This is a genomic window from Haloarcula salina (assembly GCF_049603855.1).
Classification (GTDB): domain Archaea; phylum Halobacteriota; class Halobacteria; order Halobacteriales; family Haloarculaceae; genus Haloarcula; species Haloarcula salina_A.
On record NZ_CP187146.1, the window covers coordinates 3303179 to 3359855 of the forward strand.

Sequence of the window (56677 nt, forward strand, 5' to 3'; positions counted from 1 at the left end):
ACCGGAATGCGGTCGATGCCGGTGGTGACGGTCACTTCGAGCGTGAGGTCCCGGTTCGCCGGCCGCCGCTCGTCGTGGGAGACGTGTCTGATGACGCCCCGTTGGTCGACGTAGACGCGCGATCGGACGACGCGAGACGCGTTCTCACCGGGCCGGGTCCGCGTGGTCTCCGTCGCCGCGAGCACGGCGACCGGCTGGCCGTTTCGTGAGACGGTGTCGACCTGTCTGTACGTGCCGCCGGCGAAGAGGTGTCGGTAGAGGGCGACGCCCGTGGCCGAGTCGACGAGCGACGCGTTCGCGGGGACGGACCGCGCGACGAACGGCGTGTCGGGGTCGTCGCGGACGTTGACGTACAGCGTCCCGTCGACGATGACGCCGTCGTCCGTCAGCGGCCCGAATCGCTGGCGGACGCGCTGGACGCCGGCGTCGCGGTCGACCCACACGTCGAGCGTGTTCTGGGGGCCGGCGCGCTCGACGTGGCGGTGGTAGCTCCGCGATTCGAGCGCCAGGCGGTGGCGTTCCAGCAGTCGCTCGACGTCGACCGTGCCGTTGGTAATGGGGACGGAGACCGACGCCTCGTTCGCACTGGTGGGGACCGGAACCGGCGTGACCGGCCCGTCGTCGCTCGCCGTCGCCCCGCTCGGCAGGAGTCCGGAACAGCCCGCGAGGACGGCGACTGCGACGACGAGCGTGGCCCGCCACATACACTGACCGACGGCCGCGGCGCGCAAGTACCTGTGGGGGCGAACCCTTTTGCCGGTGAACGGCCAATCGTGGCCCGTGGCGACGACCGACGACGGCTACCTGCGCTTTTTCCCCTTCGACGAGCCGTACGACCACCAGCGCGAGGCGATGGGGACCATCTACGACGCGCTCGACGAGGGTCGTGACGTGCTGTTCGAGGGAGCCTGCGGGACCGGCAAGACGCTGGCCTCGCTCGTCCCGGCGCTCGAACACGCCCGCGAGACGGGCAAGACCGTCGTCATCACGACGAACGTCCACCAGCAGATGCGCCAGTTCGTCGAGGACGCCAGAGCGATCACGGACCAGGAGCGCCTCAGGGCCGTGGTCTTCCGCGGCAAGGGCTCGATGTGTCACATCGACGTGGACTACGAGGAGTGTCAGGCCCTGCGTGACACGACGCGGGACCTGGTCGAGGTCGAGAGCGACATCGCCGAACTCGAACAGCGCGAGGGCGAACTCCTCGAAGACGGGCAGGCCGGCAGCAGCGACGCGATGGAGGCCCGCAACGCCGTCGTGGAAGAATTGCGGGACCTGCAGGACGAGCGAGAGGAGATCCAGAGCGAGCGCTCGACCTGCGACCACTACTACCGGAACCTCACCGTCGACACCAGCGAGTTCTACGCGTGGCTGTTCGACGACGTGCGCACCCCCGACGACGTGTACGAGTACGCCCACGAGCAGGGGCTGTGTGGCTACGAACTGCTCAAGGAGGGGATGGACGGCGTCGACCTCGTCGTCTGTAACTACCACCACCTGCTCGACCCGACCATCCGCGAGCAGTTCTTCCACTGGATCGGCCGGGACCCCGAAGACATCATCGCCGTCTTCGACGAGGCCCACAACGTCGAGTCGGCGGCCCGCGACCACGCCCGGCGGACGCTGACCGAGAACACGCTCGACCAGGCCCTGGACGAACTCGACGCCGAGGACGACGCCAGGGCCGAGAGCGCGGCCAACGTCCTCGCGACGTTCCGCGACGCGCTGGTCGAGACCTACGAGGACGCCTTTGGCTTCGGCGACCGGGAGGCCGTCGATGAGCACTGGGAGGACGTGACCATCGCCAACGACGACAGGCGCGACGACCTGACGCTGTCCTTCCTGCAGGGCTACACCGGCCCCGGGTTCCACGAGGAACTGGACCTCGCGCTCTCACTCGGCCGGGACCTCGACGAGCGCTATCTGGAGGCGTTCAAGGAGGGGGACCTCGACACCAGAAAGGAGTGTCAGACCCTCCAGGCTGCGGCGTTCGTCTCGGACTGGCTCGACGAGTCCGACGAGTCGGGCCAGTACCCGGTGGTCAGCGTCCGCCGCGACGAGTCGACCGACGAGGTGTACGGTCGGGCCGAACTGTACACCTGCATCCCCGAGAACGTCACCCGCGACCTGTTCGCCGACCTCCACGCGTCGGTGCTGATGAGCGCCACGCTCCGGCCGTTCGACGTGACCGAGGACGTGGTCGGCGTCGACGACCCGGTGACGATGGCCTACGGCGCGCAGTTCCCCGAGGAGCGCCGCCGGACCTACGCCGTCGACGGCCCTGCGCTGTTCTCCAGCGAACGCGACAACCCCGAGACACAGCAGCGCATCGCCCGGACGCTCGAAGACATCGTCCGGTTCACTCCCGGAAACACGCTCGTGTTCTGTCCCTCCTACAGCGAGGCGAAGCGCTATCACGACATGGTCGCCGTGAGCGCGACGCGCTATCTCGACGAGCCGGGCACGCAGGCCCGGGACCTCCGCGAGGCGTTCACCGACGACGACGACGGCGTGCTGTACACGTCGCTGTGGGGCACACTCGGCGAGGGCGTGAGCTACGACGGCGACGACGCCCGCACCGTGGTCGTCGTCGGCGTCCCGTACCCCCACCTCGACGACCGGATGGACGCCGTCCAGGACGCCTACGACGTGGCCTTCGGCGACGACGAGGACGAGGCCGGGTGGCGCTACGCCGTCGAGATTCCGACCATCCGAAAGACGCGGCAGGCGCTCGGACGCGTCGTCCGCTCGCCCGACGACTTCGGCGCGCGCATCCTGCTGGACAAGCGCTACACGGAGGCCGCCGAGATGGAGATGCACGACTACGCCGTCCGCGGGACCTTCCCGCCGGAGGAGCGACGGGAGATGGTCGACATCGACCCGGACAAACTCAAGTTCGCGATGCTGAACTTCTATCAGGACATGGGCGCGTACGACGGGCCGCCGCCGAAGCCTTGAGTACGGGTTCGAGCGAAGCGAGAACACGCTTTTTCCCCGTGTTTTTGTGCGAGCGGGTGTCGAGTGAGCCCTGCGAGCGAGGCAACCCGACGCACAAAAAGTGGCTGCCGGCGACTACGATGGGCCGCCGCCGAAGCCCCGACCTCCTCGCCGACTCGCGGACGGCCCCGCCACCGACCGGAAACCGGATAGTTTGAAACCCTCCACGTGAAACGGGCGGGTAATGCTAGTCGCCTTCGACTTCGACGGGACGCTCTCCGACTCGGAGATGACGGTCCTGCTCGGAAACCAGAACGGCACGGCCGAGGACATGGCCGACATCACCGAGCGCGCGATGAACGACGAGATCGAGTACGCCGAGAGCCTGCGCCAGCGGTGTGCCCTGCTGGAGGACCTCCCGGACGAGAAGGCCCAGGCGGCTTTCGACGAGGTCGTCCTGCGCCCGGGCGCGGCCGCGGTCATCGAGGCGCTCCGCGAGGCCGGCGTCTACGTCGCCATCCTCACCGGCGGCTTCGAGCGCGGCGTCGCGGCGGCACTCGAAAAGGAGGGGGTCGAGGTCGACGCCATCGTCGCGAACCGACTGCTCGTCGAGGGTGGAAAGCTCACCGGCGAGGTCCGCGGCCCACTCATCTCCGGGACGAAAGACGACGCGCTCGAAGTCCTGACGGCCGTCGTCGGCGAGGACCGCGACGCGACGGTGGCCGTCGGCGACGGGGCCAACGACCTCCCGATGCTCGAAGTCGCGAACCTGGCGGTCGGCTTCGACCCGAAACCGGCCGTCGCGCCGTCCTGTGACACGACGGTCGAGACGATGGAAGAACTGTCCGACGTGCTCGAAGCCGAAGGGATTCTGTAACGCTTGACGCCGCAGTTGGAAAATCGTCGAGGCGTCGCCCGTCGACGGACCTGACAGACACGCGACCGAGCGACGACTCGAAACCGGGAGCACTGCTCCCTATCGGATGCGAGCGGTGGTTGTCGGACCAATGACAGACATGGTTGAGCGTGAACCGACGCGCGCTCGCCAGCGGTCGGCTTGTCCAAGAAATAACGCTCTCCACACATAAACGTTTTGAACAGGCATATTTTTGCCAATCCCTGATACGTCCGTCCAGATTTTCACGCGAAAACAGTCATTTCGAAATATGAGTTCGGGATCGCACTGGATGGGATCAGATCGAGTGCGAACGGACGCTGCGGAGCCGAGAGAGTCGATCAGCTCAGTTCGTCGCCTGGCCGATCGCCTGATCGAGGTCGGCTTTGATGTCCTCGACGGCCTCGGTGCCGACCGACAGGCGGACCATGTCGTCGGTGACGCCGGCGGCGGCCTTCTCCTCGTCCGTGAGTTGCTGGTGGGTGGTCGAGGCGGGGTGGATGATGAGCGTCTTCGCATCGCCCACGTTGGCCAGCAGCGACGCGATCTCGGTGGACTCGACAGTCGAGCGTGCCGCGTCGTAGCCGGCGTCGAGACCGAACGTGATCATGCCGCCGTAGCCGCCGTCCAGGTACTCGCTGGCGTTCGCGTGGGTCTCGTGGTCGTCGAGTCCGGGGTAGGTGACCCACGACACCTCGGGGTGGTCGTCGAGGAACTCGGCGACGGCCATCGCATTCCGGCAGTGGCGGTCCATCCGCGAGGGCAGGGTTTCGAGACCCTGCATCGTCTGCCAAGCGTCGAAGGGCGACTGCTGGCAGCCGAGGTCCCGGAGGCCGCGAGCGATGGCGGCGTAGGTGAACGCCGCGTCGCCGAAGCGATCGCGGAAGTTCACGCCGTGGTACGCGGGGTTGTCGCCGGCGATTTCGGGGTACTTGTCGGCGTGTTCCTCCCACGGGAACGAGCCGCCGTCGACCAGGATTCCGCCGACGGTCGTGCCGTGGCCGTGGATCCACTTCGTCGTGGAGTTCCAGACGAGGTCCGCGCCGTGCTCGATGGGGTTACAGAGGTACGGCGTCGCGAAGGTGTTGTCCACGAAGAACGGGACGCCGTGGTCGTGAGCGATTTCGGCCAGGCGCTCGAAGTCGGGCGTCACGAGCGCGGGGTTGCCGATTGTCTCGCAGTGCACGTAGGCGGTGTCGTCGTCGATGGCGTCCGCGTAGGCGTCGTAGTCCAGCGTGTCGACGAAGCGCGTCTCGACGCCGTTGCGCGGGGCGGTGTGGGTGTAGTACGTGTAGGTCCCGCCGTACAGCGACGACGCAGTGACGACGTTGTCGCCTACGTCGGCGAGCAGGAACGTCGCGAGGTTCAGCGACGCCATCCCGGAGGCCGTCGCGACGGCGCCGACGCCGCCTTCGAGGGCGGCGAGGCGCTCCTGAAGCATCCCGACGGTGGGATTCATCAGCCGCGAGTAGATGTGCCCGGGCTTCTCCAGCGCGAACTGTGCGGCGGCGTCCTCGGCGTCCTCGAAGACGTACGAGGTCGTCTGGTACAGCGGCGGCGCGCGCGATCGCGTCTCGGCGTCCGGTTCTTCCTGTCCGACGTGGAGCGCGTCCGTCTCGAAGCCGCGGTCTGAATCGTCCGTCATACGTACGAGTCCTGCACCTGTGGGGGCTTAATCCCGACCCCAGCGGAGAGGGCCGCCACTGCTGAGAGATACCGGCGATTCTGTCGACCGGGGCGAACGGATTCGGGCCTGTATTCTCAGGCCCACTTATGTATTCGAAGAGTTATAGGCCTGTAGTGTAATATGGGTGGTATGAACGAACCGTCGGGAGCGACAGTCGTTCTCGTCGCTCCCGAAACGCGGGCGGGACTCGGGCGGATCCTCCGCGATATCGATTCGGTCGCCGTGCAGTGGAGCGACCACCCCGAGTGGCTGTGGCGATCTGACGACGATTCCGACTGCATCGTAGTCACCGACGACCTGCTCCGTTCCGGGACGCTGGACGTGGCTGACATCGCAGACGCGACTGGCGCCGAGACCGGGACGGTGTTCGTCGCCTTCGAGGGCGACGAGCGGCTCGCTGCTCGCGCCCTCAACGGCGGCATCGACCGCTACGTCGTCGCGGACGACAGTGAAGACCTGCACCGAGCGGTCACCGACGCCGTCGGCGCTGTCATCGACGGAGTCGACCCCACCAGCGGGGCGGACGAGACACGAGCGGCGGACCTCGAACTCCGCGAGAGCCTGATCGAGACGGCCCCCATCGGCATCCACGTCCTCGACGAGGACGGGACGTTTCTGTGGGCCAACGAGGCGTTCGCTTCGACGGTGGGGCGGACCCCCGCGGAACTCGTCGGGACGCCGTACCGGGGGCTCATCGATTCCGGCCACCTCCCGCCGTGGTTTTCGCAGGCCTACGACGACGAGGTCCGCGACCTCCTCTCCCCGTCGAACGACGTCGACACGGCACGGATGAGCGCCGTCCCCATCCGAACCGAGGCTGGGGACCAGCGTCTGTTCGACCTTCACTTCGCGCTCCTCCCGCTGGAAGACGGGGAGTTCGCCGGCACTGTCACCGCCCTCCGGGACGTGACCGAGCGCAAGGAGTACCAGCGGGAACTGGAGCGCCAGAACGAGCGCCTCGACAAGTTCGCGAGCGTCCTCAGCCACGACCTGCGGAACCCGCTGAGCGTCGCCACCGGACGGATCGAGCTCGCCAGACGAGAACGAGACGACGAGTCGCGCCACCTCGCTGTGGCGGAGAACGCGCTCGAACGGATGGAACGACTGGTCGAGAACGTCCTGACGCTCGCGCGACAGGGGAAACTCGTGGGAGAGACGACCGAAGTCCCTGTCGACGAGGCCGCCCGGGAGGCGTGGCTGACGAGCGAGACGCGCGAGGCGAGCCTCACGGTCGCCGACGGCATCGAGACGGTCGACGCCGACGAGACACGGCTCAAGCAACTGTTCGAGAACCTCTTTCGCAACAGCGTCGACCACGCCCACGCCGACGTGACCGTCACCGTCGGCCCGCTGGACGACGGCTTCTTCGTCGCCGACGACGGCCCCGGAATCCCCGAGTCGGAACGGGATTCCCTCTTCGTGGAGGAGTTCTCGATGGCGGACGGTGGGTTCGGGCTCAACATCGTCCGCACCATCGCGACGGCCCACGGCTGGTCGGTCGACGTGACCGAGAGCGAGGCCGGGGGCGCGCAGTTCGAGTTCAGAACGGACGGGGCGACCTGAGGCCGGTCCCGGAGGCCGGCATCGCTCCGCGTGTAGCGATGTGGCCTCGCCGACGAGCCGATCAGGTGAACTTCCGAACGGTCATGTCGAGCGTATCGAGGTCGATGATTGGCGCGAACCCGGCGTCGGGATCGATGTTGACGCTCTTCTGGAAGTCGGTCTGGGCCTGCCAGCAGCCGGAGTTGAGCGCGAGGACGTTGTGGTACTCGCCCCAGCCGATCTTGTGGACGTGGCCGGTGTGGAACACGTCGGGGACCTCCTCCATCACGAGGTAGTCGCGGTCCTCCGGGGCCAGGCGGGTGTGGCCGCCGTACTGGGGCGCGACGTGGCGCTTCTTCAGGAGCTGGTACATCGCCTTGTGCGGTTCGTCGTAGCTCGCCTCCTCGTCGGGGAGTTCGGCGATGACCTCGTCCAGGGAGACGCCGTGGTACATCAACACCGTGACGCCCTCGACGGTGACCAGGGCGGGGTTCGAGTGGACCTGCGCGTCGTGAGCGGTCATAATGTCCCGCAGTTCCTCGTCAAAGCCTGGCTGGGGCTCGGCCAGCCGGACGGCGTCGTGGTTGCCCGGGATCATCCGGATCTCCATGTCGCCGGGGACCTCCTTCAGGTACTCCGAGAAGGCCTCGTACTGGTCGTAGATGTCGATGATGTCCAGTTCCTTGTCCTGCTCCGGGTAGACGCCGACGCCCTCCACCATGTCGCCGGCGATGAGCAGGTACTCGACGGACTCGGCCTCGGGCGTGTGGAGCCAGTCGGTGAAGCGGTGCCAGGCGTCCTCCATGAACTCCTGGCTCCCGACGTGGACGTCGGAGATGAGCGCCGCCTGGACGTGTCGGTCTGCCGTCGAGGGCTTGTGCGTCCGGGGCACGTCCGGGAAGTGCAGCGAGTCGACGAAGAGGATGCCGGCGTCGTCGGCCAGCGTCCCCTCGACGGCGATGACCTCGTCCATGAGGAGCTGCTGGACGAGGTCGGCGATGGGCCGGTCTTTCATCACGAGACACGGGAACGTGCCGTTCGTGTCTTCGAGTTCGACCAGCCAGTGGCCGCTGGCCGTCGAGCGGATATCCGAAACCATGCCGATGAGGGCGGCCTCGCTGCCGCCGGCCATGTTCTCGATGGCGTCGGTCGGGCGGTGGTTCACCCGGCCGCGAAGCTTGCTCGCAAGCTTCTCGTAGCGGTCGCGAAACACCGTGACGAAGTCGGAGTACTCGCCGGTTCCGGTCGACTGGCCGGTCATGTCGTTCGCGACTTCGATGGCGCGAAGCGATGGATCGACATCCCGGGACCCCCCCGTTTCGTGTGGAACGCTCCCACCCTCGTCGGCCGATGGCTGGGGGGTCGTTCCAGTCGAAATAGGGGGGTCGGGGTCGTCCGAAGTGGTCGCGTCAGACGGAGACGCCGGCGTCGAGCCAGACTCGGTTTTCGGACCGCCCCGTGCCGTTTCTGTTGCTTCTACAACAGATTCGACGTGGTCCGTCGTCAGTTTCAGCGCGTCGTCGGGGAGCGTTTCGAGTGCGCGGTCGAGCGTCGCTGCGGGGTCCGGCGTGTCGGCGATGCGGGTCACCGCCTCCCGCTCGGCGTTGTAGCCACGGCTCGCGAGTTCGCTGACGATGCGTGCCGGCGTCTCCAGAGGCACGTTCGACACTCCGCGTCCGCGGGCAAAAGGATAGCGGACCGCCGCCCGACACAAGATTGATGCCGTGGTGTCGGCAACGCGAGGTACGGATGGGCCCCGACACGTCGACGGACCGCACGCCGGCAGAGTCCGAGCAACGGGGACCCAAAGCGGATGCCGTCCCGTGGTCGGTGTACCTTCGAGATGTCGGGACGAGCGTCGGTGCCGTGGTTCTGGTCGGCCTCTTCCTCTTCGCCGTCAGCGGCGTGTGGCCTCCGCTCGTCGCTATCGAGAGCGGGAGCATGGAGCCACACATCGACACCGGTGACATGGTGTTCATCATGGACGAGGGGCGGTTCCCCGGCCCAGACGCTCGCCACGGCGTCGTCACGGCCGAACGCGGAACCGAGACCGGCTATCGAACCTTCGACCGGCCCGGCGACGTCATCGTCTTCGCGCCGAACGGGAACGAGCGGCGGACGCCGGTCATCCACCGCGCGATGCTCTGGGTCGAGGACGGCGAGAACTGGTACGACCGGGTGGACGCGGACGCCGTCGGGAGCGCCGATAGCTGTCGGGAACTGCGGAACTGCCCGGCCCCCCACAGCGGCTTCGTCACCAAGGGCGACAACAACGGTGCCTACGACCAGGTGACGGGGACCAGCACCGTCGTCCGGCCGGCATGGGTCGTCGGAACCGGTGTCGTCAGGATTCCCCGCCTCGGGTTCGTCCGGCTGTGGCCCACCGGGGCCGGGGGGCCGTCGGTGGGGTCTGCCGCCGAGACACCGGACTTCGGCCCGGGAGACCGAGACGACCAGACGGCGACCCGGCCGGTCGGAGCTGCCAACGTGACAACAGAAGGTTGATTGGCGGCCTCCGAGTATTCGCGATAGGAATGGCCGGTCGAGACCGTCGGTCGTCGGACGAGGACGACGAGCCGGGTGGGATCGTGTACGTGACCGACGTCGTCAGCAGCGCCGGGTCGGTGCTGCTCGTCGGGATCCTGCTGTTCGCCGTCAGCGGCGTGTGGCCCCCGCTCGTCGCCATCGAGAGCCCGAGTATGGATCCACACATCAAAGAGGGGGACCTCGTCTTCGTGATGGAGGAGACGCGCTTTCCCGGCCCCGACGCTCGCCACGGCGTCGTCACGGCCGCGAGCGACGGCGGGTACACGAAGTTCCAGCGCACCGGTGACGTGATCGTGTACAAGCCCGACGGGAACGGCCGGCAGACGCCGATCATCCACCGCGCGATGCTCTGGGTCGAGGACGGCGAGAACTGGTACGACCGCGCCAATCCGGAGTACATCGGGGGCGCGGACAACTGCGAGGAACTGACTTCCTGTCCGGCCGACTACTCGGGGTTCATCACCAAGGGCGACAACAACGGTGCCTACGACCAGGTCGGGTCGAACCCCATCAGCGACCCCGTCAAGCCGTCCTGGGTCATCGGCACCGCGGAGCTTCGGGTCCCGGTGCTGGGTCAGATCCGCCTCCAGTGGAGCGAGGCCAGAGGAGCGACGGGGCCCGGGACCGAGACGAACGCCACCAACGAGAACGTGACCACGCCCGCGTAACGAGCGGGCACGTTCCCCCCAGTCGAACTCAGTTGTCGAAGCGGGCCTGGACGAACGGCTGGACGTCCTCGATGTCGCCGAGTCGCGAGTCCGAGAGGAGCACGGCCTCCGTTTCCTCTGTGGGCACGGACAGCGAGATTTCCTTCGTCCGGCCGTACCGTCCCTTCGAGACGACGACGGCGTTGACGATGCCGAGCATGTCCAGTTCGGAGATGAGATCGGTGACGCGGCGCTGTGTCAGGATGTCGGCGTCGATCTCCTCACAGAGGTTCTTGTAGATGTTGAACACCTCGCCGGTGTTGATGTTTCGGACGCCGTTTTTCTCCAGGAGGATGATCGCGAACAGGACGATCTTCGACTGCGTGGGGAGGGTTCGGACGACCTCGACGACGCGGTCGAGTTCGATCTTCTCCTGGGCCTGCCTGACGTGGTCTTCGAGGACGTTGTCCGTCTGGTCGCGCTCGGCCAGTTCCCCCGCGGTTCGGAGGAGGTCGAGCGCACGGCGAGCGTCGCCGTGCTCCTGGGCGGCGAAGGCCGCACACAGCGGGATCACGTCCTCGGTGAGCGCGTCGTCTTTGAACGCCACGTCCGAGCGCGCCTGCAGGATGTCCCGGAGCTGATTCGCGTCGTAGGGTGGGAAGACGATCTCCTCCTCGCCGAGGCTCGACTTGACCCGCGGGTCGAGGAAGTCGGTGAACTTCAGGTCGTTCGAGATGCCCATGATCGACACACGGGAGTTCTCCAGTTCGGAGTTCATCCGTGAGAGGTTGTACAGCGTGTCGTCGCCGCTCTTCTCGACGAGCTTGTCGATCTCGTCGAGCATGATGACGACGACGCGCTCGTGGTAGTCCACGGCGTCGAAAAAGGAGCTGTAGACGCGGTCGGTCGGCCACCCGGTCATGGGTACCTCCTCGAACTCCGCCTTGTCGGCCTCCAGCGACTCGATCTCCGCGTCGAGCGCGTCCAGTGAGTCGTAGGTGGCCTCGTCAAGAGCGTCATCGTCTTCGCGTGCGCGCGACCGCAGGTCTTCGAGTTCGTCGATGCGGTCGTCGATGAGCGCCGCGTTCTTGTCGATGAACTTGTTTGCGAGCTGGGCCAGCACGCGGTACTGTGTGTCTGTCACCTCGCAGTTGATGTACTCGACCTCGCAGGGAACCTCGTACTTCTGGGAGGTCGTCTCCAGTTCCTCGCTGACGAACTTCGCGCTGGCGGTCTTGCCGGTCCCGGTCTTCCCGTAGATGAGGATGTTCGACGGGGTGTCACCGCGCAGCGCGGTGACGAGAATCGTCGCCATGTTGTTGATCTGCTCCTCGCGGTGGGGCAGTTTATGGGGCGTGTACGACGGGCGAAGCACCTCCTTGTTCTCGAAGATCGGTTCACCTTCGAGGAGGTCGTCGAACAGTCCTCGAGAGGCCTCGTCCGAGGAGTCGTCTGTCCCGGTATCGAGGCTGTCGAGAATCACGTCGTCGAGGTCGGGCGACCCCGACGCTGCGCTCTCGTCCCGCCGTTGCTCCCCGTCGACAGGCTGATCGACGGGGTTCGACGTGTCGTCCGTCGACGAGTCGGGTGTCGGATCAGGATCGTCGCTTGCGTCGGTCATAATCGAGAGGGTACCCCTTCGTTTCGTGTGGAGAGCGTATCGGAGATCGCGGTAGAGAGGGCGAGGAGTTCGTCAACGTCGTCGTTAGCGGGAATCGCCGCTCTCCGGCGTCCAGTTGAACCACATGAACCGTTCCGTGATTAGATATTAAGTATTTCGGTCCAGCAACTGTGCCGCCGCCGTGTGACCCGATACCGCCGATTTCGGATGGATAGTTGCCGTCCGATATAGTGTTTTTTAGTTGAAATATATAGTCTCGTCCGAGCGTGGCGCGGTGACCGCGGAGCCGCTCACCAAACCGACGACAGATGGGACCACGGACGAGCTGGCTTCAGAAAGCAGTCGGAAGTGTCCAGTGATCTGATGGAGAGAGGTTGTTCAGCGATTCGACGGGAAACGGTGGGGAGGTTGGTGTGTCGACGTCGCCGTTTCGTCTCGAACGAGATGGCCGTGACGCACGGCAGTCTGCGTCTGGACGAGCCCGGTCCGAACCGGAACGCTGGACGATATCGGGTCGACCCCCCCACCCCCTCGTTTCGGGTGGAACGACGAAAAGGAACGGGGGGAGGGGGTGGCCAAGATAGCGTTCTAGGTAGGAGAGGAAAGATTTAATACACAATATATTAAACCAAATCCGTACTAGAAAGGGAGGAAGACTAGGGACTACATCTAGATGTGTGTTCTAGGGATAGATCACTCCTAGCTAGGAAATTCCACCGACGCCCTCGAACCGAATCATCCCTCGTTTCCACTGTAATCCGGTTTAATCTGTTCTCCCCCCGGAGGGGATTTCGGTTCCACCTGAAACGAGGGGGTGGGGGGGCATCCCGTCTGGCCCGGGTCTGATCTGCGACTGGTCTGCACCCACTCCGTAAGTCGTGTCGTGGGCACGCAGCTCAAGGTCGGATCGGTCGTCCTCGGCGGTCCACCGGAAAAGTCCCCTCGACACCCGTCAGCGAACATATGTTTGTCTGACGTAGGCTTAAGTTAATTCGCCTATCTTTTACGGGCAGAGCCGCCATACCGGACACCTCCGGGCGGCGGGAGGATAGGATGGGACTGCTTACAAACCTAAAAGATAGCATTTCACGTGCAGCATCGACGCTGTTCTCCGAAGAAGATCCCAAGCGAATCGGCATCTACGGCCCGCCGAACGCCGGCAAGACGACACTCGCGAACCGGATCGCTCGGGACTGGACCGGCGACGCCGTTGGACCGGAAAGTCACGTGCCCCACGAGACGCGACGCGCGCGTCGGAAGGAGAACGTCGAGATCGAACGCGACGGGAAGAAAGTCACCATCGACATCGTCGACACGCCCGGCGTGACGACGAAGGTCGACTACACTGAGTTCCTGGAACACGACATGGAGAAAGACGACGCCGTCCGTCGCTCCCGCGAGGCCACGGAGGGCGTCGCCGAGGCGATGCACTGGCTCCGCGAGGACGTCGACGGCGTCATCTACGTGCTGGACTCCGCGACCGACCCGTTCACGCAGGTCAACACGATGCTCATCGGCATCATCGAGAGCCAGGACCTCCCGGTGTTGATCCTCGCGAACAAGATCGACCTAGAGGAGTCGTCGGTCCAGCGCATTCGAAACGCCTACCCCCAACACGAGACCATCCCGCTGTCGGCGCTCGAAGGGGACAACATGGACGAGGTCTACGACAAGATCGCGGAGTACTTCGGGTGATCTAGATGGCAGAAGTCAAAGACCCCGACGACGGCGTCCAGATCGACCTCATCAGCGGCGAGCGGATGGACGGACTCGCCTCGATGGAGAAAATTCGGATGATCCTCGACGGCGTCCGTGACGGGAACATCGTCATCCTCGAAGAGGGGCTCTCGCCCGACGAGGAGTCCCGGCTCATCGAAGTGACGATGACCGAGATCAGCCCCGACGAGTTCAACGGCATCGAGATCGAGACCTATCCGAAGTCCCAGACCGCCGATGCCAGCATCCTCGATCGCCTGATGGGCAAACAGTCGACCCAGAAGCTGACTGTCATCGGGCCGGCGAACCAGATCGAGACGCTCCACAAGGACGAAACGCTCATCAGCGCCCTCGTCTCTCGGAAATAATGCCCCACCAGTGCACGAACTGCGGCCGTGGCTTCGACGATGGCTCGAAGGAGATGCTCTCGGGCTGTCCCGACTGCGGCGGGAACAAGTTCCAGTTCCAGCCCGAGGGCGTCGACGCCACCGAGACGCCGGACGCGGAGCCACCGGAACCACCGGGCCCCGACAGCTCCGTCGCCAGGACCGTCGGGAAGACCGCCGCCTCGGTTCGCGACTTCGTCAGCGGGTCGTCTTCGCCGGACGCGCCCGATCACGGTTCCACCGGCGCGGCCACCGACGATGAGCGATCCCAGTCCGAACCCGAACGCCCGGCTTCGACCACGGAGGACGCCGCGCAGGCGAGCGCGCGCGGGGACATCGTCGAACCCGACGAACTCCCGTCGTCCGCGCCCGAACCGTCGGACGACGAGCACCAGTTCCGTCCCGTGGGCGCGGACCCGGATCCGCCGGAGGAGCCAGAGCGCGACGACCGCCCGGACCTCCAGGAGCTCCGCGAGGAACTCAACGACCAGTTCGAGTCGATCAAGGTGCTCGAACCCGGCCAGTACGAACTGAACCTGATGGAGCTGTACGACCGCGAGGAGTACATCATCGCGCTCCAGGAGGACGGGCGCTACTCCATCCAGGTTCCGGACCCCATCCAGTCGGAGTGAACGGGCCGCCTCCCGCCGTTTCGCGTGCACACGACACGTCACTAGACTCCCCTGAACACGCCGTAGACCGGCCAGCGACGGCTTTGCGCCCGCGGCCGGCACAACCATTATATAATATGCCGGAGATGCTTCCGGTAACGCATGGGCCACCGAGAACTCTCGGCGTCGGACTCGCACCTCGAAGAGTGGGCGTCGCTCCTCGGGACCGACATCGACACCGGGTGCGACAGTTCCGACGCGGACTTACTCGACGAACAGGACGACCGCGCCTGAGTGGCGGGCGCTCCCAGCTTCGCCAGTGGGCGATTCGGAGCCTGCCGTCGCGAACGCCGCGGGAGAACACGGGACCGGTCGACCGCGGTCCCGCCGTCTTCGATCCTGATTCGGGGCGATCGCATTCGAGTCCTATCGACTCGTTTGCGGTCGAATCGAACGTCGCGTCCGATTACGCGATCTTGTCGTACTGCTCGGAGAGCTTCTCGGCCGCCTCGGCCATCAGTTCCTGCTCGTAGCCGTCGAGATCCCACTCGACGATCTCCTCGACGCCGTCGCTGCCGAGGCGGACCGGGACGCCGAAGGCGGTGTCCTCGTGACCGAACTCGCCCTGGAGCTTGACCGACGCCGGTAGGACCTCGCCGGTGTCGCGGACGATGGCCTCGACCATGTGAGCGACGCCGCGGGCGGGGCCCCACTCGGTCGCGCCCTTGCGCTCGATGACGTCCATGGCGGACTCCTGGAGGTCGCCGAGCAGCTGTTCCTTCTCGTCGTCGCTGAACTCGGGGTCGGTCCCGTCGACGCGGACCTTCGAGAACACGGGGACCTGCGCGTCGCCGTGCTCGCCGAGGATGGTCCCTTCGACGTTCTGTACCGGGGAGTCGAACTCCTCGCTCAGCACGTAGCGGAAGCGCGCCGAGTCCAGTCGGCCGCCGAAGCCGATGACCTGCTCGCGCGAGCGGTCGCCGGCCTCGTAGAGGTGGCGGTTGAGCAGGTCGACGGGGTTCGAAGTGGTCAGCGAGATGTAGTCGTCGTTGTGCTCGTCGAGCGAGGACTGGATGTCCTCCATGATGGGCGCGTTGTCGCCCGCGAGGTCGATACGCGTCTGGCCGGGCTGACGGGGGATCCCGGCCGTGATGACGACGACGTCGGAGCCGGCGGTATCCTCGTAGCCGCCCTGGCGGACCGTCGTGTTGGAGTCGTAGGCGATCCCGTGGTTCGTGTCCGCGGCCTGCCCGACGGTGTCGTCTTCCTTGTCCGGGATGTCGACGAAGACGACTTCGTCGGCGATGTCTCGAAGTGCGATGTTGTACCCTGCGGCAGCGCCGACCGTTCCGGCCGCGCCGACTACGCTTACCTTTGTCATACCATTCGAAAGCCCACTCGCACGGACGTTAAACGTGTCGAAACCCCTGTTCCACGGCGAGGCGAACGCCGGCAGTTCGGCTCGCGCTTCCATGTCCCGTACCCGTAAACGGTTTTCAGCCCCGCGGCGTTGTGACTGGTATGAGCGACTTCGACAAGGAAGCCGAACGCGAGAAACTCCGGGAGAAGTTCGAGAAGGAAGACGAAAAGCGCCAGACGACCGAGCAGATGAGCGAACTCCTGTTGAAGGGCGCGACGATGACCAACGCCCACTGCAGCGACTGTGGCGACCCCATCTTCCGCTACGATGGCCAGGAGTTCTGTCCGACCTGCCAGAAGCCCGTTGCGCGCGAGGAGGGGGCGAGCGGCGCGCAGGCAGACGACGGCACAGCCGACGCCGAAGGGGCCGACGGCGAGCAGGGAGGCCAGCAGCGCGACGGCGACCACATCGAAGTGGCCGACCCGAGCGACGACGCCCGCGTTCAGTTCGGTGCCGACGACGACGCGCAGGCGGCCGACGCCGAGGCCACGCCCGGCGAGTCCGGTGATGCTGACCCGACGGCGACCGATTCGACGCCGCCAGCGGACGCGGCTCCCGCGGCCGATCAGTCTGTCGAGTCCCCCACTGACAGCGGAAGCGTCGCGGACACACCCGAACCGAACCCGCCGACCGACGAGACGTCCGTTCCACCCGAACCGGAGGGTGTTCGGGGCGGTCGTTCGGGTGCCGCTGCGGGCGCTGAGTCGGGGACGGCAAGCGATACCACCGCCCGCGCCGGTTCGGGCAGTCGACCCGAAACGGGCGGCCGGGACCCCTCCGTTTCCGCTCGACAGCACTGGTCGCGCGCCGGGAGTGACGACGCGGGCGCCGAACTCGACGCGGCGGCGACGCTGTTGGCACAGACGGTTCACCGGTTCGCCGAGCGCGCCGCCGCGACGGACAACCCGCGCGAGGCCCGCGAGCACCTCCAGGCGGCGCGAGAGGCGGCCGAAGCGCTCGACGCGGCGACGTTCTGAAATTACGGCTCGTAGTCGGCAGCGACGACCTCGCGAATCCGGTCGGCGGTGACCTCGCCGATACCGGAGACCTCCAGTAAGTCCTCGCGGTCGGCGGTCATCACGGCTTCCACGCTCCCGAACGCTTCGAGGAGCGTCCGCGCCGTCACCGGGCCGACCTCGGCGATGGAGGCGACGACGTACTCCTGTTGCTCGGCCAGCGTCTTGGACTGTTTCTCCCCGTGGACGCTCACCTCGCGGTCCGAGACGTCCTGTTCGCGCTCGGCGATGACCTCCAGTAAGTCCGCCGTCTCGGCCTCGTCGGCGGTGCGGACGATGCTCGCGCCGAAGTCGACCGCCAGCGAGGCGAGCGCGCCCTGGATCGCCTTGTGGTGGACGTTGCGCGCGCCGTAGAGGTCCTCGCCCTCGATGACGACGACGGGGCGGGCGTAGTGGCGGGTGGCGTCCCCGACCTGCTCGAACATCGAGCGGTCGCCGCCGGTCAGCGTGTCCATGAAGTCCGCGACGGTCTTTCGCTCGACGACGACCCGGTCCGAGAGGACGTAGTCGCCGACGGCCAGCGTTTCGAGTCGAGTCTCGATTCCCTCGCGCGTCGAGAGGTCGCGGGCGATGGTCGAGTCCAGTTCCCGCTGGTCGGCGACGATCTCGATACCGTCGTCGTCGGTCCCCGCGCTCGCGACGGTGCCGTCGCCATCGCTCGGCGCGTCGGGGTGGTCGCTGGACTCGTCCTCGCTGTCGGTCCCGCCTTCGCCGTCGCCCTCGCTCGCCCCGGCGGCCGCGTCGGTGGCAAACGCGTCGAGTCCGGCCTGACCGTCACCGTCCTCACCCGACGTGTCGGTCGTCCGACCGCTACCGTTTCGACTGGAACCGCCTTCCTGTGTGGTGGTTTCTCCCCCACCCGTTCCACCGGAAGCGGTCCCCTCCTCAGCTTGACCCTCGTACTCGTCGAGCCCGGACTGGCCGAGTTCGGCCTCCAGTTCGCCGGCGACGCTCTTGAGCTCGTTCAGTTCGCGTTTCATCCGCTTCTGGTCGTTGCGGGCCTTCCAGAAATACGCCTCGTCGCGGGTGTCCTCGGCGAGCAGGACGACGACGCGGCCCTCGGCCTGCCGGCCGGTCCGACCCTTGCGCTGGATGGCCCGGATCGCGGTCGGGACCGGCTCGTAGAACAGCACGAGGTCGACCTCTGGCACGTCGAGGCCCTCCTCGGCGACGGAGGTGGAGACGAGCACCTCGAACTCGCCGCCTCGGAAGCGGTCGAGGGTCTCCTGTTGCTGGCTCTGTGTCATCCCCTCGCTGCCGTCGGTGTCGCTCTGGCCGACGAACTTCTCGGTCTCGAAGTGATTCGAGAGGAAGTCCACGAGCGTCTCGGCGGTGTCGCGGGACTCGGTGAAGACGATGACGCGCTCGCCGTTCTCGATACCGAGCGTCTCCGCGAGCAACATTCGAGTCTGGCGGAACTTCGGGTGGAGGTCGTCGTAGGACTCGGCCTTCCGCATCGCCTCGCGGACCTTCGGCTCGCTGACGAGGCGCTGGTCGGCCTTCGACGCGCCGGAGGAGCGGGCGGCCTCCTTCAGGCGCTCGAAGTACCGCCGCAGGGACTCGACGCTCTGGGTCTCGACGTAGGTGACGGCGGTCCGGAGCTTCCGGATCTCGGCGAGCAGGCTCATCCCCTGGTAGCCCTCGCTCTGGTCGTTGTCCATCAGCTTGCGGAGTTCGGCCTGCATCCCCTGAATCTCGCGCTCGGAGACGTCGGCCGAGGACTTGTTCGTGACGCCGAGCTCTTTGAGCTTCCCGAGGCGCTCCTCGATGACTTCGTTGATGGCGTCGCGGATCTCGACGACGACCTCGGGGAGTTCGATGCGGTTCCACTCGACGCTGGTGTCGTGGGTGTACTCCGCCACGTCGGCGTCGTCCTCGGTCATCACGGCCACCTCGGAGAGCCCGAGGTTCTCACAGACTTCGAGGATGGCCTCCTCGTCGTCGCCGGGCGAGGCGCTCATGCCCGTCACGAGCGGGTCCTCGGCGTCGGCGTGGTAGCGGTCGGCGATGTAGTTGTAGGCGTAGTCGCCGGTCGCGCGGTGGCACTCGTCGAAGGTGCAGTGGGTCACGTCGGCCATCGAGATACGGTTGCCGACGAGGTCGTTCTCGACGACCTGCGGCGTCGCGATGACGATGCGGGCGTCCTCCCAGAGGTCGGCGCGGTCGTCGGGGCGGACCTCGCCGGTGAACACCACGACCTCATCGGGGTCGATTTCGAGGGCCTCGCGGTAGAACTCGGCGTGTTGCTGGACCAGCGGCTTCGTCGGAGCCAGCATGAGCGACTTCCCGCCGACGCCGTGGAGGCGCTCGGCGGTCACCAGCAGCGAGACGGTCGTCTTGCCCAGCCCGGTCGGGAGACACACCAGCGTGTGGCCGGCACTCGCCGTCTCGGCCAGTTCGACCTGGTAGCGGCGGTTCTCCAGGAACTCCGGGACGACGAGTGGGCGCTCGACGTACTCGCCACCGGCGTCGGCGGTCGACATTACCCTCGCGTTCGCCCCGGCCGCGGTTAAGCGTTCAGATACCGCGGTGAAAGTGAACGGCGGGGCACTGCCCGATTAGAACGGGAGGTAGTGGACGCCGACCCACATCGCCAGCGCGCCGAACACCGGGATGGAGAAGTTGTCGTCGACGACGTAGCCGGCGATACGGGGCTTGACCCCGTCGGCGAAGGTGGCCGCTGCGCCGCCGAGGACCGCCGCGGCGGTGGAGACGAACGGGGCCGCGAGCAGCGTACAGACGCCGAACATCACGAGCAGGACCCAGGCCTGCTTGACGCTGCTCGCGTCGCCGGATCCGAGGAGGCCGCTGATGGGGTCGCCGATAGCGAGCATCAACATCGCGGGGACGGCGATGTCGGTCGTCACGCCCGGCAGTCCCACGGCGAAGGCGACGACGGCCATCCCGACGATGTACAGCGCGTAGCCGGCGGGGTTGTCCTGCTCGTACTCGCGCGTGAGGCGGTCGTAGACCACCCAGTCGAGGCCGGTCGTCAGCCGGACCGCTTCGAGGACGACCACGACGACGAGTGCGACGGCCAGAAAGCCCTGGACAACGTCCCACGTAATTAGCTCCGGGCGGAGCAGGTGGGCGAGCGGGACCGTCGCACCCGTGACGTGGACGAGCCGTCGTGAGACCTCGTCGGCCATCTACAGGTCGTCGAAGGTTCGGTCGCCGGTGCTGAGCTGTTCGAGCGTCTCCGCCAGGCCGTCGACGGGGAGGCGCTTCTGTTCGGTCGTGTCGCGCTCGCGGACGGTCACGGTGCCCTCCTCCAGCGCCTCGTAGTCGACTGTGACGCAGTAGGGCGTCCCGACCTCGTCCTGGCGGCGGTAGCGCCGACCGATGGCCCCGGAGTCGTCGTAGGTCACCGCGAGGCCGGCCGACCGGAGGTCACCGGCGATTTCCCGGGCCAGGTCGTCCATGCCGTCCTTGTCCATCAGGGGGAAGACGCCGACCGTCGTCGGGGCCTGCTCGGGCGGCAGCGAGAGGTAGGTCCGCTCCTCGCCGTCGACCTCGTCGGTCTCGTACGCGTGTGCGAGGACCGTATAGATGATCCGGCCCACGCCGAAGGATGGCTCGACGACGTGCGGGCGGACGTGTTCGCCGCTCTCGGTCACCTCGTCGACGCTGAAGTTCGTCTGCTCGACGGGGACGGTGTAGCTCTCGTCGTCGATCTCCACGGTAACCTCGTCGGCGTCGAACGCGCTCGGGTCGCGCTCGGCCAGCGCTTCGAGCGCGTCGGCGACCCGCTGGGCGTCGCCGCCGAACTCCGGGCCGAGGTAGCTCATATCGGGGTCGACGGTGGCGCGCTCGACGGTGATCGGCTCGTCGTACTGCTTGAAGACGGTGAAGTCCTCGCCGGAGTGCTCGGCGTGCTTCGAGAGGTCGTAGTCGCCGCGGTAGGCGAAGCCGGTGATCTCGATCCAGTCGCCGTCGACCTCGCTCTCGGCGTCCCAGCAGTCAGAGGCGTAGTGGGCGCGCTCGCCGGCGAGGTGCTGGCGGTACCGGAAGCGGTCCATGTCGACGCCGATGCGCTCGTACCACCGCTTCGAGACGCCGAGGTAGTAGGCGACCCACTCGCTCGCGACGACACCCTCGTCGACGGCCTCGCGGACGGTGAGGTCCCGCTGGCCGCCGTCCTCGGCCTGCTGCTCGGCGGCAGAGTACAGCGGCACCGTCACGTCCGCTACCTCGTCGAGCGGGGGTTCGTCTTCTTCGGGGTCGACGAAGTGCTCCAGTTCGGCCTGCGTGAACTCCCGGACGCGGACCAGCGACTTGCGGGGCGAAATCTCGTTTCGGTAGGCCTTGCCGATCTGGGCGACGCCGAAGGGGAGCTGGTTCCGGGCGTACTCCGACAGTTGCGGGAACTCGACGAAGATGCCCTGGGCGGTCTCGGGCCGGAGGTAGCCGGGCGAGGACGTGCCGGGGCCGATGTTCGTCTCGAACATCAGATTGAAGTTCTCGACGGGCTCGCCGGCCAGCGACGCCCCACAGGAGGGACACTCGATGCCGTGGTCGGCGATGAGGTCCATGACCTCCTCGTTCGGGAGGGACTCGGCCTCCTCGATGTCGGTGGCGTCCTCGACGACGTGGTCGGCGCGGTGGGTCGCGCCGCACTCGCCGCACTCGACGATCATGTCGTCGAAGCCGTCGAGGTGCCCCGAGGCCTCGAAGACGGGCTCGGGCATCACGGTGGGCGCGGAGATCTCCTGGTGGCCCTCCTTGACGACGTAGCGGTCGCGCCAGGCGTCCTCGACGTTGGACTTCAGCGCGGCCCCCTGTGGGCCGTAGGTCCAGAACCCGGACGCGCCGCCGTAGGCGCTCGCAGACGGGAAGTAGAAGCCGCGACGCTTCGCGAGCTCGGTGAGGCGCTCGCCCTCGCTCATAGGCCCTGCAGCAGATCGATGTCCCGGACGATGCCCGTGAGCTCGTCGCCGGACAGCAGCGGGATCTGCTCGATGTCGTGCTCGATCATCAGCTGTGCCGCCTCCGCCGCCGTCCGGCGCTTGTTCACCGTCACCACGTCGCCGGTCATGAACTCGCTGACCGGCTCGACCGGGATCTCGACGTTCCGGGTCGGCATGTAGCGTCCGCCGACGGCCTTGATGCCTTCCCAGGCCCATTCGTCGTCCTGGTTGGCGATGGAGTCGCCGGTGTCGTCTTCGCCCTCGACGACGCGGGCGACCTCGATGATGTCGACTTCGGTGAGCATCCCGGTCATGTCGCCGTCCTCGTCGAGGACGACGCCGTAGGGGACGTTCGCGTGGGAGAGTTCGCGCTCGGCGACGGTCAGCGGCGTCTCGGCGTACACGCAGTTGATGTCGCGCTCCGCGAGGTCGCCGACGATCCGGTCGCCGTCGACATCGCGGTTGGCGATGGCGCGGATCACGTCCGTGATCGTGATGATGCCTTCGAGGTGGCCGTCGACGACCGGGACGCGGCGCTCTCCCTCGTCGACCATGAGCCGGGCGGCGTCCTCGATAGCCGTGTCCGCGCCGATGGTCGGGACTTCCTCGACGAGGAGGGCCAACTGGTCCTCGTCGGGGCGCTCGATGAGCGCGTCCCGCGAGACGATCCCGCGGAACTCCTCACCGCTCTCGGTTTCCTTTATCACCGGGACCGACGAGAAGCCCCGCTCCTGTAGATACTCCAGTACGTCGTCACGGGTGCCCGGAATCGAGACCGTGACGACCTCCGAGCGCGGCGTCATAGCGTCTGCGACGTTCATACTGCCAAAACCTCCTGCCCGCATCTACTAAGTCCTTAACATCCGTCCGCTTTCCCGCCACGCGGCCGGCGAAACCGGGCGACGGCACCCCGCAGTGTCGGGCTCCCATCCCCCGGGATCCGTCCCCGTGGGCCGCCGGGTCGTCTCCCTCGGGCCCTGTGCAAACGTATTTCCATTATATCATATCTTGCGAACGGGATTGTGTCGACGAGCGGTTCGTAGACTACAGGCGCTATAACTTTACTTATCAGGTAATCACTGTCTGGGAGTGAGTCGGAATAAGAGTGGTCATATCGCCGTTTCTGACAGCACCCGAACTATTGTCAGACGCGTGGTGGGAGCAAATCGACCCACCGTCTACGGGTTTCGCTATATTTTTATACGATTGTTACATATTGTCATGCATGGAGCCGGACACGGTTGCCTCAGTCGAAGTTGCCGCGGACGCAGAGGTCATGGCTTCCGTCGAGGAAGGCGAGACCGACCAGTTCATCATCGCGGACGTGACACAGGACGGCGCGTATCTGACGGTCCCGCTCGGAGAGGCGGCCTCGCTTCCGGCCTGGCGATAGTCGACGCATCGGGTTCTGACGGCGGTACTGTTTTGCTCGTCGAGTCGGTGCGTTCGCCCATGTTTTCGGGAACCGTCCTCTCGTTCGTCGTCGGGTTCGTCCTCCTCGTCGCGGCGTCGTACATCGGAACGACGATGGCCTTGCGGGGCTTCTTTGGCCGCGAATACCGCTCCGAGGAACCCTCTCTGTCCAGCGCCACCCGCGGCGACGAGGGCGAATCGAGCGACTAGCCGGATGGGTGGACTGGCCGCGAGCGCGAGCGGCGCGACGGTCGCCGCCTCACCGACTGTGAAACCCTGCGAATCCGTCACAAACGGCCGCACAGTCCCCGCTCGCACGGAGAAAACAAGCGTTATGCCGCCCCGGTAAGTTCGACTCGATATGAAGGTACTCGTCACGGACCCGATCGCTGACGCCGGCCTCGAACGACTGCGCGAGGCGGGCCACGAAGTCGAGACAGCCTACGACGTCGAGGGCGACGCGCTCCTGGAAGCGGTGGCCGACGTGAACGCGCTCATCGTTCGCTCCGGCACGCAGGTCACCGAAGAAGTGTTCGCCGCCGCGCCCGACCTCGTCATCGTCGGCCGGGCCGGCATCGGCGTCGACAACATCGACATCGACGCCGCGACCGACCACGGCGTCATCGTCGCGAACGCCCCCGAGGGCAACGTCCGTGCGGCCGCCGAGCACTCCGTCGCCATGGCCTTCGCCACCGCGCGTTCGATCCCACAGGCCCACGACCGCCTCAAGAGCGGCGAGTGGGCGAAGGGCGACTTCCTCGGCACGGAGGTCAACAACAAGACCCTCGGCGTCGTCGGCTTCGGCCGGGTCGGCCAGGAGGTCGCGAAGCGCCTCGGCAGTCTGGGCATGGACATCGTCACGTTCGACCCCTACATCAGCGAGGAGCGCGCAGAGCAGTTCGGCGCGGAACTGGTCGACGACCTCGACGACTGTCTCGAGGCCGCCGACTTCGTCACCATCCACACGCCGCTGACCCCCGAGACCGAGAACATGATCGGCGAGGAGGAACTCGCCCAGCTCGAGGGCGGCTACGTCATCAACTGCGCCCGCGGCGGCATCATCGACGAGCCCGCGCTGGCCGAGGCCGTCGAGGACGGCCTGCTCAAGGGCGCGGCGCTCGACGTCTTCGGCGAGGAACCGCTCCCCGAGGACAGCCCCCTGCTCGACGTGGAGGACGTCATCGTCACGCCCCACCTCGGCGCGTCCACGGAGGCCGCCCAGGAGAACGTCGCCACGTCCACGGCTGACCAGGTCGTCGCCGCGTTCAACGAGGAGCCGGTCGCGAACGCCCTGAACGCCCCCTCGCTCGACGAGGCGACGTTCCGGGAGGTCGGGCCGTACCTCGATCTGGCCGACACCGCCGGCCGCATCGCCGTCCAGCTGTTCGGCGGCCACATGTCCACCGTCGAGGTCACCTACGCCGGCGACATCGCCGGGGAGGACGTGGAGTACGTCACGGCCAGCGCGCTGAAGGGCGTCTTCGCGCCCTCGGACCTGCAGGTCAACGCCGTCAACGCCCCGCAGATCGCCGAGGACCGCGGCATCGACGTGACCGAGTCCAAGACCCGCTCCTCCGAAGACTACCAGAGCCTCATCACCGTCACCGTCTCCGACGGCGAGGAGTCCGTCTCGGTCTGCGGGACTCAGTTCGGCGGCGAAGAACCGCGAATCGTCCGCATCGACGACTTCCGCATCGAGGCCGTCCCGCACGGCCACATGCTCGTCGTCCGCAACAAGGACGAGCCCGGCACCATCGGCTTCATCGGGACGGTGCTCGGCGAGTCCGACATCAACATCGCCGGGATGTTCAACGGCCGCGAGACCATCGGCGGGGAGGCCCTCTCCGTCTACAACCTCGACGAGCCGCCGACGACCGACGTGCTCGACCGACTCCAGTCCGACGACCGCATCATCGAGACGACCTACGTCGCGCTCGGCGACGAGTAAGGCAGAAAAACGCGACTGAATTTTTCGAATCGCCGGTCGGCTACTTCGCGTCGAGGACGCGCTCGTATCTATCGACGACGGCCTGACGGTGCTCGCGCTCCTGCTCGAGAGCCGTTTCGAGCATCGCGATCTGCGAGCGTAACATCGCGATCTGTAGCTGATAGATCGTACTCGGCGTCTGTCGGGACGATGGTACCGAGGAGCCCGACCGGTCCCCGGAGTCGATTGTCGACACTGTGCTGCGGGACGAGGCCATACCGACTGGAGTGCTGCCACGGCCAAAAATACCCGTCGGACGACTGTCACGCGCCCGTCAGTCGCCCCGCTCTCGACGCGTTGCTCGCTCCCGCTTCCCGCTGGCAACAATCGGCCTGCTCGTCAGTGGAACGCGAACCGTGAGGGTCGTCAGCCCGGCGCGTTACATGAAGTCCGCGATGCCGGACTGCTTGTTGTGGTCGTCTTCGAACACCGACTCGATCGACTGTTCGAGGACTTCGAGTCGCTGTTTCGTGTAGTCGCGCGCGCCGAACTCATCGGCGACGCGGATGGCCGTGTCGATGTACTTGTTGACCGACCCCTCGTGGACCGTGAGGTTCACCCGGCCGCCGCACTCCCGGCAGTCGCCGGTCAGCGGAGCGCGCCGGAACGACTCCCCGCAGTCCAGACACCGGACCTCCTGTCTGGAGAACGCCCGGAGGTTCCCGATGAGGTCCGGCAGGAAGTGATACTCGATGATGCGCTCGGCCACGTCGCTCTCGACGACGGCCCGCAGCTTCCGGGAAATCTCTAGCTGGGCGTCCATCTTGTCCTCCATCGACCCGAGCGTCTTGTACGCCGAGAGGTCAGGCCCCGCCGCGATGTTCGTCGTGTCGTGGGTGTGCATGAACTCCGTGTACTCGCGGTCGGTCCCCAGCGTCTCCTCGGCGATCTTCATCACGTCCTCGACCTCCGTCGGGTCTTTCAGCTCCCGCGTGGCCTCGTAGAACTCGCGGGGATAGGTCGCCATGATGTCCATGTTGTGGGCCTCGTCGTCGATCTCGCTGGGGTCGATGCGGGAGGACATCACCAGCGGCGCGTCCATCCGCCCGCCGCGCTTGTCCGGCAGGAACTTCCGCGAGAAGTTCAGCAGACCGTCCATCAGGAGCATGACGCAGTCTTCGTCGCCGTCACACTGCTTTTGCGATGTGTCGTTCGCAATCAACGAGTGCGTGTCAGCAACGGTGAGACAGTACGTGTGGTCGGCGTCTGACTGGACCGGCGTGACGTCGGTAATCTCGTCGACCAGATACTCACCGCTCCCGCCGTCGAAGACCCGCCGCCCGGCCGGTGTCGTCTCCGTAACGTGTTTGGCCAGTCGATTCCGTTTTCGCGAGAGGTGTAAGTCAACCGTCTCCGCGAAACGAACGGCATCGGTCGACGTGATGTGGAGAACGTACGATGGTGCCGACATCGATTCGTCGTCAATATCGTAGAAGTCCGGGAATTTCTCGACGAGCGGAACAGGATCGTGGGTAGTGACACGTGCCGTGATCCCAAGGCGAGTGAGCAAGGCGAACAGATCCTCTTTCAGTTCCCGACTGACTGTCGTCGCCGATACCGCTAGGGCGTTCTTCTCAACCGTCCCGTCACCGCTGAAATAGCCGCTGAGATACGCGGTAACGAGACTATCGGGCGCGTCGAAAATGCACGGTGGCACTCGCTTGTCCTTCGAACCCGTTCCACAACCGAGCACCGTCTCGAAGAATACGCGTGGCAGTCGCCCCGAAACGGTGACCTTCACATCGTTCTCTCGGAAGGCGTCGACGCCGAGCGCGTCCTCGAACGCTTCGACAAAGAAGTCGCGTGCCTCCGTCTCATCTCCCGAGATTGTCGTCTGATGAATCGTCCCTTTCGCCGTCGACTGCTCGCGAGCAAACCCCTCTGCCGCGTAGTAGCCAAGTAGAGTCGCGAGGTCCTCGTCGAGCCCGACGAACCGGTCGATTTCGACGGAGTCGCGCTTCATGCCGAGCCTGATGTCTTCCGGGAGTCGCTCGACGACGGCCTCTGCCGTGCCGACCAGGTCGACCAGCAGAGAGACGGGCAGACTCTCTCGGTAGACGTAGTTGCTCAGTGCCTTCTTGCTGAGCCCGAGGAACTCTGCTGTGCTCTTCAATGGATAGAACGTCCCCTCCCAATCTGCTTCGAGCGCCTCCGTAAAGAAGTCGTAGAGCTCCTCTTTGTCCAGGCCTTTCACCATGAGCGACTCGTCGGGGACGTCGTCGCAGTCGATGAACTCTTCGAGGAGGTCGAACCGAGCACCGGTGCCTTCGATGTCGACCGCTTTGGGTTTCACTAGCGAATCGGACGTGGTAAGTTCGCTCGCCCGTTTGCTCGTGAGTCCGTCGCCGTCGAAGACGTGCATTTCGTGGTCGGGCGTGACTGTGACCTCACGACCGCTCCGCGTTTCGACGGTGATGAGATGGTCGGGCGACGGGTGTTTTGACACAGCTTCGACCGGTTTCCGAACGACGTTCCCGTCTTCGTCCAGCGATGGAACTCGAACCTCCCCGTCGAGTTCCGCGACGAGCGTGCCGAAGTCGTCTTCCGTCGGGTCGTCCAGGCGTTCCTCGACGAACGCCGCGATATCGTCGTAGCGCCACTCGTTGCTCTCGTTCTCGTACCAGAGTTTCGTCTCCGGATGGAAGCAGTTACGACGCTTAGCCGCGTGAAAATACGGATGTGCATACCCGACGGCAGCTGATGTGAAGCCGACGACGCGGCCGACGGTCGCCGCGCTGGTGTGGGGGGCCATCCCGAAGACGAGTTCGCCGACGAGGTCCTCGCGGTCGTCGAACTCGTAGAACCGGTCCAGGCCGTAGTACTGCTCCAGCAGGTCGTCGACGAACCGGGCGGTCTGGAGCATGTGCTCGGCCGCGCCGTCCGAGAGGACGATGTCCTGAACTTTGAGTTCGACCAGCTGGTCGTCGTGGGTCAGCGGGTCGCCGTGGATGTCCTCGTCGTAGCCAAGCGCCCGGAGTCGGTCGGCGGTCACGTCCAGTTCGGCCGGCCGGACGGCGGTCACGGGCAGGTCCGTCATGTCGTAGCGGACGGTGCCGTCTTTGAACGCCGACACGTCGTGTTTCGCCCGGAGAATGCCCTTCTCCATGGGCTCGGGGACCTTCTCGCCGGAGGTCAGCCCCTTGACGGCTTTCAGCGTGTCGAAGGCGGTCTCGCGCTCGCCGACGCTCTCCAAGGCGTCGCGGTAGGCCGCCCGGAGGTCCAGTTCCTTGTATTGCGTTGGCGAGGCCAGCGTCTCGCAGCGGGGGCACTCCGCGCGGCCGGACTCGTCCGGGTCGACCTCAGATTCGCAGTCGGGGCAGACGTACACCGGGTCCGCCGTGGTGCCGCATTCTGGACAGCAGGCGTGGTGGGTCTCGGTGTCGCAGTCCCGACAGCGCCGGCGGGCGATCTCGACCTCGACGCGGCCGGGCGTGTCGCTCATGTCGTCTGCGTGTTTCGTGGCCTTCGCCACGTCGCGCTGTGCGCCGCCGGCCTCGCCGATGGGGCTGAGCGTGTGGACGGCCGGCGAGAGGTCCCGGCGCTCTGACTTCTCCGGGCGGCCCATCCGGTTGCCGATGCGGGTCGGCGCGCGCTCGCGGACCTCGAAGGGCGCAATCTCGGTGATGGCCTCGATAGCGTTCTGCCCGTCTTCGGGTTCGGCGTCCGGTGAGACGCCGATAGCGTCGATCGACTCGCTCTCGCCGTAGGTCCGCGCGTGCTCGGAGAGGTCGGCAAGCGTCCAGTCGCGCTCCAGCGACCGGGTGAATCCGAGCGTCCGGACCAGCGGGACCCAGTCGGTGACGGTAATCGTGTCGTCGTCCTGCGTGTGCTCGACCAGCAAGTGTTCGAGCGTCTCCTGGACGGCGTCCGTCCGCGGGAGGACCAGCGCGCCGTCGTCGCTGTGGTCGTCGACAACCGCGTCCTCCGCCTGCGGGTCGGCGTACGCGCCGTCGGCCTGTGCGATGCGGCCGTCCTCGACGGCGTCGGCGAGTGCGCCCACCTGCTCGACGCTCACGTCGTGCCAGAGGTAGGTGTACTTCGGGTGCAGCGGCGCATCGTACTCGGTGGCCCACTCGAGGGCCTGGTCCGCGCTCGGGTCGTCGAGGTCGATCCGCGGGGAGTCCCGCATCGCCTGGACGTCCGCGCCCGCGGCGTCGAAGTCCTGGCTCCACCACTCGACGGTGTAGGAGGCCGGCGCGAGCGGGTGGTTGTTCTCGACGAACTCGCCGTAGTTGACGAGGTACTCGCCGAGGTCGATGATCTTCTCGACGCCGTTGCGCACTTCCAGGGCCTCCTCGGCGTCGTCGATGCGCCGGACCTCGCCGTTCGCGAGGCGCACGGTCGGCCCCTCGATGGTGTCGACGGGGACGACGCCGGCGGCCTTCCCCGGCCGCTCGGTCTTGATCTGGGTCCCGGTCGCGAGGAAGTCGTCGACGAGGTGCATCGTTGCCGGGTGGACGCCCGCCGTCGCGAAGCCGTGGTTCCGTGCCCGTCCGTAGCGCAGGCGGAAGCCGCCCGGCTTCGACGGGTGCGAGAACACCGGTCGGCCGGCGATGAGGTCTCGCAGGTACTTCTTCGCGGGGTCGACCCGGGGCGGGCCAGGCTGCTCCTCCGATTCGTCGGCGGCCTCAGCGTCGTCGCCCTCTCCGGCGTCCGCATCGCTCGCGTCGTCGCCGCCCTCGTCGTCCGACCCACCCTCCTGGTCGGCCTCGCTCTCTCCGATGGTCCCGTCGATGAGGTCCTGGAGCCACGGCCAGTCGACCTCGTCCAGGTTCCGCGTGTAGCGCTGGATCTTCGGGGCCTTGAGCGCGATTCCCTCGGCCAGCACCAGACACATCCCGCCACGGGGCGAGTTCGAGTCGACGCGTTCGAGGTCCCGGTAGCCCGACACCTCCTCGTCGCCGGTCGCCTCGCCGTCGAGCATGATGGGCATGTGCTCGGCGATGAACTTCGTCTCCTTCTCCTTGGGCGAGTACTGCAGGCCGGTGTCCTTGTCGTAGAGGTCGACCTCCTCGGCGTAGCGACCGATCTCCTCGTCGCGGGCCTTGTACTGGTCGATGCCCAGCAGCGCACGGGCGTAGTCCGCGACCAGCACCGAGAGGGCCTGGGCCGTCCCGCCGGCAGAGCGGATCGGGCCGGCGTAGTAGACGTTGATGAACTCCGTGCCGTCGTCGTTCTCCAGCAGTTCGACGCGGTCGATGCCCTCGATGGGGGCGGCGACGACGCCCTCGGTCAGCAGGGCGACGGCGGTCCGGACCGCGCCCTCGACCTTGCCTTCTCGGCTGTCGTAGTCGCCGACGGTCCCCTCGACGAAGTCGTCGACCAGTTCCAGCGCCGCCTCTTCGCGGGACATCTGGCCCTCCAGTTCGCGGACGCGCTCGGCGACGCCCTCGATGCCGAGGATGTTCTCGACGCGGTCGGCCATGTCGCGCGCGGTCGGAATCTCGACCTCCGGCTTCGGGTCGCCGCCGCGCTGTTTCGCCCGCTCGGCCACGTCGAAGGCGTCCTCGAGCTGGCTTTCGAGCGTTTCGAAGTACCGTTCGTCGACCTCCCGCATGCTAGACGTTCCAGAGGTCGAGGTCCGTCGCGTCGTCGTGTTCTCGCTGCAGTTTCGCGTCGAACGCGCGGACGTACAGCTCGCCCGCCCAGACGGTCGCGCGGTTCAGGTGGCCGGCGATGGCCTCGCCGTCCGGTCGCGAGAGCACCGCGTGCGTGTGAGCGAAACGCTCGCCCTCCAGGTGCGAGACGTTCCCCATGCAGGCGGCGACCTCCAGGGGCTCGTCGAACGTCATCGAGTCGTACTCGGTGCGGTCCTGGTCGTAGAACATCAGTTCGGCGTCCTGCACCGCGCCGAGGCCGTAGAAGAAGCCGGCGTCGATGCTCCGCCTGTCGGCGAACGTCTCGATCTCCTCGCGCCAGTCGGCCCCGTGCTCCAGCCGGCAGACGTACTCGGACGTGCTGTCGACTTCCCGATAATCCATATGCGTACTGAACGACAGGCCGGTCCAAAAGCGTTGCTTTCGACCCGACGTTTATATCGAAAGCCGGAACCAGCGGTGCTGTGGCCTGACTCCCGCCCCGGCACGAGACGCGGTCGTGTGGCACGACGCGCCGGGAGCGACGTGTGCCGCCTGTTCGCCACACCTACTGGACAGCGCTCGCCACGTCACGCCGGGAGCGAGACCCGACTTACTTCCTGCCCGCGATCGGCGTCGAAGAAGGCGAGCGCGTCGACCGACCACCGGACCGGCTCGACGTCCCGCTCGACCAGCCGCCGGGCCGCCGCGGCGTCGCCGCCGCGCGCGATCGTCACGTGCGGGACGTAGTCTTCGCCTTCGAGCCCCTCGACTGGATCGAACCGCTCGCAGAGGCGCTCGTGGAGCGCGACCAGTCCCGGGCTCTCCACCGCGAGGTACACCACCGGTGACGGCCCGGTCGCGGCCGCCTCGAACTGCCCGACGCCCGTCACAGCCGCCTCGAACGTCGGCTGGCCGCGCAGCGAATCCCGCGCCTGCCCTTCCAGTCGCGCGTAGGCCGCGTGGTCGCCGCCGCCCAGACGCTTGGCGACGAGGGTGTGTTCGCCCCGGCTCCGCGCCCGGGCCAGCGGTAGCTCGGTCGCGAGGTCGGCCGCCAGCGACGTGACCGCCGACGGTAGCGGGACGTTGAGGCTGTACACACCCCGGCGGACGGCGGGCGTCGGCAAAAGGAGCGCGGTCCTACAGCCGGTCGACCAGCCAGAGGACGATGAGGACGACCAGAATCACGCCGAGAAGCGGCTGGAGGAACCCGAGTAGACCGGTCAACAGCCCGAGGACGACATCTAGTATCTCCAGCGCCAGCCAGACGACGACCAGCGCGAGGACGACCTTCAGGAGGGTGTCCACGTCGAGTTCTGCTCTGTTCATAGGCGACGAGTCGAGCGGGCGCGCCAAACCCCTTGTGGCTGTCGGGGCCGACCGCTGCTTGGCCGTAGCGCCGAATCCCACGGCAGTCGCTTCGGTAGCGCGTCGCACGATCGGCAATAAACCATATACCCGCCGAGCGGGAAGCCGCGGTAGAATGGGTCGGACGTTCGGAGCGGTGGCGGTCGGAATCGTCGTCGTAGCGCTGCTCGTCCCGACGGCGACCGGAGCCGGGTTCGGTGCGCTCGACCAGCAGTCGGTCGATCCCGACGTGGTCGTGATGACCGCGGACGTGGCAGCCGACGGGAACGCGGACTGGGCGGTGGCCTACCGCGTCCGGTTGGCTGACGACAACGAGACGGCGGCGTTCGAGGATCTGCAGGCCGACATCCGTGCCAACTCGTCGGCGTACACGGACCGCTTCGCGGGGCGCATGGAGCGCACCGCACGCGCGGCCGAGAACGCCACCGGGCGCGAGATGGCTATCGAGAACGTCACTGTCAGTACGCGGACCGAGACGCTCGGCCAGACCTACGGCGTCGTAACCTACCGGTTCACGTGGACGAACTTCGCCGCGGCCTCGGGCGGCCGACTCGAAATCGGCGACTCACTCTCGGGGCTGTTCCTCGACGGGGAGACCTCGCTGACGGTGCGCTGGCCGTCCGCGTACCAAGCCGAGCGCGTCACTCCGTCGCCGGACGAACGGACCAACACGTCCGTCACGTGGCGCGGCCAGCAGGAGTTCGGCGCGGACGAACCCCGCGTCGTCGTCACCAGCGGGTCCGCCGCGTCCGATGACGGCGGATCGAGTACGCTGCTCGTCGGCGGGGCGCTCGCCCTGCTCGCTCTCGTCGCGGCGGCCTACGCTGTCCGGCGATACGGACTTTCCCGTGACGACGAACCGGCGGATCGGTCCGAACCGACGAAGTCGACGGACACCACTGCGGACGCAGCGAGCCCGCCGCCGGACGACGCGGACGGGGGTGCCGATGCGGAGGCCCCGCCGCCGGATCTCCTGAGCAACGAGGAGCAGGTCGTCCAGTTGCTCGAAGCGAACGGCGGCCGACTCAAGCAGCAACAGGTCGCGAGCGAACTGGACTGGACCGACGCCAAGACCAGTCAGGTCATCAGCGGTCTGCGGGACGACGAGGCGGTCGAGACCTTCCGCATCGGCCGCGAGAACGTCGTGACGCTCCCGGACACCGACCTGACCGGCGGGAACGGGGACGCCGCCGACTCGGACGACGAGGAGAGTACATAACTCTATCGACGGTTCACGCCCCTCGGCGACTCGAGACGTCGCTGTCGGGCGATTTAATCCGGCTTAATCGGCGTGAATCCGGGGCGACGACCGGCTATTTATACGATCTTCGGGGGCGATATCCCAGACGTGATGAGACGAGCGACCCCGGTCACTGTGGCACTCTTGCTCGTGGTGAGCGCGCTCGCCGCGGTGCCGGTCGCCACGATGGCACAGGAAACCGCGACGGACGCCGAGCGCGCGGCCAAGAACGCGACGGCCGCCCCGGGCGCACAGCTGGCCGGCGTCGTCGGCGTGCAGGAAGCGGAACTCGACGGCGACGTGCAGTCGCGGACGTACGGCCACCGCGTGGCGCGAGCGGCCACCGACGACGCGAAGGCGGCCGTCGTCGCCGAGCAACTGACCGACTCCCGACAGCGCCTCGCCGAACTCGAACGGCGCAAACAGTCGCTCGAACGCGCTCGCGCGAACGGCTCGATGACCACGGGTGAGTACCGCGCGAAGGTCGCGCGGCTTCACGCCGAGACGCGGACGGTCGAGCGACTGGTCGGCCAGACGAACGAGACAGCCAGCCGACTCCCCGCCGCGGCGCTCGAACGGAACGGCGTCGACGCGGCCGCGATTCGGACGCTCGCCCAGCGAGCGGACGAACTGAGCGGCCCCGAAGTGGCCGCCATCGCACGGGAGGTCGCAGGTCCCGGCGTGGGTGAGCAGGCCCGCCCCGGCGTGGTTGGTGACGGACCGACCGACCGAGGAAATCGTACGGCGTCGGACCGGCAGTCCGGCCCGGCCGGCGACGCGCCCCAGCAGAACGCGACGGACCGTCGACCGGACGCCGAGACGCCGACGGACGCGCCGACGAACAGCACCGACCGGCCCTCGACCGACGGCCAGAGCGACCGGTAGACACGGCCGGCCCGAACCTGCGGCTGTGGCGCATACACACACCGCCCGCAACACGGAAGCTATTAGTAGCCGACTCGCAGTAGTCGCAAGTACATGACGCGGACCCTCGATACCCTGCCGCTCGCCGCGGACAGCGAGGGGTCCGTCCGCTTTTCCCCACGCCGCCGACGACGACCGGGCCTCTGCTAGGCCCACTACTATCCACATTCTGACTCACGGTTCGTCTCGTCCCCAAGCGCCGCCGGTCGACTGTCCGGCGCGTCACGCCAAACCGACAGTCACACCACGGAACCCACCCAGTAACTATCCATGCCAGAAGGAAACGGTACCGTCGCGCTCGCCTTCTCCGGCGGGCTCGACACGACAGTCTGCGTATCGCTGCTGAAAGAGGAGTACGGCTACGACGAGGTCGTCGGCGTCACCGTCGACGTCGGCCAGCCCGACTACGAGTTCGAGGAGGCCGAGGAGACCGCCGAGGCGCTGGGCGTCGAGCAGTTCGTCGTCGACGCCAAGGCGGAGTTCGCCGACCTCTGTATCGAGGCCGTCAAGGCCAACGCCGACTACCAGGGCTACCCGCTCGGGACCGCCCTCGCGCGCCCGGTCATCGCCAAGGCCATCCTCGAAGTCGCCGAAGAGGAGGGCTGTTCGGCCGTCGCCCACGGCTGTACCGGCAAGGGTAACGACCAGCTCCGCTTCGAGGCCATCTGGCGCGACTCCGACCTCGACGTCATCGCGCCGGTCCGCGAACTCGGGCTGACCCGCGAGTGGGAAAACGAGTACGCCGCGGAGAAGGGCCTGCCCGTCGAGGGCGGCGACGGCGGCCGTTACTCCATCGACACGAACCTCTGGAGCCGCTCCATCGAGGGCTCCGAACTGGAGGACCCGAGCACCATCCCCGCCGACGACATCTACAAGTGGACCGAGAACCCCTCCGACAAGGACGCCGAACTCGTCGAGATCGAGTTCGAGGAGGGCGAGGCCGTCGCCGTCGACGGCGAGGACCTGAACAAGGTCGAACTCATCGAGCAACTCAACGAGCAGGCGGGCGCGCACGGCATCGGCCGCACGGACATGATGGAAGACCGCATGCTCGGGCTCAAAGTGAGAGAAAACTACGAGCACCCCGCGGCCACCGTCCTGCTGACGGCCCACGAGGCCCTCGAAGGCCTCGTCCTCACCCAGGAGGAGCGCCAGTTCAAGGCCCAGGTCGACCAGGAGTGGTCCCAGAAGGCCTACCAGGGTCTCGTCGACGCGCCGCTGACCGGCGCGCTCGAAGCGTTCATCGACGACACGAACGAGCGCGTCACCGGCACCGTCACCGTGAAACTCGAAGGCGGCCACTGCCGCCCGGTCTCGCGCGAGTCCGACTACGCGGTCTACAGCGAGTCGGCGGCCTCCTTCGACGAGGAGGACGTCTCCGGCGGCATCACCCAGCAGGACGCCACCGGCGTCGCGAAGTACCACGGCTTCCAGTCCCGCCTCGCCAACAAGATCCTCGAAGACGCGAAGAAAGGCGCCGCCGTCACGGACGGCAGCGGCGAGGGCGCGGAGGAGTAGACCGATGAGCGACGGCGGGGACCGCGACGCGAGCGAGGCCGACGGCGACGAGGCCGCGGCAGACGCGAACGGCGGCGACGAGACCGTCATCCGCCGCGAGCGCTTCGCCGGCGGCCCCGCCCGCTCGTTCCTCTCCTCGCTCGCCGACGACGAGCGCATCTTCGCGGCCGACCTGGCCGTCGACCGCGCCCACGTCGTGATGCTCGCGGAGCAGGAGATCGTCGACAGCGAGACGGCCGGCGAGATCCTCGCCGCGCTCGACGACGTGGAGCAGGCCGGTCACGGCGCGCTCCCCGACGGCGAGGACGTCCACGAGGCCATCGAGAGCGCGGTCATCGAGCGCGTCGGTCCCGACGGCGGGAAGATGCACACCGCCCGCTCGCGCAACGACGAGGTGGCGGCCTGCATCCGCTACCGCCTGCGTGCGGACGTGCTCGACCTGATCGAGACGGTCGTGGGCGCGCGCGAGCAGTTACTCGACGTGGCTCGTAGCGAGCGCGAGACGGTGATGCCGGGCTATACGCACCTCCAGCCCGCACAGCCGACGACGGTCGCCCACTGGGTGCTCTCCTACGAACAGGCGCTCCGGCGCGACACCGCGCGTCTGCTCGATGCCTACGAACGAATCAATCAGAACCCGCTGGGCTCGGCCGCCTTCGCCGGGACGCCCTTCGACGTGGACCGCGAGCGCACCGCCGAACTGCTCGGGTTCGACTCGGTCGCGGAGAACTCGATGGACGCCTCGGCGACGCGTGACTTCCTCGTCGAGACGACGAGCGCCGTCGCGACGCTGGCGACGACGCTCTCGGGGCTGGCCGAGGACGTGGTCGTGATGGCGAGCAAGGGCCACGTCGACCTCCACGACGACTACGCCTCGACGTCGTCGATCATGCCCCAGAAGAAAAATCCCGACACGCTGGAACTGGTCCGCGGGCGCACCGGCGACGCCGTCGCCGGGCTGAACGGCCTGCTGACCAACCTCAAGGGCCAGCCCCGCGCCTACAACCGCGACCTCCAGCGCGCCGGCCGCCACGCCTGGGACGCCATCGACAGCGTCACCGAGAGCGTGGAAGTCGCCGCGGGCGCGGTCGCGACGGCCGACTGGCCCGCCGAGACACTCGAAGCCGCGGCCACCGACGGGTTCGCAACCGCGACCGGCGTGGCCGACCTGCTGGCGATGGCCGGCGTCCCCTTCAGGACGGCCCACGAGGTCGTCGCGGAAGCCGCGGCGGGACTGGCGGCCGGCGAGGACGCGCCCGACTACGAGGCGCTGTCCGCCGTCGCCGAGGACGTGCTCGGCGACCCGCTCTCGGCCTACGTCGACCGCGAGGCGCTCGAAGCCGCGCTCGACCCCGCCGAGAGCGTCGCCATGCGCGACTCCCGCGGCGGGCCGGCCCCCGACGCCGTCGACGCGCAGGTGTCGGCCGCCGAGGACGTCATCGCCGTCGACGACGAAGCGCTCGCCGACCGGCGACGGGCCGTCGAGCGGGCGCGCGACCGACGCCGTACGGAGGTGGATCGCTATGCCTGAACGACCGCCATCCCCGCGAGGGGATTTAGTACCATAATTCTGATATTCGTATCAGTCACGTCGCGGATATTGCCTTTTGGAAGCGTTAGCGTGCCGTCTATGTCATAATTGTATTCTGATAAGTTCGAAGCCTTTAAGTGGTACGCTGAACGATTGTGAACCACAATGGCAGAATGCATCGAGTGTGGGGCCGACGTGACCCTGCACGACGACCTCGAAGTCGGAGAGATCGTTGACTGTGCGACCTGCGGTGCCGAACTGGAAGTCGTCGGTACCGACCCCGTCGAGCTCGACAGCGCGCCCGAGCTCGAAGAGGACTGGGGTGAGTGAGGTGTTCGCGGTGGCGCGGCGCACTGCGCCGTATCCGACCGTGGCGCCTGTGGCCGCGAGCCGCGAACTGACGGAGGACGAAGCATGAAAGTCGGAATCCTCTACTCGCGCATCCGACGGGACGAGAAGCTCCTGCTGTCGGAACTGCGCGAGCGCGACCACGAGATCGAGAAGATCGACGTCCGCAAACAGCAGTTCAACATCAGCGAGGCCCCCGAGGCGTTCGACGACCTCGACATCGTCGTCGACCGCTGTCTGGCCACCAGCCGCTCCGTGTACGCGACGAAGTTCGCGAAGGCCTACGGCGTCCCCGTGGTCAACGGGCCGGACGTGGCCGACACCTGCGCGGACAAGGTCAACAACAGCCTCGCGCTGGAGGCGGCCGGCGTCCCGACGCCGGACACCGACGTGGCCTTTACCAAGGACGCCGCGCTGGAGTCCATCGAGAAGTTCGGCTACCCCTGCGTCCTCAAGCCCGTCGTGGGCTCGTGGGGCCGTCTGATGGCGAAGATCGACTCGCGCTCGGCAGCCGAGGCCATCCTCGAACACAAGGAGACCCTCGGCCACTACGAGCACAAGATCTTCTACGTCCAGGAGTTCGTCGAGAAGCCTGGCCGCGACATCCGCGTGCTCGCCACCGACGGCGAGCCGGTCGCGGCGATGGTCCGCTCGTCGGACCACTGGCTCACCAACGCCGCGAAGGGCGCCGAGACGGACACCTTCGAACTCGACGACCGCGCGCTCGAACTGGTCGAGAAGGCCTCCGACGCCGTCGGTGGCGGGCTGCTCGGCATCGACCTCATGGAGGTTGGGGTGTCGCAACGCGACACCCAGGACGCGAGCGGCGACGAGCCGCGAGCGCGTGAGTTCGAGGACTACACCGTCCACGAGGTCAACCACACCGTCGAGTTCAAGGCGCTGAACGAGGTCACGGACATCGACGTGCCCGCCGCCGTCGTCGACTGGCTCGAACAGCGGGCCGCGACCGGCGCCGACGCCGAGGTGACCGCATGACGTACACCGCGAGCGTCGTCGGCGGTTCGGGCTTCACGGGCGGGGAACTGCTCCGCCTGCTCGACGGCCACCCCGAGTTCGAACTGGCACAGGCGACCAGCCGCTCGAAGGAGAACAAGACCATCGGGCACGCCCACCCGAACCTCCGGCACTCGGATCTGCGCTTCTCCTCGCCGGAGGACTTAGAATCCGTGGACGTGCTGTTCGCCGCGACGCCCCACGGCGTCTCGATGGAGCAGATCGACAGCTTCCAGGAGGCCGCCGGCACCGTCGTGGACCTCTCCGCCGACTTCCGGCTGGACACCGAAGCACAGTACGACGAGTGGTACGACGGCCACACGCGTCCGGACCTGCTCGCCGACAGCGAGTACGCGCTGCCGGAACTCAACCGCGACAACCTCGAAGGCGCGGACCTCATCGCCTCCGGCGGCTGTAACGCCACGGCGACGATCCTGGGCCTGCTGCCGCTGTTCGAGGCCGACATCCTCTCCGGCGACGAGCAGGTCGTCGTCGACGTGAAGGTCGGCTCCAGCGAGGGCGGGGCCGGCGGCGGCGAGGCGTCGAGCCACCCCGAGCGCTCGGGCGTCGTCCGCCCGTACGCGCCCACGGGCCACCGCCACGAGGCCGAGATCCAGCAGTTCCTCGGCATCGACGTGTCCTTCACCGTCCACGCGGTGGACATGATCCGCGGCGCGAGCGCGACCTGTCACGTCTTCCCCGAGGGCCCGGTCTCGAAGGGCGACCTCTGGGGCGCGTATCGCGGCGAGTACGAGGACGAACCGTTCGTCGAACTCGTCGCCGGCGGTGGCGGCGTGTACCGCTACCCCGAGCCCAAGTCGGTCGCGGGCACGAACCGGGCCGAGGTCGGCTTCGAACTCGACCCCGGAAACAAGCGACTGGTCGTGTTCTCGGCCATCGACAACATGATGAAGGGGTCGGCCGGACAGGCTGTTCACGCCGCGAACGTCGCGCTCGGCATCGAAGAGACGGCGGGCCTGGAGTTCCAGGGGCTCCACCCCGTCGGCGCACCGTAACACCTGGAGGTAGTTTTCATGACTGTAGTCATCAAAGTCGGTGGCGCTCGCGCTGTTGACCCAGCGGGGGCGCTGGCGGACGTGGCATCACTCGTAGCGGACGGAGAGCAGGTCGTCGTGGTTCACGGCGGCTCGACGAAGGTCGACGAGACGCTCGAACGACTCGGCGTCGAACCGGAGTACGTCGAGACGCCGTCGGGCGTCGTCGGCCGGTTCACCGACGAGACGACGATGGAAGTGTTCGAGATGGCCTTCGGTCACCTCAACACCCAGCTCGTCGCCGGGCTCCAGAGCCAGGGCGTCGACGCGGTCGGACTGAATGGCGTCGACGGGAAGCTGCTGTACGGGCCACGCAAGTCCGCGGTGCGGGTCGTCGAGGACGGCAAGCGCAAGATCCGCCGCGGCGACCACTCGGGGACCATCAAGCGGGTCAACGGCGACCTGCTGGAGACGCTGCTTTCGGATGGCTACACGCCGGTCGCGGCACCGCCCATGGCCGGAGATGATGACGGCGAGGTAATCCCCGTCAACACCGACGCTGACCGCTCGGCGGCCGCCATCGCCGGCGAACTCGACGCGACGCTGGTCCTCCTCACCGACGTGGAAGGCGTCTACGCGGACCCGGACGACCCGGCGACGCTCATCGAGGCCGTCGAGACGGCCGCCGACTGGGACGCGCTCGAAGCCGCGGCCGAGGGCTTCATGGGCCGAAAGATCATGGCCGTCGAGGAGGCCCTCGACGCCGGCGCGCCCGAGGCGGTCGTGGCCGACGCCAACGCCGACGAACCGATTCGCTCGGCGCTCGACGGCGGCGGCACGCACGTCTACGCCGACGCGCTCGCACAGGACGATCAATCGACGGAGGAAACAGACACATGAGCGGATTCGTCTTCAACGAGAAACCCATCCAGATCGAACGCGGCGACGGCGCGTACGTCTACGACGCCGACGGAAACGAGTACCTAGACATGGGCGCGTCGTACGCCTGTGTCCCGCTCGGCCACGGCCACCCGGCGGTTCAGGACGCCGTCAGCGAACAGCTCGAGAAGCTCACCTACGTACAGGCGTCGTACCCGAACGCCGAGCGGACGGCCCTGTACGAACTGCTCGCCGACACCGCGCCGGACCCCATCGACAAGACGTGGCTCTGTAACTCCGGGACGGAGGCCAACGAGGCGGCGCTGAAGTTCGCCCGATCGGCCACCGGGAACTCGAAGATCGTCGCCACGATGCAGGGCTTCCACGGCCGGACGATGGGCGCGCTCGCGACGACGTGGAAGAGCAAGTACAAGAAGCCCTACGAGCCGCTCATCGGCGACGTGGAGTTCGTCCCCTACGACGATTCCGACGCGCTCGCCGAGGCCGTCGACGAGGACACCGCCGCGTTCATCGTCGAGCCGGTCCAGGGCGAGGGCGGCATCAACCCCGCCTCGACCGAGTACCTCGAAGCGGCCCGCGAGATCACCGAGGAAGCCGGCGCGGCCCTCATCTTCGACGAGGTCCAGACCGGTATGGGCCGGACCGGCGCGCTCTGGAACTCCCAGCGCGCCGGCGTCGCGCCCGACATGATCACGTCGGCGAAGGGACTGGGCAACGGCCTCCCCGTCGGCGCGACGCTGTGTCGCGACTGGATCGCCGAGAACTACGGCTCGCACGCCTCGACGTTCTCCGGCGGCCCGGTCATCTCCGCCGCCGCCGGCGCGACCGTCTCGACGCTCGTCGACGACGAGATTCCGGACAACGCCGCCGCGATGGGCGAGTACCTCCAGACGGAACTGGAGTCCGCTATCGGCGACGAGGTCCGTGACATCCGCGGCGAGGGCCTGATGATCGGCGTCGAGGTCGGCCGCGGCGCGAACGCGGCGCTGAAGAACCTCGCGCTGCACCACGGCGTGCTGGCGCTACCGGCCGGCCGAACCGTGGTCCGCCTGCTCCCGCCGCTGACCATCGACGAGGGCCACGCCGACGCCGTCGTCGAGGCGATGACGGAGGTGCTGGGATGAGCGAGACCGCGACTCACGAAGTCGACACCGAGGCCCGCGACCTGCTGGAGGAAATCGTCCGCACGCCCTCCGTCACCCGCGACGAGGCGGCGGCCGCCGAGCGCCTGGCCGAATTCTTCGAGGCCCACGACCGCGAGGTGTGGATCGACGAGGTCGGCAACGTCCGCGCGCCCGCCGACGACGGCGTCCTCCTTACGTCGCACATCGACACCGTGCCGGGCGACATCCCGGTGCGCGTCGAGGCGACCGACGAGGGCGACGTGCTGTGGGGTCGGGGCAGCGTCGACGCGAAGGGCCCGCTGTGTGCGATGGCTGTGGCCGCCGTCCGCACTGGGTCGTCCTTCGTGGGCGTCGTCGGCGAGGAGGTCGACTCCCGCGGCGCGCGCTACCTCGTCGAAGACCGCGAGACGGCCCCCGACGCCGTCGTCAACGGCGAGCCCTCCGGCTGGGAGGGCATCACGCTCGGCTACCGCGGTCTGCTCGCCGGGACCTTCGTCGCGACGAGCGAGTCCGGCCACTCCTCGCGCCCGGAGAACAACGCCATCCAGGACGCGATGGACTGGTGGGCGGCCGTCGAAGAGGAGTTCGCCAAGGACGAGTGGCACCCCGTCTTCGAGCGTGTCACCTGCAAGCCCGTCGACTTCCAGGGCGGCATCTCCGACGACGGCCTGAGCGTCGAGGCGACGATGGACGTGCAACTGCGCGTCCCGCCGGAGTACTCCACCAGCGAGATCCGGGAGATCGCCGACGGCTACCTGGAGAACGGCACCGTGCACTGGGACGACAAGGTTGAACCCGTAATGCAGAGCCCCCGGACCGGCGTCGCCCGGGCGTTCCGGGCCGCCATCCGCCAGCACGGCGGCGACCCCACGCCGCTGCGCAAGACCGGGACAAGTGACATGAACGTCTACGCGAAAGCGTGGGACTGTCCCATGGCGACCTACGGGCCCGGCGACTCCGACCTCGACCACGCACCGAACGAGCGCCTGCCGCTCGACGAGTACGACCGCTCGGTCAGCGTCCTGGAGAGCGTCGCCGAGCGCCTGCTGGAGGACTGAGATGGACGTACTCGACGTCGACGACCTCACGACCGACGAACTGGCGACCGTCCTCGACCGCGCCGCGGCCATCAAAGCCGACCACGGCGCGGGGGACACCAGCGACCTGCTCGACCAGCAGACGCTGGGAATGATCTTCGAGAAGCCGTCGACGCGCACCCGCGTCTCCTTCGAGACGGGGATGACCCAACTGGGCGGCCACGCCGTCTTCCTCGGCCCCGACGACATCCACCTGGGCCACGGCGAACCGGTCAAGGACACCGCCCGCGCGCTCGGTCGCTACGTCGACTTCATCATGGCGCGCGTCTTCGACCACGCCGACGCGGAGGAACTGGCCGCCTACGCCGAGGTCCCGGTCATCAACGGGCTGACCGACGACGCCCACCCCTGCCAGACGCTCGCCGACCTGCTCACCGTCCGCGAGCAGTTCGGCGACTTCGAGGACGTGTCGGTCGCGTGGGTCGGCGACGGCAACAACGTCTGCCAGTCGTTCGTCATCGGCGCGGCGATGGTCGGCCTCGACCTGACCGTCGCCACGCCCGAGGGCTACGGCATCTCCGACGACGTGTCCGACCGCGCCGCCGGCTTCGGCAACGCCCCCGAGACGACCCACGACCCCGAGGCCGCGGTGGCCGACGCCGACGTGGTCTACTCGGACGTGTGGGTCAGCATGGGGCAGGAGGACCAGCGCGGCCAGAAACTCGAAGACTTCGACGGCTTCCAGATCACGCCGGACCTGCTGGGCGACCGCCCGTTCATGCACTGCCTCCCCGCCCACCGCGGCGAGGAAGTGACCGACGAGACCATCGAGTCCGACAACGCCATCGTCTGGGATCAGGCGGAGAACAGGCTGCACGCCCAGAAAGGCCTGTTAGCGTGGCTGGCCGAACAGGAGTGAGTACGCGTCGAACGGCGTGAGACGCGGTTTTTCGCCCACGTTTTGCGCGAGCGGTCGTGAGCGTAGCGAACGACCCGACGCGGAAAAGGTGGCCGACGGAGGGGCTGTTAGCGTGGCTGGCCGAACAGGAGTGAGTACGCGTCGAACGGCGTGAGACGCGGTTTTTCTTGTTACTGCGCAAGCGGTTCGCATCCGCCTTCGGCCCTGACGTCTCCGGGATCTCCACCCGAAACGATGGCCTTTTCGCTACGTTTGGGACTGTTTCACACCCCAACCGTCACAGGAACACGGACGAGGCTCGCTTGACGAAGTCGACGGGGTCTGACTTGAGTTGGTTGACGTAGCGGACGGGGTCCGACTGGACGGCCTCGACCGAGGCGCGCCCTTCCCGGGCGACCCGGTTGAGGTAGCCCTGCCGGAGCATCACGTTGCGCTCCTTGCTGTAGACCGGCTTGCTCGTCCGGCGGGCGATCTTCCGGGCCTGGGTGTGCGAACTCTCGATGAACAGTTTCGCGTCCGTCGACTGGTACACGTCGGCCTTGTATTCGGCGTGGTCCCCCGCGGCGACGCGGGCCGCCTTGTCGGGGTACTGCATCATCACCAGTTCGTCGTATTCGATGCCGTGCTCGTCGAGCCAGTTCGCCGTCTCCTCGCGGTACTTCTCCAGCCGGCAGGTCACGATGCGGCCGATCTCGACCGACGGAACGCACTTGGGGGAGACAGTGGTCAGGAACTCTCGGTAGTTCGGCCCGTCGTCGTTCTCCGCCGGGGTCGGATCGCGACACAGGATCCCGTCCAGGTCGACGCAGGCGTCGGCGAGAAAGTCGTGGTGCATCATGTTCCACTCGAACACACGGGGGAACGGGAGCGTCTGGGCGTACGTGTCGACGAACCGCTCGGACCCCTCGTCGACGTACACCGCGCCGTAGTACGTCTCTGCGGGAAGGCCGAGCGATTCGACCGTCTCACGCGCTTCGGTCATCGCGCCGCCCTTGTAGACGGTATCGTCGACGATCAGTATCTTCGAGAACGCCGAGATGTCGAACTCGCCGGTGTATCGCTCGCCGGTCTGCAGCAGTCGGTGCTCCTGCAGGCCCTCGATGTCCGTCATGGGTAAGTTGAGATGGAGCGATAACAGATTCGAGACGAGCATCCCGCTTCTCGGGATGCCGACGATCAGGTCGAGGTCGTCCGGCAGGTCGACAATCCACTCTTGCGTATCGGCGCTGAGATGATCGAAACTCCTGTAATTCATTGTTTGCTAGCATCGCAAGTATTAGCATTTCCCCCGGCTGCTCGTCGCAGTGGGCCATGCGCTTACTTGTTTTCAGAGTGACAGTCATGGCCACATATTAAAAACTTTGATTTATAGTCCCGGTGTCACCTGGTCGAACTCGGCCGTTCGGATCGGACGTGAAAGGCGTTCACGGCGGTCGAAACGGCATTTTCACTCGATTGTCTTCGGTGACGGTCCCCACCGCCGCGACAGACGAACTGGTGCTCGGTTCCAGTCGAAACGATGGCCTTTTTCCTACGTGTGCGAAACCATCTCACAGTTCCAGGGGGGAGCACGACCCAACCGCGCCGGACCGCCTGCGGCGCGCGACACCGGGTGAGTTCGAGGTAACGGCTCCGTTTATCCACCCGGCGGTGAAACACTCATCCAATGGCAGTCGACGCCGCGCCCGACCGGGACAGTGACCTGCTCGAGGAGACCGACCCCGAATTGAGCGAGGCGCTGGCCTGTGTCTTCGGGATTCGAGCTCACGAACTCCGAACGTACCGCGCGCTGCTTCGGGTCCCGGACAGCACCGTCGCCGACCTCGCGGACGAACTGGACCGGGACCGCTCGAACGTCAGTCGGTCGCTGTCGACGCTCCGCGAGGCAGGACTCGCCACCCGACGGCGACGCCTCCTCGACGGCGGGGGCCACGTCTTCGAGTACACGGCGACGCCGCCCGCGGCGGCTCGCGAGTTGCTGCACGAGGCCCTCGACGCCTGGGCCGCGGGCGTCCACGACCGCATCGAGGAGTTCGCCGACGAGACGGCGTAGCCGGGGCCGGAACCGCGCGTCTGCGCCGGCAACCGTCCGACTTTTGCCTGCCCGGGGCGTGGCCCCGACAATGGCCGACCTAGAGCTTACCGACGACGTGCCCCCGGAGGCCGACGACGGCGTCTGGCTGACCTGCATCGAGTGTGGGGAGACGTTCGCCCCCTTCGACGCGATTCGCTACACCTGCGACGACTGCGACGGGCTGCTGGAAGTTCGGTACGACGACCTGCCGACCTTCGACGAGTTCGAGGGCCGCGGCGTCTGGCGGTACAACGCCGCGCTCCCGTTCGAGAAGGGCGTCACGCTCCCCGAGGGCGACACGCCGCTGCACCGCGTCCCGCGGCTGGAAGACGACATCGGCGTCGACGCGCTCCGCGTGAAACACGAGGGCATGAACCCGACGGGGTCGTTCAAGGACCGCGGCATGACCGTCGGCGTCCGCGTCGCCCGGGAGGTCGGCGTCGACCGACTGGCCTGCGCCTCGACCGGCAACACCTCCGCGGCGCTCGCGGCTTACGGTGCACGCGGCGGCATGGAGACGCTCGTCCTCCTCCCCGCCGGCAAGGTCGCCGCCGGGAAGATCGCACAGGCGAGCCTCCACGGCGCGCGCATCCTCGAAGTCGACGGTAACTTCGACCAGTGTCTCGACATCGTCCAGGACCTCGCCGCCCGCGGCGAGGCCTACCTCCTGAACTCGCTCAACCCCTTCCGCCTCGAGGGCCAGAAGACCATCGGGCTGGAGATCATGGAGGCGTTCCACGCCGACTACGGCGAGTACCCCGACCGCATCGTCCTGCCCGTCGGCAACGCCGGCAACACCGCGGCGCTGTACAAGTGCTTCCGCGAACTGGTCGAGGCCGGCGCGATCACCGAGGACCAGGTCCCGAAACTCACCGGCGTCCAGGCCGAGGGGGCCGCGCCGATGGTCGAGGCCGTCGAGGCGGGGGCCGAGGACACCACCCGCTGGGACGAGGTGGAGACACGCGCGACGGCCATCCGTATCGGCAACCCGGTCAACGCTCCGAAGGCGCTGCCGGGTATCCGCGCCACGGGCGGAACCGCCGTCGCCGTCTCCGACGAGGCGATCACCGCGGCCCAGCGCGACCTCGCCGGGGAGGGCGTCGGCGTCGAACCGGCCTCCGCCGCCTCGATCGCCGGCCTGCGAAAGCTCCGCCGCGAGGGCGTCGTCGACGAGGGCGAGTCGGTGGTCTGCCTGACGACGGGCCACCTGCTCAAGGACCCCGACGCGGCCGCCGAGGCGGGCAACGACCCCGAGCCGGTCGAAAACAGCACCGAGGCCGTCCTGGATCTCCTGGCGGAGTAACCGCCCGCGCCGCCAGCCGTCTCCCGCGCTTGCCCCAGCAGAGATTTCTATCCGGCCCGACAACGCCTCGACGATGGACGGACTGACTGGTCCTTCCCCGTGCCCGCCGCGCGACCGTCTCGATTCCAGACCGCCGGAGGCGGGCCGCGGACGGCCGGGGGCGAGACGGTGACGGGGGTCTACGAGCGCGCGCTGGGTGAGGCCGCTGCCGACCTCCATCCGAAGGTTCGCGAGCGATACGCCCTCGACCCGGACGACGGCGTGGTCTGCGTCGGCCGCGGCGAGATGGACATCACCCGCGGGACGCTCGTCCTGCCGGCGCTGTACGCGATGGCGACCCAGAATATGCTGTTTCCCGAGTCGGGGAGGGCCGTTCCCTTCTCCGTGACGACGGCGGCCTACACCACCGCCGCGGGTCACGAGGCGATGACGACCCGCCGGGCGTTCGACTTCGGCGACGCGACGCGCGTGTTCGACTCGCTGACCGTCTGGGACGCCGACGCCGAGCGCCTGCTCGACTTCCTCGGGACGCGCGGCCGCGTCGCGACCGAACTGCACCCACGGGTCGAGGACGGCGCGCTCGTCGTCGTCGGCGGCCGCCAGTGGGCGAGGATAGGCGGCCGATACGTCCCACTACCCGGCCCGCTCGCCGCCGACGTGGAAGTTCGGGACCGCTACGACGAGGCAGACGACCGCTACCACGTCACCGCGACCGTCGAGAACGCCCTCGTCGGGCACGTGCTCGGCTACCGGGGGACGTTCACCCAGGAGCAAACCGACCGAGGCGAGACGCCCGCTGACCTGCGTCTCGTCCGCGACCTCGACCGCCTGCCGCCGCAGTAATGGGAACCGACCCCGTCAGTGCTCCGCGCGCTCGGGTTCCAGTCGATAGCGCGTCGTCTCCTCCCCGTCGAAACGCGGCCCGGTCCCCGTCGAGTCGAAGCCGGCCGTCTCGACGGCGTCACGGACCTCTCGATCGCTCTCCGGGACCAGCAGTTCGACGGACATGTGTTCCCGGCGGGCGAACTCGATCGGGTCGGCGAGCAGTCGCTCACAGGCCTCGCTCGTCCCGGCGAGTTGCGTCACGTGGACGGTCCCTCGCTCGGCGTCGAAGCTCACGAACCCGACGGTATCCTCGCCCTCCTCGGCGACACGGACGGTGCGGTCGTGGACGAGATTTCGCATCACGTCCGGCGGCCCGTCGGCGAGGGTCGCCAGCCGCTCGGCGTCGTCCTCGACAGCGTCGCGGATTTCCATGCCTGTGTGTGGGAACCCCATGCAAATAAACGGTGTGTCGCGCTCGCCGGCGCATCGACTGCGGGCGGGTGACTGCTCGCCGTCCGCGCCCTCGGGCAGGTGACGACCGGAGATGAACACAGTTATCCCGAGTGACGGATAACCCGGTTTCAATGAGTCACACATACACAGACACGGTGGTAGCATGCGCGTAGTTGCCAAGTTCGGCGGGACGAGCCTCGGCAGCGGCGACCGGATCAACCGGGCCGCCGACTCGATCGCGACGGCCATCGAGCAGGGCCACGAGGTCGCCGTCGTCGCCTCGGCGATGGGCAACACGACCGACGAACTGCTCGACGAGATCAACTACGACGCCGACGACGCCGACCGCGCCGAGATCGTCTCGATGGGCGAGCGGACCTCCGTCCGCATGCTCAAGGGTGCGCTCGCCGCCCGCGGTATCGAGGCTGTCTTCCTCGAACCCGGCAGCGAGGACTGGCCGATCATCACCGACGAGTTCGGCGAGGTCGACGTCGAGGAGACCCAGAAGCGCGCCCACGCGCTGGCCGGCCAGCTCCAGGACGTGGTCCCGGTCATCACCGGCTTCCTCGCCGAGGACCACGAGGGCAACGTCACGACGCTCGGCCGCGGCGGCTCCGACACGACCGCCGTGATGATGGGCGACTACATGGACGCAGACGAGGTCGTCATCGTCACCGACGTGGAAGGCGTCATGACCGGCGACCCCCGCGTCGTCGAGGGCGCGCGGAACGTCGGCAAGATCTCCGTCGACGAACTCCGCTCGCTGTCGTTCCGCGGGGCCGAGGTGGTCGCGCCATCCGCGCTGTCGTACAAGACCGGCGACCTCGGCGTCCGCGTCGTCCACTACCAGCACGGCGACCTGCTGAGCGGCGGCACGTCCATCGAGGGCGAGTTCGAGAACCTCATCGACCTACAGGAGCAGTCCGTCGCCTGCGTCACCGTCGCCGGGCGCGCCATCCGCAACAGCCCGGGCATCCTCGCGGACCTCGCCTCGGCCATCGCCGAGGAGAACATCAACATCGAGGCCAACTCCTCCGGGATGGACTCGCTGACGTTCTACGTCGACGGCGAGGACGCCGAACAGGCCGAGGCCCTGCTGCACGAGCGCATCGTCGACGACGAGACGCTCTCGTCGGTCACCGTCGAGGACGAAATCGCCGTCATCCGCGTCACCGGCGGCGACCCGAGCCAGTCCGCGCTCGCCCACCAGGTCACCGAACCGCTGGCCGACGCCCACATCCACCTCTACGACGTGATCACGTCGGCGACCTCCGTCTCCGTGTTCGTCCCGTGGGAGGACCGCGAGCAGGCGCTCTCGCTGGTCCAGGACGTGTTCTGAGACTCAGTCCGTCGACGCCTGCTCGAACCGGCTCGCGGGCAGCAGCAGCTCGCTGACCTCCGGTAAGTGCTTGAGGTTGTAGACGACCTTCGCGTCGTCGGAGACCGGCGCGGCGATACACGACAGCCGAATTCCCTTCTCGGTGAGATCGGGCGGGAGGATGTGGCTCGCCGGCGACGGCATCTCGCCCTCCACGACCGCGACCGCGCAGTTCGTGCACGCGCCGCCGCGGCAGGCGAAGGGCCACGCGAACTCGTTCTTCTCGGCCGCTTCGAGTAGCGTGTCGTTGGGCTCGACGTAGAACCGCCCGTAATCCGCGGTATCGAGGTCAGCGGCCGCCGCCTTCTCGAACAGGTCGTCGTCGTCCAGCGCCCACCCGCGGTCGTCGAGCACCTCGAAGTTGAGGAACTCGACCAGCGGGTCGTCGGGCTCCGGCGGGGCCGGTTCGGCCTCGCTCTCGGTGTCCTCCTCGGGCAGCGGGTCGCCGGGCTCGTAGCCGTTCTGCAGTCGCTCGTAGGCCGTCTTCACCGCCTGGAACTCGGCTATCGACCCGCCCTGGTCGGGGTGTGCGTCTTTGACACGCTCCCGGTACGCGTCGACGACCTCGTCGTCGTCCGCGTCCGGCGGGACCCCGAGCACCTCGAATGGGGACTCCACACCGTCTCGTAGCGGGCACGGACATAAATCCCCTCCTCTCGCTACAGTTTCTGCTGGCGACCCGCAGTAGCGACTCCGCGGCTACCGACCCTTGACCAGCCTGAAGCCGATCTTCCGCGGGAGGCCGGCGTCTTCGACGGCCTCGATGACTGCGTCGGTGTCGTATTTGACCCGCCGGTCCTCGACGGTCATCTCGTCGAGGTCGAGTACCGCGTAGGCTGCCCGGAAATCGTCGTCGCGGGGCTGTCCCACGCTCCCGGGGTTCATCACGATGCCCGCGTCGTACACCTCGTGGTGCTGGTGGTGCGTGTGGCCCATCACGAGCACGTCCTCGTCGCCGAGCAGGTCCGGCCCGAACTCGCCGGGGTACGTGTAGTGGTCCGGGTCGTCCGGGTGGCCGTGGACCAGCTTCACCCGACCGTCACAGACCCGACGCTCGTCGGGGAGGTCGGCGAGCCACGCCAGCTGCTCGTCGGAGAGCTGTTCGGTGGCGTGTTCGACGCCGGCCTGCGCCATGCCGTTGAAGGCGAACGGCGTCTCGCCGGCGACCGCCCGGTCGTGGTTGCCCATCACCGTCGGGACCTCCTCGGTCGGCCACGGGACTCCCTCCGGTAGCCCCGCCGACTCGCCCCGAATCGCGTCGACGCAGTCGGCGTGCCAGGGGTTGTACCCGACCACGTCGCCCGCACAGACCAGTCCGTCGACGGCCGGCATATCCGAGAGAACCGCCGCCAGCGCCACCCTGTTCCCATGAACGTCCGAAAGCACTCCGAGCTTCATTGTTCGTTTCTATCCACTGAGGGGTCTTGAGTGTCGGTGCTGACTCAGTTGCTGTGTCGACCGTGTCACTCGCCGTTGTACACGGCCACGTCGAACGCGCCCGCGGTCCCGCTGACGCCGGCCGCACAGACGGCGTGTTCGTACTCGTGGCCGTACACCTCGCGTGCCGCCGCGTCGGCCTCGTTCGCGGCCAGGTCGAACGCGGTCGGACTGTCCTCCTCGTAGGTGGCGACGAGCGTCGGCTCGGTGACCTCTTCGACCAGCAGGGCGTCGCGGCGGACGGTTCCAATGACCGCGCCCGGCCCCTCGGCGGTCGTCGTCGGGTCCGCCGCGTCGACGCCGACGATGCCCGCGATGCGTGGCGTGTCGTAATCGTCCTTCTCGAAGTCCAGCGCGAGCAGCGGCTCCGCCAGTGCGTCTCGCGCCGGGTAGCCCAGTTCGAGCTTCTCCGCGATGGGATCGACGTGCGAGCCGTTGCCCACCACCGCGCCGCGCTCGGTGACGCGGACGCCGTTGTAGGAGATGTAGGGGTTGTCCGTCTCCGGTGCGTCCGGCGTCGGTTCGACGGTCACGGTGCCGTCTCGCTGGACGGCCTGGCGGTTCGGGAACGAGCGCGAGGAGACGCGATACGCGCCGACCTCGGGGCCGACGACGACGAATCGTCCGACGTACATACCCGACTGTGGTCGACACCCGGAAAAAGCGGTGTCGATGTCGGGCGAACACAGGACGGTGCTGTCCTCCGAGACTTGTTATAATTTGTCTGACGCGATTTGAAATACGAACGAGAATGATTCCAATTCGTGACGACTGAACAGGACTGTCTCGACGCGCTCCGCTCCGCAGCGAAAGCCCTCGGTGAGTCACCAACCAAGGCACAGTACGAGGAACTCGGACTCACTCCTGCCTCGGCGACGATCCAGCGCGTAGCGGGAAGCTGGAACGAGGCGAAGCGAGCGGCTGGATTGGAGACGAATTACTCCCGGGGGTCCCGCGTTGGCGAGAAGCCCGCGGATGTCTCTCTCCCCGATGACTGTTCGTGGGCTGCCCTCACACAGGACCAGCGCTGGCACTACAAAAATGTCGAGACGAACGGACAGCAGACCCTTGACCGGCGGGCGAGACATCGCGGGTGGGTATACGAACAGAAACGAGACAGCGGCGGATGCAGACGCTGTGACGAGACCGACCCGGCTTGTCTGGACTTCCACCACCGAGACGAGGAAGAAAAGGAAATGACCATCTCGCAGATGATCACCTACGGCTATTCGAAGGCGAAACTCACCGAAGAGATGGCGAAATGCGACATCCTCTGTGCGAATTGTCACAGGAAGGAGCATTACGAAGTGCCGGAGACAGTTACACGGCCCGCGACTGACGCGTTGGATGCCGGCGAGTGACACAGTCGCCCGACTCCGCAACACTGAAATACGGCTGCGGGATTAGAAAATACCACACGTCACCACGTGCGAAGGTGGCGAACGTATCAGTCCATTGGGGTAGAGGCCAATCCTGAAGCCTTCTGGGGGCTTCGACCCTGGTTCGAATCCAGGATGGACTATTTCTGCGGCGAGCAAACTCGCGAGCCGCGAATTCGCAAGTACTGGTTCGAGCCCCGGCAGACGAGCGGAGCGAGTCTGCAGTCGGTTCGAATCCAGGATGGACTATTTCTGCGGCGACAACGGGCCAGCGGCGCGTCGGTCGGTGGTGTTTCGGTACGGGTATCTGAGTGAGAACAGCCAGAAAGCCCCGGCTGGCTCCAGTCGAGGGCCTCGCTGCGGTCCTCACTCCGTTGCGGTCCTTGCGTCGGCCGTCTTCCCGGAGCCAGCCGCCCCTTTCAGTCCTCCCCGATGCCTGGTGGTCAACCGGCTACGGGTGGGGCGTTCTGGCGCTCAGAACTGCGTCCTCCTACCGTACACACTACCCGTCGCTCGCACCCCGGATACTTGTAGCTCGCCCCGAGAGTACGCGTATGGCTCCCGGTCACGTCCTCGTCCCGCTCGACGGATCACCGCTCTCTGACGAGGCGCTGACGTACGCACTGTCGACCTTCGACTGCGAGATAACGGTGCTGAACGTCGTCGCGCCCCTCGACGCGGGGATGAGCGAGGGTGGGCTGCTCGAACCCGGCGACGAGCGCCGCGCGGCGGCGATGGAGCGTGCGGACGACCTCGTCGAGCGAGCGAGGCGGCGGGCCGCCGAGCGCGACCAGGAAGTCGACACGGCCGTCGAGACCGGCGACCCGGCGGAGACGATTCTCGGCGCGGTCTCGGAGCGAGATGTGGATCAGGTGGTGATGGGCGGTCACGGCGGGGAGCGCAACGAACTCGCGCGGCGGCTGCTCGGGACCGTGGCGACGGCGGTCGTCAGCGAGGCACCGGTGACGGTGACGGTCGTGCGGTAGCAGGAGACGCTGGCCGGGCGAGCATCTCAGACCTGCCCGCCGAGCGCCGCGTCCAGCACCTGGTACACGCCGTAGCCGACGAGGACGCTCGTGACGAGCGTGATGAGCCAGAAACTGATCGTGATGCCGATCTTCCGCCGGGAGACGCCGGCCGACCCGCCGGCGAGGCCGCCGCCGATGACGCCGGAGATGATGATGTTGTTGAACGAGATGGGGATTCCCAGGGTGATGGCGGCCTGGGCGATGATGAAGCCGGGGACCAGCGCGGCGATGGAGCGCCGGACGCCGAGCTGGGCGTACTCGCGGGAGGTGGCCTGCAGGAGGCGGGGCGCGCCCATCCACGCGCCGCCGAGGATGCCGGCGGCCCCGAGCGCGAGCAGGAGGAGGCCGGGGAGGCCGAGTTCGACGCGGTAGAGGTTCTCCAGGGGGCCGGTGGCGAGGCCGACCTGGCTGCCGCCACTGGAGAAGGCGACCACGCTGCCCAGCGCGACGAGGAACGTCTTGATGCCCTTGTCGACGGAGGCCTGGGTCCGCCGGCGGATGAACATGAAGCTCCCGGCGGCGACGAGCAGCGTCAGGACGACGGCGGCGACCTCGGTGCCGACCACCATGGCGGCGAAGCCCGCGAGCGAGCCCTGCTCGCTCCCGGGCGGCGAGGGGACGACGCTGAGTTCGACGTTGGCGACGATGCCGCCGACGACGCCCGCGAGCAGCGGGACGCCGACTGTCTCAGGGATGTCGTCGCGGCGCAGGAGCGTCGCGGTGAGGTAGGCGAGCCCGCCCGAGACCGGCGGGACGAGCACCCAGAACGTCGCGATGCGGCGGTAGGTGTCGAACACCGGGTCGCCGCCCAGCGAGAGGCCGACGCCGATCATCGCGCCGGTCGTCGCGAACGCCGCCGGGACGGGGTAGCCGGAGTAGATGCCGAAGGCCATGAACGCCGTCGCGGTCAGCAGGCCGGCGACGGCCGCCAGCGACGAAATCGTCGCGCCGTCGATGAGGCCGGCGCCGACCGTCTCGGAGATGCTGCCGCCCTGCGTGAGCGCGCCGAGCGCGGCGAGGATGCCGATGAGGAACGCCGCGCGCATCGTCGAGATGGCGTTCGCGCCGATGGCCGGGGCGAACGGTGGCGAGTTGCTGTTGGCCCCGAGCGTCCAGGCCGTCACGATTCCGGTGACCGTCGCGAGGGCGACGAGCGCCCAGAAGACGACGGCTACCACCGCTCGTCCGGTGCCGTGTGGCACCAGGTTCGATCGCGACCGGCGGTCTGACGGGGATTCGACGTGGCCATTTGGCCGGAGTTCACGCCCGGAACAGTTAAATCGCTCGCGCGGAGTGAGTGACGGCGGTCACCGGGGCGCTGTGGCAGGATTTGTCTCCGGTGTGGCCGGTGTGTGGCACCGAAGTCTTTAACGGTCGCCCACTCTGCAGGTGGCACATGTCACAACGAAGACGTACGTTCATCAGTAGCATCGGAACGGCGACGGCGATCGGCCTGGCCGGGTGTAGCGGCGGCGGCGACGGTGGGGATGGCGGCAGCGACGGCGGCGACGGCGGAGACGGTGGCAGCACCGGCGGCGACGGGACCGCGTCCGGCGACGGCGGCAGCACCGAGAGCGGTCCGGCCGCGCGGGTCGGCATGGTGTACGCGACCGGCGGTCTCGGCGACGGCTCGTTCAACGACCAGGCCCAGACCGGCATCATCCGCGCCGAGGAGGAACTCGGCATCGCCTACGCCGAGTCCCAGCCCGAAGCGGTCCAGGACTTCTCGAACCTTCAGGCCCAGTACGCCCAGGCGACGAACCCGAACTACGACCTGGTCTGCTGTATCGGCTTCCTGCAGGCGGACGCGCTCACCCAGAACGCCCAGGACTACCCGGACCAGAACTTCATGATCGTCGACTCCGTGGTCGACGCCGACAACGTCGGGTCCTACGTCTTCGCCGAGCACGAGGGCTCGTTCCTCGTCGGCCTCATGGCCGGTCGCCTGACGACTCAGTCCTTCTCCGCCGGGGCCGGCTCCACCGCGGGCGACTCGACGAACGTCGGCTTCGTCGGTGGCGTCGAGAGCGACCTGATCAAGAAGTTCGAGGCCGGCTACACCGCCGGTGTGAAGTACGCCAGCGAGGACGTGGACGTCCAGACGGCCTACGTCGGCGGCTTCACCGACCCCTCCGGCGGCCAGGAGGCCGCGCTGTCGATGTACAACTCCGGGGCCGACATCGTCTACCACGCGGCCGGCAACACCGGGACCGGCGTGTTCCGCGCGGCCCAGGAGGCCGGGCGCTTCGCCATCGGCGTCGACCGCGACCAGTCCATCACGAAGGAGTCCTTCAGCGACGTCATCCTCGCGAGCATGGTCAAGCGCGTCGACAACGCCGTCTACTCCTCCGCTGAGTCCGTCGTCAACGACGACTTCCAGGGCGGTTCGGTGAACACGCTCGGCCTCGAGCGAAACGGCGTCGAAGCGGTGTACGGCCAGCAGCTCGGCTCCGAGATTCCACAGGAGATCAAAGACGAGGTCGCCGAGGCCCGACAGAGCATCATCGACGGCGACATCAGCGTTCCGACCGACCCGGGCAACGTCTGATCGGGGCCCGAACCGACGCAATTCTATCGCCGCTGCGCGGCCGCACGCCGCCCCGTGGCGCAGTGTGCGACCGTGTGTGACCGTGAAGTTGAAACCACAGGCAGTCAACCCCACTGGGTATGGAACAGGCCGTCCACCTCGACGGTATCACGAAACGGTTCCCGGGCGTCGTCGCCAACGACGACGTAGACCTCGCGGTCGAGAAGGGGACGGTCCACGCGCTGCTCGGCGAGAACGGCGCGGGCAAGACGACCCTGATGAACGTCCTCTACGGCCTCTATCGACCGACGGAGGGTCGCGTCGTCGTCCACGGCGAGGAACAGCACTTCGACTCCCCGCGTGACGCCATCGACGAGGGCGTGGGGATGATCCACCAGCACTTCATGCTCGTCGATCCGATGACGGTCACCGAGAACATCACGCTCG

51 protein-coding genes (2 of these 51 cut by a window edge) are annotated in these 56677 nt (G+C 67.4%); 32 read left to right on the top strand and 19 right to left on the bottom strand.

Annotated elements, in window-relative coordinates; genetic code table 11:
- Positions 1–704, bottom strand: partial view of a hypothetical protein gene (locus ACOZ4I_RS16960; protein WP_424001639.1) — the 5' portion only. The gene continues 49 nt to the left of window position 1, outside the view; 704 of the gene's 753 nt are visible here — the first part of the coding sequence; the start codon lies at positions 702–704; its stop codon lies beyond the left edge, outside the window.
- 76 nt (positions 705–780) lie between these two features.
- Here ACOZ4I_RS16960 and ACOZ4I_RS16965 point away from each other — a divergent pair, with 76 nt between their 5' ends.
- Together ACOZ4I_RS16965 and serB are read left to right on the top strand one after the other, a co-directional pair.
- Positions 781–2958, top strand: a complete 2178-nt coding sequence (locus ACOZ4I_RS16965; protein WP_424001641.1) for an ATP-dependent DNA helicase — start codon at positions 781–783, stop codon at positions 2956–2958.
- Positions 2959–3181: 223 nt separating this feature from the next.
- Complete coding sequence (gene serB, locus ACOZ4I_RS16970) at positions 3182–3814, top strand: phosphoserine phosphatase SerB (protein ID WP_424001645.1); 633 nt, start codon at positions 3182–3184, stop codon at positions 3812–3814.
- Between the two features lie 364 nt (positions 3815–4178).
- On the opposite strand, the gene ACOZ4I_RS16975 is transcribed toward serB, so the two are convergent.
- Positions 4179–5477 (bottom strand): O-acetylhomoserine aminocarboxypropyltransferase/cysteine synthase family protein, encoded by a 1299-nt coding sequence (locus ACOZ4I_RS16975; protein WP_424001647.1) that lies wholly within the window; start codon positions 5475–5477, stop codon positions 4179–4181.
- A gap of 171 nt (positions 5478–5648) precedes the next feature.
- On the opposite strand from ACOZ4I_RS16975, the gene ACOZ4I_RS16980 reads away from it, so the two are divergent.
- Positions 5649–7082, top strand: coding sequence for an ATP-binding protein (locus ACOZ4I_RS16980; RefSeq protein WP_424001649.1), 1434 nt, complete (start codon positions 5649–5651; stop codon positions 7080–7082).
- Between the two features lie 61 nt (positions 7083–7143).
- Here the strand turns inward: ACOZ4I_RS16980 and ACOZ4I_RS16985 are convergent, their stop codons facing one another.
- Positions 7144–8721, bottom strand: coding sequence for a DNA-directed DNA polymerase II small subunit (locus ACOZ4I_RS16985; protein WP_424001651.1), 1578 nt, complete (start codon positions 8719–8721; stop codon positions 7144–7146).
- Positions 8722–8810: 89 nt separating this feature from the next.
- Here ACOZ4I_RS16985 and ACOZ4I_RS16990 point away from each other — a divergent pair, with 89 nt between their 5' ends.
- Together ACOZ4I_RS16990 and ACOZ4I_RS16995 are read left to right on the top strand one after the other, a co-directional pair.
- Positions 8811–9566, top strand: a complete 756-nt coding sequence (locus ACOZ4I_RS16990; RefSeq protein ID WP_424001653.1) for a S26 family signal peptidase — start codon at positions 8811–8813, stop codon at positions 9564–9566.
- 80 nt (positions 9567–9646) lie between these two features.
- On the top strand, positions 9647–10276 hold the full coding sequence (locus ACOZ4I_RS16995; protein WP_424004831.1) for a S26 family signal peptidase: 630 nt from the start codon (positions 9647–9649) through the stop codon (positions 10274–10276).
- Positions 10277–10304: 28 nt separating this feature from the next.
- On the opposite strand, the gene ACOZ4I_RS17000 is transcribed toward ACOZ4I_RS16995, so the two are convergent.
- A complete protein-coding gene (locus ACOZ4I_RS17000) occupies positions 10305–11876 on the bottom strand; it encodes a Cdc6/Cdc18 family protein (protein ID WP_424001655.1) in 1572 nt (523 codons plus the stop codon).
- A gap of 1053 nt (positions 11877–12929) precedes the next feature.
- Here ACOZ4I_RS17000 and ACOZ4I_RS17005 point away from each other — a divergent pair.
- The 4 genes from ACOZ4I_RS17005 (at position 12930) to ACOZ4I_RS17020 (ending at position 14883) form a co-directional block, all read left to right on the top strand.
- Positions 12930–13571, top strand: coding sequence for an Era-like GTP-binding protein (locus ACOZ4I_RS17005; protein WP_004590329.1), 642 nt, complete (start codon positions 12930–12932; stop codon positions 13569–13571).
- 5 nt (positions 13572–13576) lie between these two features.
- The gene (locus ACOZ4I_RS17010) at positions 13577–13960 is read left to right on the top strand and encodes a DUF2073 domain-containing protein (RefSeq protein ID WP_162413510.1); all 384 of its coding nucleotides are present in this window, start codon (positions 13577–13579) and stop codon (positions 13958–13960) included.
- Complete coding sequence (locus ACOZ4I_RS17015; protein WP_424001658.1) at positions 13960–14610, top strand: OapC/ArvC family zinc-ribbon domain-containing protein; 651 nt, start codon at positions 13960–13962, stop codon at positions 14608–14610. The genes ACOZ4I_RS17010 and ACOZ4I_RS17015 overlap by 1 nt, the downstream gene beginning before the upstream one ends.
- A gap of 141 nt (positions 14611–14751) precedes the next feature.
- The gene (locus tag ACOZ4I_RS17020; RefSeq protein WP_424001660.1) at positions 14752–14883 is read left to right on the top strand and encodes a hypothetical protein; all 132 of its coding nucleotides are present in this window, start codon (positions 14752–14754) and stop codon (positions 14881–14883) included.
- A gap of 172 nt (positions 14884–15055) precedes the next feature.
- Here ACOZ4I_RS17020 and mdh read toward each other — a convergent pair whose 3' ends face one another.
- Positions 15056–15970 (bottom strand): malate dehydrogenase, encoded by a 915-nt coding sequence (gene mdh / locus ACOZ4I_RS17025; protein WP_424001662.1) that lies wholly within the window; start codon positions 15968–15970, stop codon positions 15056–15058.
- 140 nt (positions 15971–16110) lie between these two features.
- Between mdh and ACOZ4I_RS17030 the strand changes: the two genes are divergently transcribed.
- Positions 16111–16986 (top strand): Sjogren's syndrome/scleroderma autoantigen 1 family protein, encoded by an 876-nt coding sequence (locus tag ACOZ4I_RS17030; protein ID WP_424001664.1) that lies wholly within the window; start codon positions 16111–16113, stop codon positions 16984–16986.
- 2 nt (positions 16987–16988) lie between these two features.
- Here the strand turns inward: ACOZ4I_RS17030 and ACOZ4I_RS17035 are convergent, their stop codons facing one another.
- The 4 genes from ACOZ4I_RS17035 to ACOZ4I_RS17050 form a co-directional block, all read right to left on the bottom strand.
- Positions 16989–19508: a DEAD/DEAH box helicase gene (locus ACOZ4I_RS17035; protein WP_424001666.1), complete on the bottom strand. Its 2520-nt coding sequence runs from the start codon at positions 19506–19508 to the stop codon at positions 16989–16991.
- Between the two features lie 75 nt (positions 19509–19583).
- On the bottom strand, positions 19584–20174 hold the full coding sequence (locus ACOZ4I_RS17040) for a dolichol kinase (RefSeq protein WP_424001668.1): 591 nt from the start codon (positions 20172–20174) through the stop codon (positions 19584–19586).
- Positions 20175–21911, bottom strand: coding sequence for a glycine--tRNA ligase (gene glyS / locus ACOZ4I_RS17045; protein ID WP_424001670.1), 1737 nt, complete (start codon positions 21909–21911; stop codon positions 20175–20177).
- Positions 21908–22753, bottom strand: a complete 846-nt coding sequence (locus ACOZ4I_RS17050) for a CBS domain-containing protein (RefSeq protein ID WP_424001672.1) — start codon at positions 22751–22753, stop codon at positions 21908–21910. Before ACOZ4I_RS17050 ends, glyS begins: the two co-directional genes overlap by 4 nt.
- Before the next feature lie 404 nt (positions 22754–23157).
- Between ACOZ4I_RS17050 and ACOZ4I_RS17055 the strand changes: the two genes are divergently transcribed.
- From ACOZ4I_RS17055 to serA, 3 genes are all read left to right on the top strand, one after another.
- Entirely contained in the window at positions 23158–23325 is a 168-nt protein-coding gene (locus ACOZ4I_RS17055; RefSeq protein ID WP_424001674.1) for a DUF7556 family protein, read from the top strand.
- A 59-nt stretch (positions 23326–23384) separates the two neighbouring features.
- Positions 23385–23555 (top strand): hypothetical protein, encoded by a 171-nt coding sequence (locus ACOZ4I_RS17060; RefSeq protein WP_424001676.1) that lies wholly within the window; start codon positions 23385–23387, stop codon positions 23553–23555.
- A gap of 151 nt (positions 23556–23706) precedes the next feature.
- Positions 23707–25293 carry a phosphoglycerate dehydrogenase gene (gene serA, locus ACOZ4I_RS17065; protein WP_424001678.1) on the top strand — a complete coding sequence of 529 codons (1587 nt, stop codon included), beginning with the start codon at positions 23707–23709 and terminating at the stop codon, positions 25291–25293.
- A gap of 418 nt (positions 25294–25711) precedes the next feature.
- Here the strand turns inward: serA and ACOZ4I_RS17070 are convergent, their stop codons facing one another.
- The 4 genes from ACOZ4I_RS17070 to ACOZ4I_RS17085 all read right to left on the bottom strand — a co-directional run bounded on the left by ACOZ4I_RS17070 (position 25712) and on the right by ACOZ4I_RS17085 (position 32237).
- Positions 25712–30889: a DNA polymerase II large subunit gene (locus ACOZ4I_RS17070; RefSeq protein ID WP_424001680.1), complete on the bottom strand. Its 5178-nt coding sequence runs from the start codon at positions 30887–30889 to the stop codon at positions 25712–25714.
- Position 30890: 1 nt separating this feature from the next.
- Positions 30891–31313 (bottom strand): PPC domain-containing DNA-binding protein, encoded by a 423-nt coding sequence (locus ACOZ4I_RS17075; RefSeq protein WP_424001682.1) that lies wholly within the window; start codon positions 31311–31313, stop codon positions 30891–30893.
- A 185-nt stretch (positions 31314–31498) separates the two neighbouring features.
- Positions 31499–32008 carry a 2'-5' RNA ligase family protein gene (locus tag ACOZ4I_RS17080; protein WP_424001684.1) on the bottom strand — a complete coding sequence of 170 codons (510 nt, stop codon included), beginning with the start codon at positions 32006–32008 and terminating at the stop codon, positions 31499–31501.
- A 40-nt stretch (positions 32009–32048) separates the two neighbouring features.
- Positions 32049–32237, bottom strand: coding sequence for a DUF7554 family protein (locus ACOZ4I_RS17085; RefSeq protein WP_424001686.1), 189 nt, complete (start codon positions 32235–32237; stop codon positions 32049–32051).
- Positions 32238–32391: 154 nt separating this feature from the next.
- On the opposite strand from ACOZ4I_RS17085, the gene ACOZ4I_RS17090 reads away from it, so the two are divergent.
- From ACOZ4I_RS17090 to argF, 11 genes are all read left to right on the top strand, one after another.
- A complete protein-coding gene (locus ACOZ4I_RS17090) occupies positions 32392–33495 on the top strand; it encodes a helix-turn-helix transcriptional regulator (RefSeq protein WP_424001688.1) in 1104 nt (367 codons plus the stop codon).
- A gap of 132 nt (positions 33496–33627) precedes the next feature.
- Positions 33628–34401, top strand: coding sequence for a hypothetical protein (locus ACOZ4I_RS17095; RefSeq protein ID WP_424001690.1), 774 nt, complete (start codon positions 33628–33630; stop codon positions 34399–34401).
- Between the two features lie 309 nt (positions 34402–34710).
- Positions 34711–35958 carry an argininosuccinate synthase gene (locus tag ACOZ4I_RS17100; RefSeq protein ID WP_424001692.1) on the top strand — a complete coding sequence of 416 codons (1248 nt, stop codon included), beginning with the start codon at positions 34711–34713 and terminating at the stop codon, positions 35956–35958.
- Positions 35959–35962: 4 nt separating this feature from the next.
- Positions 35963–37489 carry an argininosuccinate lyase gene (argH, locus tag ACOZ4I_RS17105; RefSeq protein ID WP_424001694.1) on the top strand — a complete coding sequence of 509 codons (1527 nt, stop codon included), beginning with the start codon at positions 35963–35965 and terminating at the stop codon, positions 37487–37489.
- 165 nt (positions 37490–37654) lie between these two features.
- A complete protein-coding gene (gene lysW, locus ACOZ4I_RS17110) occupies positions 37655–37819 on the top strand; it encodes a lysine biosynthesis protein LysW (RefSeq protein ID WP_162413528.1) in 165 nt (54 codons plus the stop codon).
- 84 nt (positions 37820–37903) lie between these two features.
- Entirely contained in the window at positions 37904–38833 is a 930-nt protein-coding gene (gene lysX / locus ACOZ4I_RS17115; protein ID WP_424001696.1) for a lysine biosynthesis protein LysX, read from the top strand.
- Positions 38830–39867, top strand: coding sequence for an N-acetyl-gamma-glutamyl-phosphate reductase (gene argC, locus ACOZ4I_RS17120; RefSeq protein ID WP_424001698.1), 1038 nt, complete (start codon positions 38830–38832; stop codon positions 39865–39867). Before lysX ends, argC begins: the two co-directional genes overlap by 4 nt.
- An 18-nt stretch (positions 39868–39885) precedes the next feature.
- The gene (locus tag ACOZ4I_RS17125; protein ID WP_424001700.1) at positions 39886–40746 is read left to right on the top strand and encodes an acetylglutamate/acetylaminoadipate kinase; all 861 of its coding nucleotides are present in this window, start codon (positions 39886–39888) and stop codon (positions 40744–40746) included.
- Positions 40743–41870, top strand: coding sequence for an aspartate aminotransferase family protein (locus ACOZ4I_RS17130; RefSeq protein ID WP_424001702.1), 1128 nt, complete (start codon positions 40743–40745; stop codon positions 41868–41870). The genes ACOZ4I_RS17125 and ACOZ4I_RS17130 overlap by 4 nt, the downstream gene beginning before the upstream one ends.
- On the top strand, positions 41867–42928 hold the full coding sequence (locus ACOZ4I_RS17135; protein WP_424001704.1) for a [LysW]-lysine hydrolase: 1062 nt from the start codon (positions 41867–41869) through the stop codon (positions 42926–42928). The genes ACOZ4I_RS17130 and ACOZ4I_RS17135 overlap by 4 nt, the downstream gene beginning before the upstream one ends.
- A 1-nt stretch (position 42929) precedes the next feature.
- Entirely contained in the window at positions 42930–43826 is an 897-nt protein-coding gene (argF, locus tag ACOZ4I_RS17140) for an ornithine carbamoyltransferase (protein ID WP_424001706.1), read from the top strand.
- A gap of 277 nt (positions 43827–44103) precedes the next feature.
- Here argF and ACOZ4I_RS17145 read toward each other — a convergent pair whose 3' ends face one another.
- A complete protein-coding gene (locus ACOZ4I_RS17145; protein ID WP_424001708.1) occupies positions 44104–45081 on the bottom strand; it encodes an orotate phosphoribosyltransferase in 978 nt (325 codons plus the stop codon).
- A 411-nt stretch (positions 45082–45492) separates the two neighbouring features.
- On the opposite strand from ACOZ4I_RS17145, the gene ACOZ4I_RS17150 reads away from it, so the two are divergent.
- The 3 genes from ACOZ4I_RS17150 (at position 45493) to ACOZ4I_RS17160 (ending at position 48046) form a co-directional block, all read left to right on the top strand.
- Positions 45493–45879, top strand: a complete 387-nt coding sequence (locus ACOZ4I_RS17150) for a helix-turn-helix domain-containing protein (RefSeq protein WP_424001710.1) — start codon at positions 45493–45495, stop codon at positions 45877–45879.
- Positions 45880–45949: 70 nt separating this feature from the next.
- The gene (gene thrC / locus ACOZ4I_RS17155) at positions 45950–47203 is read left to right on the top strand and encodes a threonine synthase (protein WP_424001712.1); all 1254 of its coding nucleotides are present in this window, start codon (positions 45950–45952) and stop codon (positions 47201–47203) included.
- A 168-nt stretch (positions 47204–47371) separates the two neighbouring features.
- The gene (locus ACOZ4I_RS17160; RefSeq protein WP_424004832.1) at positions 47372–48046 is read left to right on the top strand and encodes a DUF4166 domain-containing protein; all 675 of its coding nucleotides are present in this window, start codon (positions 47372–47374) and stop codon (positions 48044–48046) included.
- Positions 48047–48061: 15 nt separating this feature from the next.
- On the opposite strand, the gene ACOZ4I_RS17165 is transcribed toward ACOZ4I_RS17160, so the two are convergent.
- Positions 48062–48460 (bottom strand): hypothetical protein, encoded by a 399-nt coding sequence (locus ACOZ4I_RS17165; protein WP_424001714.1) that lies wholly within the window; start codon positions 48458–48460, stop codon positions 48062–48064.
- 184 nt (positions 48461–48644) lie between these two features.
- On the opposite strand from ACOZ4I_RS17165, the gene ACOZ4I_RS17170 reads away from it, so the two are divergent.
- Positions 48645–49820, top strand: coding sequence for an aspartate kinase (locus ACOZ4I_RS17170; protein WP_424001715.1), 1176 nt, complete (start codon positions 48645–48647; stop codon positions 49818–49820).
- Positions 49821–49823: 3 nt separating this feature from the next.
- Here the strand turns inward: ACOZ4I_RS17170 and fer are convergent, their stop codons facing one another.
- The 3 genes from fer to ACOZ4I_RS17185 form a co-directional block, all read right to left on the bottom strand.
- Positions 49824–50477, bottom strand: coding sequence for a ferredoxin Fer (fer, locus tag ACOZ4I_RS17175; protein WP_424001717.1), 654 nt, complete (start codon positions 50475–50477; stop codon positions 49824–49826).
- A gap of 81 nt (positions 50478–50558) precedes the next feature.
- Positions 50559–51257 carry a metallophosphoesterase family protein gene (locus ACOZ4I_RS17180; RefSeq protein ID WP_424001719.1) on the bottom strand — a complete coding sequence of 233 codons (699 nt, stop codon included), beginning with the start codon at positions 51255–51257 and terminating at the stop codon, positions 50559–50561.
- Between the two features lie 65 nt (positions 51258–51322).
- Positions 51323–51931: an IMP cyclohydrolase gene (locus ACOZ4I_RS17185; RefSeq protein ID WP_424001721.1), complete on the bottom strand. Its 609-nt coding sequence runs from the start codon at positions 51929–51931 to the stop codon at positions 51323–51325.
- 129 nt (positions 51932–52060) lie between these two features.
- Here ACOZ4I_RS17185 and ACOZ4I_RS17190 point away from each other — a divergent pair, with 129 nt between their 5' ends.
- Both ACOZ4I_RS17190 and ACOZ4I_RS17195 read left to right on the top strand, forming a co-directional pair.
- On the top strand, positions 52061–52657 hold the full coding sequence (locus ACOZ4I_RS17190; RefSeq protein WP_424001723.1) for a homing endonuclease associated repeat-containing protein: 597 nt from the start codon (positions 52061–52063) through the stop codon (positions 52655–52657).
- A gap of 572 nt (positions 52658–53229) precedes the next feature.
- A complete protein-coding gene (locus ACOZ4I_RS17195; protein WP_424001725.1) occupies positions 53230–53661 on the top strand; it encodes a universal stress protein in 432 nt (143 codons plus the stop codon).
- 26 nt (positions 53662–53687) lie between these two features.
- Here the strand turns inward: ACOZ4I_RS17195 and ACOZ4I_RS17200 are convergent, their stop codons facing one another.
- On the bottom strand, positions 53688–54881 hold the full coding sequence (locus ACOZ4I_RS17200; protein ID WP_424001727.1) for an anion permease: 1194 nt from the start codon (positions 54879–54881) through the stop codon (positions 53688–53690).
- Positions 54882–55099: 218 nt separating this feature from the next.
- On the opposite strand from ACOZ4I_RS17200, the gene ACOZ4I_RS17205 reads away from it, so the two are divergent.
- Both ACOZ4I_RS17205 and ACOZ4I_RS17210 read left to right on the top strand, forming a co-directional pair.
- Entirely contained in the window at positions 55100–56251 is a 1152-nt protein-coding gene (locus ACOZ4I_RS17205; protein ID WP_424001729.1) for a BMP family lipoprotein, read from the top strand.
- A 119-nt stretch (positions 56252–56370) separates the two neighbouring features.
- On the top strand, positions 56371–56677 hold the beginning of the coding sequence (locus ACOZ4I_RS17210; protein ID WP_424001731.1) for an ABC transporter ATP-binding protein. The gene runs 1250 nt beyond the window's last position; the window shows 307 of its 1557 coding nt (coding positions 1–307); the start codon lies at positions 56371–56373; its stop codon lies off the right edge, out of view.

Excerpts from the sequence above, each read along its gene's own strand:
- lysX (WP_424001696.1), top strand. The coding sequence starts at position 37,904 with ATGAAAGTCGGAATCCTCTACTCGCGCATCCGACGGGACGAGAAGCTC.
- ACOZ4I_RS16980 (WP_424001649.1), top strand. The coding sequence starts at position 5,649 with ATGAACGAACCGTCGGGAGCGACAGTCGTTCTCGTCGCTCCCGAAACG.
- ACOZ4I_RS17085 (WP_424001686.1), bottom strand. The coding sequence starts at position 32,237 with ATGAACAGAGCAGAACTCGACGTGGACACCCTCCTGAAGGTCGTCCTC.
- ACOZ4I_RS17010 (WP_162413510.1), top strand. The coding sequence starts at position 13,577 with ATGGCAGAAGTCAAAGACCCCGACGACGGCGTCCAGATCGACCTCATC.
- argC (WP_424001698.1), top strand. The coding sequence starts at position 38,830 with ATGACGTACACCGCGAGCGTCGTCGGCGGTTCGGGCTTCACGGGCGGG.
- ACOZ4I_RS17060 (WP_424001676.1), top strand. The coding sequence starts at position 23,385 with ATGTTTTCGGGAACCGTCCTCTCGTTCGTCGTCGGGTTCGTCCTCCTC.
- ACOZ4I_RS17050 (WP_424001672.1), bottom strand. The coding sequence starts at position 22,753 with ATGAACGTCGCAGACGCTATGACGCCGCGCTCGGAGGTCGTCACGGTC.
- ACOZ4I_RS17130 (WP_424001702.1), top strand. The coding sequence starts at position 40,743 with ATGAGCGGATTCGTCTTCAACGAGAAACCCATCCAGATCGAACGCGGC.
- ACOZ4I_RS17035 (WP_424001666.1), bottom strand. The coding sequence starts at position 19,508 with ATGTCGACCGCCGACGCCGGTGGCGAGTACGTCGAGCGCCCACTCGTC.
- ACOZ4I_RS17075 (WP_424001682.1), bottom strand. The coding sequence starts at position 31,313 with ATGGATTATCGGGAAGTCGACAGCACGTCCGAGTACGTCTGCCGGCTG.
- ACOZ4I_RS17170 (WP_424001715.1), top strand. The coding sequence starts at position 48,645 with ATGCGCGTAGTTGCCAAGTTCGGCGGGACGAGCCTCGGCAGCGGCGAC.
- ACOZ4I_RS17135 (WP_424001704.1), top strand. The coding sequence starts at position 41,867 with ATGAGCGAGACCGCGACTCACGAAGTCGACACCGAGGCCCGCGACCTG.
- serA (WP_424001678.1), top strand. The coding sequence starts at position 23,707 with ATGAAGGTACTCGTCACGGACCCGATCGCTGACGCCGGCCTCGAACGA.
- ACOZ4I_RS16990 (WP_424001653.1), top strand. The coding sequence starts at position 8,811 with ATGGGCCCCGACACGTCGACGGACCGCACGCCGGCAGAGTCCGAGCAA.
- ACOZ4I_RS17165 (WP_424001714.1), bottom strand. The coding sequence starts at position 48,460 with ATGGAAATCCGCGACGCTGTCGAGGACGACGCCGAGCGGCTGGCGACC.
- ACOZ4I_RS17015 (WP_424001658.1), top strand. The coding sequence starts at position 13,960 with ATGCCCCACCAGTGCACGAACTGCGGCCGTGGCTTCGACGATGGCTCG.
- argH (WP_424001694.1), top strand. The coding sequence starts at position 35,963 with ATGAGCGACGGCGGGGACCGCGACGCGAGCGAGGCCGACGGCGACGAG.
- thrC (WP_424001712.1), top strand. The coding sequence starts at position 45,950 with ATGGCCGACCTAGAGCTTACCGACGACGTGCCCCCGGAGGCCGACGAC.
- ACOZ4I_RS17185 (WP_424001721.1), bottom strand. The coding sequence starts at position 51,931 with ATGTACGTCGGACGATTCGTCGTCGTCGGCCCCGAGGTCGGCGCGTAT.
- ACOZ4I_RS17125 (WP_424001700.1), top strand. The coding sequence starts at position 39,886 with ATGACTGTAGTCATCAAAGTCGGTGGCGCTCGCGCTGTTGACCCAGCG.
- ACOZ4I_RS17090 (WP_424001688.1), top strand. The coding sequence starts at position 32,392 with ATGGGTCGGACGTTCGGAGCGGTGGCGGTCGGAATCGTCGTCGTAGCG.
- ACOZ4I_RS17145 (WP_424001708.1), bottom strand. The coding sequence starts at position 45,081 with ATGAATTACAGGAGTTTCGATCATCTCAGCGCCGATACGCAAGAGTGG.
- ACOZ4I_RS17005 (WP_004590329.1), top strand. The coding sequence starts at position 12,930 with ATGGGACTGCTTACAAACCTAAAAGATAGCATTTCACGTGCAGCATCG.
- ACOZ4I_RS17040 (WP_424001668.1), bottom strand. The coding sequence starts at position 20,174 with ATGGCCGACGAGGTCTCACGACGGCTCGTCCACGTCACGGGTGCGACG.
- serB (WP_424001645.1), top strand. The coding sequence starts at position 3,182 with ATGCTAGTCGCCTTCGACTTCGACGGGACGCTCTCCGACTCGGAGATG.
- ACOZ4I_RS16975 (WP_424001647.1), bottom strand. The coding sequence starts at position 5,477 with ATGACGGACGATTCAGACCGCGGCTTCGAGACGGACGCGCTCCACGTC.
- ACOZ4I_RS17095 (WP_424001690.1), top strand. The coding sequence starts at position 33,628 with ATGAGACGAGCGACCCCGGTCACTGTGGCACTCTTGCTCGTGGTGAGC.
- ACOZ4I_RS17030 (WP_424001664.1), top strand. The coding sequence starts at position 16,111 with ATGAGCGACTTCGACAAGGAAGCCGAACGCGAGAAACTCCGGGAGAAG.
- ACOZ4I_RS17205 (WP_424001729.1), top strand. The coding sequence starts at position 55,100 with ATGTCACAACGAAGACGTACGTTCATCAGTAGCATCGGAACGGCGACG.
- ACOZ4I_RS17150 (WP_424001710.1), top strand. The coding sequence starts at position 45,493 with ATGGCAGTCGACGCCGCGCCCGACCGGGACAGTGACCTGCTCGAGGAG.
- argF (WP_424001706.1), top strand. The coding sequence starts at position 42,930 with ATGGACGTACTCGACGTCGACGACCTCACGACCGACGAACTGGCGACC.
- ACOZ4I_RS17195 (WP_424001725.1), top strand. The coding sequence starts at position 53,230 with ATGGCTCCCGGTCACGTCCTCGTCCCGCTCGACGGATCACCGCTCTCT.
- ACOZ4I_RS17055 (WP_424001674.1), top strand. The coding sequence starts at position 23,158 with ATGGAGCCGGACACGGTTGCCTCAGTCGAAGTTGCCGCGGACGCAGAG.
- lysW (WP_162413528.1), top strand. The coding sequence starts at position 37,655 with ATGGCAGAATGCATCGAGTGTGGGGCCGACGTGACCCTGCACGACGAC.
- ACOZ4I_RS17180 (WP_424001719.1), bottom strand. The coding sequence starts at position 51,257 with ATGAAGCTCGGAGTGCTTTCGGACGTTCATGGGAACAGGGTGGCGCTG.
- ACOZ4I_RS17070 (WP_424001680.1), bottom strand. The coding sequence starts at position 30,889 with ATGCGGGAGGTCGACGAACGGTACTTCGAAACGCTCGAAAGCCAGCTC.
- ACOZ4I_RS17020 (WP_424001660.1), top strand. The coding sequence starts at position 14,752 with ATGGGCCACCGAGAACTCTCGGCGTCGGACTCGCACCTCGAAGAGTGG.
- glyS (WP_424001670.1), bottom strand. The coding sequence starts at position 21,911 with ATGAGCGAGGGCGAGCGCCTCACCGAGCTCGCGAAGCGTCGCGGCTTC.
- ACOZ4I_RS17100 (WP_424001692.1), top strand. The coding sequence starts at position 34,711 with ATGCCAGAAGGAAACGGTACCGTCGCGCTCGCCTTCTCCGGCGGGCTC.
- ACOZ4I_RS17000 (WP_424001655.1), bottom strand. The coding sequence starts at position 11,876 with ATGACCGACGCAAGCGACGATCCTGATCCGACACCCGACTCGTCGACG.
- mdh (WP_424001662.1), bottom strand. The coding sequence starts at position 15,970 with ATGACAAAGGTAAGCGTAGTCGGCGCGGCCGGAACGGTCGGCGCTGCC.